We start from the raw sequence: 56299 nt of genomic DNA on the forward strand, positions 1-56299 counted from the left end.
TTGGCAAATCGGCCGCTCAGAGAGGAGGCCACCGTCCCCGAGAGATAGGTGAGAAACAGCATGCCGAGCCACTGGGTGGGCAAGGAGAAAGGGGGCTTGGCCAGCAGGAAGGTGAGATAACTGAACTGGTTCAGAAACACCATAAAGTTGAGCCCGCCGATAAGGTAAGCCCCTACCAGCAAGGGATTGGTCAGGTGTTGCTGCAAGGCGCGGGCAAATTGGCCGCGAACGGGGGCGCTCGCCACAAAGCGGGTCTGATGGGGCAGCAGCCAGAAGACCAGCGGCAGCAGTGACAGGCTGATCACTCCGATCCCCAGAAAGGTATGCTGCCAGTCGCCAAACCAGCCCGCCAACAGACCGCCGACCACCCGACCGGCAATGCCACCGAGGGAGTTGGCGGCAATATAAACCCCCACCGCCGAGAGCAGCCCCCGTTTACTGAACTCTTCCCCCATATAGGCAATCGCAGTGGCTGGTAACCCGGCCAGCAGCGCGCCCTGCAGGATACGCAGCAGCAGCAGGGTGCCAAACTGCTCAACCAGCGGGATTAACAGTGAGAGCAGGATCGCCAGGGTGAGGGTACCCAGCATGACCTGCCGACGGCCATGGCGATCCGCCAGTCTGGCGCAGATCAGCAGGGAGGCGGCGAGGCCTGCAGTGCATCCTGCCAGTGTCCAGCTGGCCGAGAGGGAGTTGACCGAGAAGACCTCGGCAATCAGGGGTAACAGGGGATGGGTCTGGTAGAGGTTCAGAAACACCAGAAAAGAGCCCAGGCTGAGGGCCAGGGTTGCACGTATCCACTCGCGACTTCCAACTTCAATCATTGCGTATTGTCCTGACTACTTTTGGTCAGGGTAGAGTCCATGCAGTTATAAATATAATATATTTAAGTTATCCATCTCATAAGATGAATTGATACATGGATCTGAAACAGCTCACCTATCTGCTGGCGGTCAGGGATGCCGGCTCATTTACCAAGGCAGCCAACAGTCTGCATGTGGCACAGCCGGCCATCAGCATGGCCATCGCCAAGCTGGAGCAGCAGCTCGAATTGCGGCTGTTTGATCGACAGGACCGGGCGGTACGGCTCACCCCGGAGGGAGAGGTGCTCTGTCGCCATGCCGAGCGCTTGTTGTTGCAGATGCATCAGGCCGAGGCCGAGATGGCCGAGCTCAAGGGGCTAGAGCGGGGGGAGGTGCGGATCGGGATCCCCTATATGATGGGCTCCTACTATTTTCCCCCTCGACTGATGGCCTTCAAGCATCGCTATCCCGGCCTCAAGATCCGGGTCGAAGAGGCCGGCACCCGTGAGCTGCTCAGCCGGATGGTGGATGGCTCCCTCGATCTGGCCATTCTCATCACCAGTGATCTTCCCCCCGCCATCGAGGGGGCACATCTGCTGAGCGAAGAGATGTTGATGGTGGTGGGGGACGATCACCCCTTGCGCGGCGAACCGGCCGTCACCCTCTCGCAGTTCTTTGCTCAGGAGCTGGCGCTGTTTCGCCGTGGTTTTTACCACCGGGAGCATATGGAGGCGCTAGCCCAGAGCCTGGGCGTTGAACCCGATATCGCCTTCGAGAGCAATCTTATCCCTCTGCTCAAGGCGGTGGTGCGGCAAGGTTTTGCGGTGACCACCTTCTTGCGGATGGTGCTGGAAGAGGAGCCGGATCTGAGTGGCGTGCCCTTCGACCCGCCCATCTACCTCGACCTCTGTGTGGCGTGGCGGCGTGGCGATCCGCTATCCATGGCCAACCGTGCCTTGCGCGATTTCCTACTCAAGGATCGCCCGGCCTGATGGCGGCGGGCCATTGCTGAAAGTTTGTTACTATTAACGGTGGGTTCGCTTGAGGGCTACACCATGAAATTGCAGCAATTGCGCTATATCGTCGAGGTGGCGAACCACAGGCTGAATCTGTCGGCCACCGCCGAGAGCCTCTTTACCTCCCAGCCCGGGATCAGCAAACAGGTGCGGATGCTGGAGGATGAGCTGGGGATCCAGATCTTCGAGCGCAGCGGCAAACACCTGACCCAGATCACCCCCATAGGTCGGGACGTGATCAAAGTGGCCGCGGAGGTGCTGGACAAGGTGGCCACCATCAAGGTGATGGCCAGGCAGCATGTGCATCCGGAGCAGGGAACCCTCACCATTGCCGCTACTCATCTGCAAGCCCGTTATATTTTGCCCGCCATCCTCAAGGGTTTTATGGCCCGCTTTCCCAAAGTTGCCGTAACTGTGATGCAGGGGAGTGCGGCGCAGTGCCGCGTAGCCGTGCATGATGGCGCCGCCGATCTGCTGCTGGCGGATGAACCGGAGGAGGGGAGCGATCTGCTCATGCTCCCCTCTTTTCAGTGGCAACGGGGCTTGGTGCTGCCCAAGGATCATCCGTTGGCCAAAGCAAACTCGCTGACCCCGGCCGAACTGGTGGAGTTTGCGCTGGTGACCGATGGAAGGGCGCTCTCTGCTGCACATGGCACTGATTGCGCTCATGCCGAGAGCCGGATCGCCTGCTGTGCGAGCGACAGCGATGTGCTCAAGACCTATGTCAGACAAGGGATGGGCATCGGGGTGATGGCAACCTTTGCCTGGGAGCCCCAGCGCGATGGCGAGCTGGTGCTCAAAACGGCGCCCTGGCTACCAGGCGGTGTGGCCGCTATCGGGTTGCGCAGAGGGGCATTTTTATGCGGCTATCTGTATGACCTGATTGAACGTCTCGCGCCGCAATTGACCCGCGAGCGGGTCGAACAATACTGTGCTGCCCGCACTGGCGAAGAGCTTGAAGCTCTGCTGGCCAATCTGACCGTACCACAGCGATAGCTAGGGTCGTCCCAAGAAAAACGCCTCCGTTCGGGAGGCGTTTGACTATCTGACATTCGTCAATTCAGGCTCACTTCTTCAGCATATGATCCAGCTTGTTGGCCTTGGTCGACAGATAGAACTCGTTGTGGGGATTGCGCCCTTCCTGCAACGGTACCCGTTCGGCCACCGGAATACCGAAGGATTCCATGGCTTTCATCTTGCGCGGGTTGTTGGTCATCAGTTTGAGAGACTTGACCTCAAGCTGCTTGAGCATATCGGCGCAGATGGTGTAGTCGCGCATATCGGCGGCGAAACCAAGGGCCACGTTGGCTTCCACGGTATCGGCCCCCTGATCCTGCAGGTGATAGGCGCGGATCTTGTTGAGCAAGCCGATGCCACGGCCCTCTTGACGCACATACAGCAACACGCCACGACCGGCTTTGGCGATATTCTCCATGGCCGCCTGCAACTGGAAACCGCAGTCACAACGCAGGCTGAACAGGGCGTCGCCGGTCAGGCACTCTGAGTGGATCCGGCCCAGCACGGGCTCTTCACCGGTAATGTCGCCCATCACCAGTGCGGCGTGATCTTTGCCTGTGCCGGTTTCCTGAAAACCTACCAGCGTGAAGGTGCCCCAGGGGGTTGGCAATTTGGATTTGGCCACGAGGGTAACGCTGCTCATAGGTTGCTCCTTACTACTAACGGCTCAAAAAAGGGGGGCCAGTTTAGCGCGCCTTGTCAGGAACGACCATAAGAACAAGTCCCTGCATTGCTTAATGAAATCTCCAAATGAGATACAAGCACAGCTGTCCGACGGGTTTTGGCCCTTTGTGCGGATTGATGACTGCCAGGCTCACCACATTCGGGTATAATCGGCGCCCATTAACCCACCCCTTCGGGATGGGAGCAACACAGTGCAGGAGAGAAGTTATGCCTCAGATGGCCCCCGTAATGACAATTGATGGCCCCAGTGGTGCAGGTAAAGGCACCTTGTGTCAGCTGCTTGCTGAGAAGCTGGGTTGGCACTTGCTGGACTCGGGCGCCATCTATCGGGTGTTGTCCCTGGCCGCCCTGCATCACGATGTAGAGCTGGATAGTGAAGCTTCACTGGTGCCACTGGCTGCCAATCTGGATGTGCAATTTCAGGTTGAGGGCGATCTGGTCAAGGTGATCCTGGAAGGGGAAGATGTCTCCCGCACCATCCGCACCGAAGAAGTGGGTAATGCTGCCAGTAAAATCGCCGCCTTCCCCCGGGTGCGCGAAGCATTGTTGCGCCGTCAGCGTGCTTTTCGTCAGGCCCCGGGTCTGATTGCCGATGGTCGTGATATGGGCACAGTTGTTTTCCCCGAGGCCGAGGTGAAGATTTTCCTCGACGCCAGTGCCGAAGAACGGGCCCAGCGTCGCTATAAGCAGTTGCAAGATAAGGGCTTTGATGTTAACTTTGAGCGTCTTTTAACCGAGATTCGGGAACGTGACGATCGCGACAGAAATCGCGCTACAGCACCCCTGAAACCGGCAGAAGATGCTCTGGTGGTAGACTCTACCGCCATGACCATAGATGAAGTGCTGGCAACAGTACTCGCCTATGCAGAGCAACAACTTGGTGATGCCAGCGCAAGCTGACATCCGGTCGTCTGCACCAAGGATGGCGCAGATTATTTAAAACAGCCCCGCTTGTGCCGGATTGCAAGTGGATGTTTCATTTGTGACATAAACAATGATCGAATCTTTTGCTCAACTCTTTGAAGAGTCCCTGAACGCCGTTGAAACCCGTCAAGGTTCCATCGTCAAGGGTACTGTCGTTGCTATCGAGAACGGTTTCGTACTGGTTGACGCCGGTCTGAAATCCGAGTCCGCTATCCCGGCTGAAGAATTCAAGAACGCCATGGGCGAGCTGGAAATCAACGTCGGCGACACCGTTGACGTGGCTCTGGACTCTATCGAAGATGGTTTCGGCGAAACCAAGCTGTCCCGCGAAAAAGCCAAGCGCCACGAAGCCTGGCTGCAGCTTGAGAAGGCTTACGAAGAGCAAGCTACCGTTATCGGTATCATCAACGGCAAGGTCAAGGGTGGTTTCACCGTTGAACTGAACGGCATCCGTGCCTTCCTGCCGGGTTCTCTGGTTGACGTGCGTCCGATCCGTGACACCGCTCACCTGGAAAACAAAGAACTCGAGTTCAAAGTCATCAAGCTGGACCAGAAGCGCAACAACGTTGTTGTTTCCCGTCGTGCCGTGATCGAGACCGAGAACACCTCCGAGCGCGAAAGCCTGCTGGCTAACCTGCAAGAAGGTCAAGAAGTTAAGGGTATCGTCAAGAACCTGACCGACTACGGTGCATTCGTAGATCTGGGCGGTGTTGACGGCCTGCTGCACATCACCGACATGGCGTGGAAGCGCGTTAAGCATCCTTCCGAAATCGTCAACGTTGGCGACGAGATCGCTGTCAAGGTTCTGAAGTTCGACCGCGAGCGTACCCGTGTATCCCTGGGTCTGAAGCAGCTGGGCGAAGATCCCTGGGTTGCTATCGCCAAGCGTTACCCGGAGACCACCCGTCTGTCTGGCCGCGTGACCAACCTGACCGACTACGGCTGCTTCGTTGAAATCGAAGAAGGCGTTGAAGGCCTGGTACACGTATCCGAGATGGATTGGACCAACAAGAACATCCACCCGTCCAAAGTTGTTAACGTTGGCGACGTGGTTGACGTGATGGTTCTGGACATCGACGAAGAGCGTCGTCGTATCTCCCTGGGTCTGAAGCAGTGCAAATCCAACCCGTGGCAGCTGTTTGCCGAAACTCACGCCAAAGGCGACCGTGTTTCCGGCAAGATCAAGTCCATCACTGACTTCGGTATCTTCATCGGTCTGGATGGCGGCATCGACGGCCTGGTTCACCTGTCGGACATCTCCTGGAACAACCAGGGCGAAGAAGCCGTGCGTGAATTCAAGAAAGGCGACGAGATCGAAGCCGTTGTTCTGCAAGTGGATCCGGAGCGTGAGCGCATCTCCCTGGGTGTCAAGCAGATCGAAGAAGACCCGTTCAACAAGTACCTGGCTGACAACAAGAAAGGTGCTATCGTGAAGGGTAAGGTTACCGAGGTTGATGCCAAAGGTGCCGTTATCGAACTGGCTGATGGCGTAGAAGGCTACCTGCGTGCCTCCGACGCTGCTCGTGACCGCGTAGAAGACGCCACTCTGGTGCTGTCTGTTGGTGACGAAGTTGAAGCTAAATTCATGGGCGTTGATCGTAAGAACCGCACCGTAAGCCTGTCTGTCCGTGCTAAGGACGAGGCTGATGAGCGTGTTGCCATCGATAACCTGAACCAGCAAGAAGAAGTTGTGTTCAGCAATGCTATGATGGAAGCGTTCAAAGCCGCCAAGGGTGAGTAATCCTTGATGCAAGAAAAGGGCGGCATTGCGCCGCCCTTTTTTATCCTGGCAAAATGAATATTGCATGTGATCGGGGAAGGAGATTTAACGTTATGACCAAATCAGATCTCATCGAACAACTGGCAGCCAGCCGCATGCATATGCCGGCCAAGGATGTCGAAGCCGCCATCAAGGAGATCCTTGAGCAGATGGCGTCGACCTTGCAAAACGGCGACCGGATTGAAATCCGCGGATTTGGCAGTTTTTCACTGCACTATCGTGCGCCCCGTGTGGGCCGCAACCCCAAGACTGGGGACAAGGTTGAACTGACCGGGAAATATGTCCCGCACTTCAAACCTGGCAAAGAGTTGCGCGAGCGCGTCAACATCATTGAATAATGCAGAAATGGGCATACCTCGGGTATGCCTTTTTTCTTTTTGGCACCGATTCCTGTGCCAATCGTCTTGTTTCTTAAACTCTTTTCCCATTCACTCTAGAGTCTGCCTGCGATTTTAAGGATAATCAGCCTCTCATTAGATACTGACAGGGAGCTCTTATGAAGCGTATTTTGGCCCTCATTCCGCTGGTGCTGGTGTTTGTTCTGACCCTGGCGCTGGGCTCACAAAATGGCCAGCTGGTTCAGTTCAATTACCTGATCGCTCAGGGTGAGTTTTCACTTGCCATGCTGTTGGGCTTCTTCTTTGCTGGCGGCTTTTTGCTGGGCTGGCTGGTATTCGGCCTGCTGTTCCTGCGCCTGAAAATGCAAAACCGCACCCTCAACCGCACCATGCGTCGTCAATCCCGCGAGTTGGAGCTGGCCCGGTCACCGGGTAAGGAATAATGTTCCTCAATGCTTGAACTGCTTTTCCTGCTGTTACCCATCGCCGCCGGTTATGGCTGGTACATGGGTCGCAGGAGTGTTCGCCAGGACACCCAAAAACAGAGTAACCAGTTTTCCCGCCAGTATGTGGCGGGCCTCAACTATTTGCTGTCCGATGAATCCGACAAGGCGGTGGATCTCTTTATCCAGCTGCTTGAGGTGGACAGTGAAACCATCGAAACACACCTCTCCCTCGGCAACCTGTTTCGTCAGCGTGGGGAGGTCGATCGTGCCATCAAGATCCACCAGAACCTGGTAACCCGCCAACTGACCCGGGAGCAGCGTCAGCTTGCCCTGCAGGAGCTTGCGCGCGACTTTTTGGCTGCTGGTCTGCTGGACCGAGCGGAAGCGCTCTGGAATGAGCTGTGTGATGACAGCGACTATGAAGAGACGGCGCTGGCACAGCTGTTGATCATCCATCAGCAGTTGCGGGACTGGGATAAGGCCATCGATGTGGCGGTTCGTCTGCAAAAATTCCAGGGCAAGAAGCTGGCCGACCCCATCTCCCATTTCTATTGCGAGCAAGCCGAGACCGCGCTGCGTGAGGGCAATAAAGGGGAGGGGCTGGCCAAGCTCAAACGGGCGCTCAGTATCAATCCGGCATGTGCCCGGGCCAGTTTGCGCCTCGCTGAGCTCGCCATGGCAGAGGGGGAGTATGAGCAGGCCAGCAAGGAGCTGCTGCGGGTGTTCGAGCAGGATATCGACTTTGCCTCCGAGGCAATGCCCAAATTGCTCGAGTGCTATCAGCAGTTGGGGCGCACGCCTGCGTTGATCCCGCTGCTTGAGAAGGCTGTGGAAGATCACGCCGGTGTCAGCGTGACCCTGGCCCTTGCCAAGCTGGTTGAAGAGCGTGATGGCCTGAGCCAGGCCCGTTCGCTGGTGTTGCGTCAGCTGCGTCGTCATCCGTCGATGAAAGGTTTTTACCAGCTGGTGGGTTTTCAGCTGGCCAGTGCGGAAGAGGGGCCTGCCAAGGAGAGCCTCGAACTGCTGCAACAGCTGGTCGGCGAGCAGATCAAAATCAAGTCAACCCACAAGTGTCGGCAGTGCGGCTTTGCCACTCACTCGCTGTTCTGGCAGTGCCCGTCTTGTCGCCAGTGGGGTTCCATCAAGCCGATCCGTGGTCTGGACGGTGAATAACAAGCAATAGGATGTGAGATGCAAGATCCCAAAGTACTGGTAGCGCTGGATTATCAGCACGAGGCAGATGCCTTAGCGTTCGTTGAACGTATCTCTCCGGCCCAGTGCCGTCTCAAGGTAGGCAAGGAGATGTTTACCCTGTTTGGCCCGCAATTTGTACGCCAGCTGGTGGCCAAGGGATTTGATGTCTTTCTGGATCTGAAGTTTCACGATATTCCCAATACCGTTGCCAAAGCCGTGGCAGCCAGTGCCGAGCTCGGTGTCTGGATGGTCAACGTGCATGCCAGTGGTGGTGAGCGGATGATGCGTGCCGCCAAAGAGGCGCTGCTGCCTTATGGCGACAAGGCGCCATTGTTGATCGGGGTGACCGTACTGACCAGCATGGAGCAGTCCGACATGATCCCTCTTGGTCTGGATGTGAGCCCTGCCGAGCAGGTGATCCGGCTGGCTACCTTGACCAAGACATCCGGCTTGGATGGGGTTGTCTGCTCTGCCAACGAGGCCCATGAGCTTAAAGCCTTGCTGGGCGAAGATTTCAAGCTGGTGACCCCGGGTATTCGCCCGACCGGTTCAGCGGCCGGGGATCAGCGCCGGGTGATGACACCGAAAGCGGCGGTCGAGGCGGGGTCCGATTATCTGGTTATCGGTCGCCCCATTACGCAGGCTGCCGATCCGGCCGCCATGCTGGCCAGCATCAATGCCGAGCTGGCTGGTGCGTAACAGGCTCACTCAGTGATACGCGGTGCAGGCCGAGCAACAGGCCTGCACCGGCCCCGATAAGATGAGAGCCGATGTGTACCCTGGCATTGATCAGGGTGGATATCGGGCTCTCTCCTGCGTTGTAGAAGTCCATCGCCAGCTTGAGTCCCATCCCTGCCAACAGTAGCCAGCCCGATGTGCGGCGTCCGTGGCGAATATCCTGCATTGCCCCCCAGACAAACAGGCCATGCAGCGAGCCGGATAGCCCCATGTACCATTGGGTCTGCGGGCACCACCACCAGATCCCCAAGCCCACTGCCAACCAGAGCAGCAACATCAGCAGCGGCAGGTGAGCCCCACCCAGATAGTCGCGAAACAGGCTATAGAGGATGGCGAGGCCGCCCAGATTGAGCAGCAGGTGCCACAGATTGGTATGAGCCAGATTGCCTGTTATGATCCGCCACCCTTCGCCCCCGGCGATCAAGGGCCGATCGAAGGAGAGCTGAAGATTGGGAACGGTAAAGAAGAGTAGCAAGCTGGTGAGAGAGAGCGTGATAACCCAGAGCAATCCAGATTTGTCTGACAACATGAAACAGTCCAACGACAAGAACAGTCGATACTGTACACGTTGCACCCGAGCCCTCAAAGCCTGCCTGTGCGATTATATTGTGCCGGTTGACAATCACACGCCCCTCTACATCTTGCAGCACCCCAACGAGGTGGCACATCCCAAGGGGACTGCCGCGCTGCTGGCGGCCTCTTTGCAACAGTGCGAGATCCATGTGGGGGAGGACTTTTCCCGCGATGAGTGGCTCAATGTGCTGCTGGCTGACCAATCCCGTCGTTATTATTTGCTCTGGCCGGATGAGGATGCCATTTCGCTGACCGATCTTCGCCAACAGTGGGAGAGTGAATCCTCTGGCTCCGCATCCGTCGCCTTTATCTTGCTTGACGGCACCTGGCGCAAAGCCTATCGCATGTTGCAGAGCAACCCGGCACTGGCCCGCTTGCCCCGCATCGGCATTGGTGCCATTGCCGGTCAATATGCCATTCGAAAGAAACCCTTTCCCGATGCCCTCTCTACCATAGAGGCGGGCTATCACCTCTTGTCCCGGTGGGAGGGGAGGCCGGAGCACTATGCGCCCTTGCTGACCCTGTTTAACCGGTTGAATACCCAGTGGCAGGACTTTGCCGAAGGCCGCCGCGCGTGACAATTCAAGGAGTTATCAAGATGAAAAAAGCAGTCGTGGTTTTCAGTGGCGGTCAGGACAGCACCACCTGTCTGGTACAGGCATTGGCCCGGTATGATGAAGTGCACGCCATCACCTTCGACTATGGCCAGCGCCATCGGGAAGAGATCGACACCGCGCGTCGTCTGGGCAGTGCTCTGGGGATCGCCGCCCACAAGGTGATGGATGTGACGCTGCTCAATGAGCTGGCGGTCTCTGCCCTGACCCGTGACGACATCCCGGTCAGCTGCGAGCTGCAGGATAATGGCCTACCCAACACCTTCGTGCCGGGTCGCAATATCCTGTTCCTGACCCTGGCTTCCATCTATGCCTATCAGGTGGGCGCCGAAGCGGTGATCACCGGTGTCTGCGAGACCGACTTCTCCGGCTATCCCGATTGCCGTGACGAGTTTGTCAAGGCCCTCAATCAGGCGGTGTCGCTGGGGCTGGATCGCGGCATCCGTTTTGAAACTCCCTTGATGTGGCTCGACAAGGCCGAAACCTGGGCACTGGCGGATCACTATGGTCACCTCGACACGGTGCGCCAGCAGACCCTGACCTGCTACAACGGCATTGCCGGTGACGGTTGCGGCACGTGTCCTGCGTGTGAACTGCGCAGTCGCGGTCTGAACAACTATCTGGCCGACAAGGCGGGTATCATGGCCAGACTGTTTGAGAAAACCGGGCTGGGCGAGAAAAGCGCAGAGTGAGCCTGCGTCTTGCCGTGGCTTGGGGTATAATCCGCGACTTTTGCAACAAGCCGTGATCGAGATGCACTACCCAATCAACGAGATTTTCCAGACCATCCAGGGGGAGGGCATCTTTACCGGCCTGCCCGCCATCTTTGTTCGCCTGCAGGGTTGCCCGGTGGGCTGCCCCTGGTGCGATACCCGTCATACCTGGGTTGTTGATCCGGCTCGTGAAGTGGGTAAGGCGGCGGTACTGGATGGTTCCAACGAATCCGATTGCTGGAGCCAACTCAGCACCGCGCAGATTATCAAGAGCTTTGGCGATCTGGGTTATCAGGCACGCCATGTGGTGATCACCGGTGGGGAACCCTGCCTCTACGATCTGCACGAACTCTCGTCAGCATTACTGGCGGCGGGTTATCAGGTGCAGATTGAAACCAGTGGCACCAGCGAGATCAAGACTCATGAGCAGACTTGGGTAACCGTCTCCCCCAAGATCGGTATGAAAGGGGGGCTGCCTGTGCTGGTCTCGGCGCTGGAGCGGGCCAACGAGATCAAGCATCCGGTGGCCACCGAGCACCATATTGAAGAGCTGGATGCGCTGCTCGCTACCGCTACCCTGCGCCCGGACGTGGTCATTGCCTTGCAGCCGATCAGCCAGAAACCACGGGCCACCCAATTGGCGATGGATACCTGTATCGCGCGTAACTGGCGACTCTCAATCCAGACTCATAAATATCTGGATATCGATTAATATGGATTGGCTATCCGACGAACAGGTACTGCTGACCCTGACCAACAAGATGCCTTACGGTAAATATCAGGGTCGACGTATCATCGATATTCCCGAGCCCTATCTGGTGTGGATGGCGCGCAGCGGTTTTCCGGCGGGTAAATTGGGCCAGACGCTAGCGTTGGCTTACGAAATCAAACTCAATGGACTCGAGTCCATGATTATTCCCATTATTAACAGGATGTCGGTATGAGAATATATACGAGGCAGGGCGACAAGGGCATGACCCGGCTGGCCGATGGTATCCCATTGCCCAAGGATCATTTGCGGGTCGAGACCTACGGTTATATCGATGAGCTCAACTCCCATATTGGTTTGTTGATTTGTGACGTCCCATCGCAAGAGGTCGGCTTATTGGCTGATTTACAGCTGTTGCAACAGGAGTTGTTTGATCTGGGGGGCGAGTTGGCATTCTCCAGCGACGCCCAGAATGAATCGATTTGGCAGGTTAATGCCGCTTGGACAACTCGCCTTGAACAGCAGATAGATCGTTATAGTGAGCCATTGCCACCGCTGCGCCAATTTATATTGCCCGGTGGTTCCCGTGCTGCGGCGCAAGCGCATGTGGTGCGCACTCTGGTGCGTCATTGCGAGCGCTTGCTGCTGACATTGAGCCGGGAAGAGCGGGTCAATCCCGAGGTGCTGCCCTATCTGAACCGGATGAGTGACTGGTTCTTTACCGTTGCCCGCTATCTCATCTGCGTGGCAGGGGAGCGTGAAGTGCTGTGGGTCAAGGCAGCAGATCGCCCGCAATCAGCTATCTGATATTTCACGTTTAAGCGGCAATAAAAAACCTCGCCTTGGCGAGGTTTTTTATTAGCAACGAGATTGAGATCAGATAGCAAAGTCTTCCAGTGATTTGCCTGCTGCCACTGCGCTGGCAATGACCGAAGGCATACGGCCCTGGCCGGTCCAGGTTTTCTCTACGCCATTATCCTGATAGCGATATTTGGCCGGACGTGGCGCCCGCTTGCCTTTTTCTGATTTGCCGGGGTTGGTAGCGACAGCGCTTACCAATTCTGCCGGGTCAATACCGGCGGCTTTCAGCATTTCGCTATATTCGTTAATTTTCCGCAGATGCTCTTCACGGGCCTGACGCTCGGCAGCTTCATCTTGCTGACGTTCAGCAACGATAGTAGAGAGTTTTTCCAGTGCCTCTTCCAGTTGTTCCAGAGAAAGCTCGCGGCAGGTCGCACGCAGACTGCGGATATTAAGCAGTACCTTTAAAAATTCATTCATAGGAGTTACCACGTCGAGTCAGAGAAAAATATTATGTTCCAGCTGATTCTTGCTTGGTGATTTAAATAAGTCAAGCCGGGTTAAATATTATATCCGTGGGGAACATCAATACAGATATTTAATATGGCCTGCAATAGGCTTGGTGATTGGATGCCAATGAAGCCGCAGTAGGTGAAAATAGCGTCAAAGTTGGCGTTGTTGCATCATTTGACTACCATTTTCCGACCTTGATTTGTTTATTATGATTATTTAATCAAAAAACTTGCTATAAGCTGCCATCTCGATAAAATGTGCGGCGAATACCTTTAAGTAGAGGCGCGCTGCCTATGAGTATTTGTGCGGAGGGTGATGCCTGTGATGCACAAGGAAAGGAGTCAGCGCCGAAGTGGCCAGGCCATCATACCGGGCTGCTGGTTCTGCATCTAATAGGTGCAGGACTGCCATAGTCATCCACTATGGAGCGCTACCTGAAGGGGCTGAGGAGTATAACCTCCCCATAGGTTTTGTTTCTTTAGATCCTCTCGGTAGATCTCCACCTGTAATCTTTAGGTGCAAAGAGATCATGGACATTAGTCATTTCGCCGACTCCGGTTGGTCCGTTCTTCCCCCCCTGTTGGCTGTCGCGCTGGCGATCATGACCCGCCGCGTGCTGCTGTCCCTTGGTGTGGGCATCGTCACCGGCAGTTTGCTGCTCAATCAGTTTTCACCCCTCGAATCCCTGCATTACATGTTGAATACCGTGCTCAAGATCTTCTGGGTCGATGGCGCGCTCAATCGTGACAATGTCAACATGATCCTGTTTATGCTGCTGCTGGGTGGCCTCATCAGCCTGATGAGCGTCTCCGGGGCGACCCGTGCCTTTGCCGAGTGGGCCGAGCGTCGTGCCAAGACCCGCAAGGGCGCCAAAGCCCTGACTGGCATGATGGTGTTTGCCTTCTTTATCGATGACTTCTTCCACAGCCTGTCGGTGGGGGCCATCTGCCGTCCGGTGACCGACCGCTTCCAGATCTCTCGTGCCAAACTGGCCTATCTGCTGGACTCCACCGCGGCGCCGGTCTGCGTGCTGATGCCCATCTCCTCCTGGGGGGCTTATATCATCGCCCTGGTTGGCGGCATCATGGCGGCACACGGTCTGACCGAACAGAGCCCCATCGCGGCGTTTGTCGAGATGATCCCGATGAACCTTTACGCCGTCTTCACCCTGATCATGGTGCTGGTGGTGATCGCCTGTCAGCTCGATATCGGCCCGATGCGTCAACACGAAGCGTGGGCGCTGGAAGGCAAGCTGTGGGATGAGTCCAAGGGCCGCCCCATCGGTCTGGATATGGAGAGCCCGGAAGAGAGCAACGGCGGCATGATCGACATGGTATTGCCGATCCTGACCCTGACTGCGGCCACCATCTATTTCATGATTGATTCCGGTGCTGCGGTGCTGAGCGAGAAAGGGCTGCCGTTCAGCGTGCTCGGCTCGTTCGAAAACACCAACGTCGGCTCTTCGCTGGTCTACGGTGCCCTGTGCAGTCTGGTGGTCTCCATCGGTCTGGCGATGCGTCTGAAGCTGGGTGCCAAGAACTGGATCAAGGCCGCGCCACAAGGCGTCATGGCCATGCTGCCGGCCATCAACATCCTGCTGTTCGCCTGGACCATAGGTGCCGTGGTGCGTGATGTGGAGACTGGCAAGTACCTGGCTTCGCTGGCTAACGGCAACCTGCCGATCGAAGTGCTGCCTGCCGTGGTCTTTATCCTCTCCTGTGCTATGGCGTTTGCCACCGGCACCAGCTGGGGAACCTTCGGCATCATGCTGCCACTGGCCGGCGACATGGCTGCCGCCAGCGACATCAGCCTGATGTTGCCGATGCTGGCCGCGGTACTGGCTGGCTCGGTGTTCGGGGATCATAGCTCGCCCATCTCCAGCACCAGCATCCTCTCTGCCACCGGTGCCGGTTGCCATCACATCGATCACGTGATGACCCAGCTGCCTTATGCACTGGCCATTGCCTTCGGTGCGGCCATCGGTTACCTGGCGATGGGCTTGATGCACTCCAGCCTGGCCGGTTTCAGTGTCAGTGCCCTCTGGTTTGTGCTCTTTACCAGCTATCACCTGAAAAAGGCCAAAGCGCGGCCAGCGCTGGCCACCGCGTAACATTTATAGAGCAAGGGGCCCGCGGGCCCCTTGGTTTTGTCAGGGGCTTTGGTTAGCATGCGCCCCATAAATTCAGTTTCGGAACAGTATCATGGCTTCACTGCACTACAAATTTGCCACCATGAATTCAGGCAAATCCACCCAGCTCATTCAGGCGCACTTCAACTATCTGGAGCGGGGCATGCATCCTCTGGCGATGACGCCAGCCATCGATGACCGTTTCGGGGTCGGGGTGATCAGTGCCCGGGTAGGTCTTGAACTGAAGGTGGACGTGTTCAGCGACAGCTGTGATCTGTTTGAAATGGTGAAAGAGCGTCATGCGAAGAAACATATCGATGTCTTTATCGTGGACGAGGCCCAGTTCCTGACCCGTGAGCAGGTCTACCAGCTGGCCCGCATCGTCGATGAGCAGGATATTCCGGTGATGGCCTATGGCCTCAAGACCGATTTTCGCGGCGAGCTGTTCCCGGGCTCATACCATCTGCTCTGTCTGGCCGACAAGTTTGAAGAGCTGAAGAGCATCTGCTGGTGCGGCAACAAGGCTCACATGAACTCCCGGGTCAACGAGGCGGGTCAGGTGATGCGTGATGGCGAGCAGGTGGAGATCGGTGGCAACGATCGCTATGTGTCACTGTGCCGCAAACACTATCTGGAAGGTCGGGCCTACAAGTAATTCGGCTGCGATATTTGAATCGTCGAGAAGGGCGTCCATCTGGCGCCCTTTTTATTTTCCCCAACTTGTATCGCTGTGGTTCAGTCTATCTCGATATCCACCGGCGCAATGATGGGGTCGGCCACCGGCAGGCGTTGAAATAGCTGGCGAAAATGGTGCTGTACCCGGCCGATATCCACCAGCGACATGCCGGAGGCAAAACCGAACCAGACATAGAGGCCGGTGAGATCGCGAAACATCGGCGGCAAATAGCGGGGGGCGGCAATCAGCCCCTCCAGATAGTGTTGATAGAGTACCGGAATATCATCAAGCGTCACCTTGCCGACAAACAGCATTGGCAGGATCTCGGGCACCCCTTCCAGCACGGCGCTGCGGATAAAGTTGACCGTCTCCACATAGCCACGCACGTAGGAGAGATCCTTGGTAAAACAGGCGCCGCCGCCCACCATGCCGCCACGAAAGACCCGCTGGGTGATCTTGTAGGCGTCGTGCTCGCTGGTGCCCTGCTGTACGAAGTGCTTAAACACCTCGATAAAATCGGCGCCGCGCTCGGCCATGTCGATGGCCATCACCCGATCGGAGATGCGCTTGGCCCGATCCGGAAAGGAGCTGAAGGTGAGGGTCTCTATCAGGACAGCCAGCCCCTCCTGACAGGCGGTGATCCGCGGTGAACCGGCGCTCAGCCAAGTGGCATAGGGCTGCTGGCGACCGTTGAGGGTGGTGCCGACATGGACCCACCCCTCGTGCACCTCCAGCACCTGCAAGTCCAGCTCGGAGAAACGGGCGTGGGAGTTGAGCTTGATGTAGTCGCCACCGGCAGCGGCATCGGAGACAATCCCATCGCTCAGCTTCACCTGCACAGTGCCGTCACTGAAGTAGCTCGACAGCTTGCCCTGCAGTTTGGCGACCGCGGCCTCTCCTTCGAACTCCTTGGGGTAGGGGCGCACCAGATGGCGGGCGCCGGGCAGGGAGAAGATATCGCACAGGCGGGCGCCCAGCTCCTTGAGAGTCTTGCGATCCCCGCGCAGGTGATCGCTGGCAGAGCCATAAAGCAGCTGGCTGTAACGCTGAAAATCGGGTTGGCCGCGCTGGCGCAGCATCTCGATCACCACCATGTACTGATCAACCGTCTCTTGCAGGATCCGGCCAAGATCGTCCTGTGGCCCCAACTTTCTGCGGATCCGGTCCCGCAGCTCCTTGAGCTCCAGATACTTGTTGCGCGGATCGAAGCCGAGGGGGAGGGCATCATAGAAGTGCCTGTCGATAGCGGGCAGCTCCCTGCCACCGCTTGCCAGAAAGCGATCCTGCAGATGGCGTGGCCATTTGATGGCATCCAGAATGCGGATGGGTTTTTGCAGGGTGAGCAGCTCATCCGAGAGTGATTTCAGATGAAGGCGATACTTTTCTTGGATAGTCATGGGGCCCCCTGTGGGGCAAGCGTCATCGTGGATTTGGCTGAGTATATGCATAGCGCTTGCCAAAAAGAAGCGAGCCACAGGGTTATCGGGTTGGCGTGCTTTTTGTTGATAGCAAATTGGTTTAGACTGCGCCCCTTGATCCCAATCTTGTCGTGGAAATGATGAATATCCCCAGCTCCGAAATGATAATGCGTTGGTTACAACAGGCTCGTATCGAGCACTATGTCTGCGACCAGTGTCACGGTATCCACATTGTCTCTTTGCAGTCGGTCGATGGTATTCAGGAGAGCCGGATCTTCGTGGAAGAGGAAGGCCTGCTGTTCTCCTCCGAGCTGGAAGTGCGCCCCTCCGCAATGCTGCCGCTGGTTGCCGAACTGGGCCGACTCAATATGCAGTACCCCTCCCTCAAGGTGTTCCTCGATATCATCGATGACAACCTGCCGCGGCTGGTGGTCGGCCACACCGTCTTTACCAAGGCCGGACTCAGCGTCGAGCAGTTCCTGCTGTTCGTGCAAAGCACCATCGCCGCAACCCACGAACTGGTTGCCGAATGCGAACGTTCCGGCTTCCTCAACCTGCCGGAAATCCAGGTCGCACCGGAATCTGTGCATTAAGTGTTCGAACGGTTCGCCAGGTGAAAAAAGCCATTGACGCGGGCGGGGCTTTCCCCTAAATTACGCCCCGTTCCAGCGCAACAGCGCAGTGAGCACCGTGTTGGCTGAACACGTTAAACCCACAGACAAAAATTTGGTGAGGTGTCCGAGTGGCTGAAGGAGCACGCCTGGAAAGTGTGTATACGGCAACGTATCGAGGGTTCGAATCCCTCCCTCACCGCCACATTGCAAAGCCCTGATGGAAACATCAGGGCTTTTGTTTTATGGCGCAATCCCGAGTGGTTGCCAGCATAGGAATGCAAATCCTCATTGTTGATAGCCCAGCATCTGGCTGAACCGCTTGGGCAATCGTAGTGAAAAGCCTCGGTGACTTTGACGCCACGGCCAACCCATTGGTCGATCCTTTTACAGTTTCCGCCCAATTCAGTACAAGGGCCTCTCGCAAGAGAGGCCCTTTTCATTGCTCGCTGATTTGCCCTGCTCGGTACTTAAAAGGCATTCCGTGGTGATACCGATTAATGCTCCACAGTCAGCGGATCCGGGGGCAGGTTCAGATGCTTGGTGATGGCCTGATAGAGCTGGGGGTAGTTATCGTCAAAATGATGTCCTCCCGGCAGGGTGATGCTGGTGACGTTGGGTTGGTTGAGACGGGGGCAGAGGCGGTCGCCGTTATCGTCATCGGTTCCTTGCAGGCAGAGCATCGGCAGGTCGCGGATGGTTTTCACCTGCGGTTCGGTCGGGTAGCTGCGCACCTTGTGGGTCAGCATATCGCTGACGTGGATCTCGAAGTCCGAGCTGGTGGAGGGGGAGAGCATCACGGCCCCGACCAGCCCCTGACGATAGTGCTCCGGCAACCGGTTGATGACGAAGGGGACAATCTCGGCACCAAACGAGAAGCCTACCAGCAGCCAGTGAGGGCGCTGCCAGCGAGTCTGGTAATCATCAAGGATCCGCTCCAGATCGGCGGTCACCTGCTCCGGGGTTTTCTTCTTCCAGTAGTAGGTGAGGGAGCTCCAGCCCACGACCGGCATGCCGTGCAGCTGAAACTGGGCGCTCAACCCCTTGTCGAGGGCTGCCCAGCCACCATCGCCGCTGAGAAAGATCACCATGGGGGCGTCGGATGGCTGCTTGACCGGCAGCTCAATCAGGCTCAGGTCATCCTTGACCGGGGCGGCGTGCGCCGCAAATGACGAGATGGGCAGTACGAGACTGAGTAACAGCAATATCAGGGCTCTCATTGGCCATCCTCCTATTTCTTGATCAGCCCTAGCGGGCCGCGGCTAATCAGGGTGATCAGGTGAGTCAGGGTTCTAGGCAGTACCAGCTTGCTGCTGCAGAGCAGGTAGCGGGGTTCCCAGCGGGGCGAAAATTTCTCCTTGTAGCGTCTGAGCCCCTGAAAGTTGTAAAAACGGCTGCCACGCACAAACAGGGTATTGCCAAGGCGGGCCCAGTAGCTGTTGAGCGGGTGATCGTTGAAGCCGGACATGGGGGCCATCCCCAGATTGAAGCTGGCGTACCCCTGCGCCTTACCCCACAGCAGCAGCTCGACAAAGAGAAAATCCATGATGGGAGCGGTGCCGGTATCCAGGCTGTAGCGCATCAGATCGATGGAGAGCATCTCCTTGTTATCGCTCACCCAGAGGTTGGCAAAGCCGACAATCTGCCCCTCGTGCCATACCAGCGCAGCCGGGCTCAAGGTCAGGTAGTCAGGCTCGAAGCGGCCGACCGAGAAGCCCTTCTCCTTGCCCATCTTGCTCTGCAGCCAGGTATCGGAGACGGTCTGCAATCTGGGCAGCAGGGGGGCCACGGCACCTGCCTCGACTACCTCGAAGGTCAGTCCTTCCCGTTTGCCCTTGGCGTGGCTCTGGCGCAGGTTGCGCAGGCGGCTGCCCGCCAGATCGAAGGTAGCCAGATCGACCATCGCCTCTTCACCAAGCTTGAAGGGGATCAGCCCCAGCTCCAGATAGAGCGGCAGATAGCGGGCCGAGACCTGATAAAAGACCGGATTGGCGTCGTGTTCATCGCATCGCTCGCGAAATTGCCAGAGCAGCTCTTCGATCTGCTCGGGGCGACCGACCGGATCCCCCATCACAATCCAGCTGTTGCCCTCGATGCCATACATCAGGAAGGCGTCACCGGCGGGGTGGAACAGCAGGGACTTGTCCTGCAACTGGGCCAGATAGCCGTGGATCCCCCCTTCGCGCACCACCAGCTCGTGAGCGCGCGCCAGCGTCTCCTTGTCCGGCTTTTCGCCGACCATGCGCAGCGGCGCAAGCAGCTGGGCAACCCCGGCAACGGCCAGCACGGCCACCACGCTCCCCATGGCGCGCAGGCCGCGGGCCGCCCCACCGTGGGGCGAGAAGTGGAACCAGAGGGCGTGGTCATACTCCACCTGACGATAGGAGAAGAGCAGCAGCCACAGCGCCCCCAGCAGCACGGCGCCGACCGAAATGAGCCAGCCTGGGGTGTACTGGGGATAGAGCAGCGACCCCTTGCGATAGAAGAGGGTGCGGCAGGGGGTCATGATGAGCAGGAAACTGCCAAGCAGCAGGGCTGACTCCCAGTCCCCCCCCTTGAGCAGGGAGAAGGCGATACCCAGAGCCAGCAGCAGCTGGGTGATGCGAAACGCGGCGTCGTGACGGCGATAGAGGCTGCGCGCCAGCAGGATCAGGAGGATACCGCTCACGCTGCCGAGCACGTGGGAGAGCTCCAGTAGGTGGAGCGGCAACACCTGCAGCCACACTTCGATGTGGCTGCGCATGGTCGGGATCATCCCCGAGCAGAGCAGCAGGCTGCCGGCGGCGAAGGTGCCCATGCTGATAAGGGCGGGAAGAAATTCGCGCACTGCGCTCATCAGCCCCTGTAGCCGCTGCCAGCGCGCTTTTTGTTGCAACATCTCCTGGCTGGTAAAGAGCAGCAGGGCACAGAGAAAGGGAAGCAGATAATAGATGCAGCGGTAGAGCAGCAGCGAGGCGAGCAGCTTGTCGGTTGGCAGGTAGTTAGCCAGCAGCAGGCTCATGCTCGCTTCGAACACGCCGATCCCGCCCGGCACGTGGGCCAGTACTCCGAGGAAGCTGGCCAGCACGAAGGCACTGAGCAGCACAGGGTAGGGGACGCTATATGCGGGCAGCAGCACAAACAGTACGGCGGCGGCGGCCATCCAGTCAGCCAGCGCGACCAGCAGCTGCGACAGACGAACCTTGAAACCGGGCAGGGTCAGGGTGTGTTCGCGCCAGGAGAGACGGTGTGTGGGCCAGCAGAGGTAGCAGGCCACCAACAGCAGAGCCATCATGCCCGCCAGCCTGAGCAGGGTATCTGCCCACTGCGGCCAGTCAGGCAGCAGCTGTGATACATCGCAGGTCAGTAGGGCGCCACCTTCCCACGCCAGCAGGCCGAGGAAAAAAGTGATGGAGCAGAACAGCACCACGCGGGCCACTTCTCCGGTGGCGAGCCCCAGTGCGGAGTAGAGGCGATAGCGTACCGAGGTACCGGTCAGCAGGGCAAATCCCAGGGTGTTGGAGAAGGTGTAGGCGATAAAGGAGGTGATGCTGACCTGTTGCCAGGGAAGGCGCTTGCCCAGCGCATGGAGCGCCAGCATGTCATAGCTACAGAGACAACCATAACTGAGCAGGGTCAGCAACAGGGCGCCCGCCAGTCGCGGCAGGGGTTGGGACCAGATAGCCACACGAATATCGTGCCAGTGCCATGCCTGAGTCAGGTGATACAGCACGGTCAGTGCGGTGCCGAGCAGCAACAAGCTGCACAAGGGGCCTAGCCATTTAAGCAGATGACGCCACATGCCATGTTCCTGTGGTCATTGACCGTTTCCCGCAAAGGGGGAGCCGGGTCGTGGATCCGGTTTGGACGAGGGAGGCGCTCGTCAGGAAAATTTCGGGAAGAGATGGAAGGGGAGGCGTCAGCCTCCCTCTGTGCTATCCAGTGACCGCTTGGATCACTTGGTTTTCGGTGCGACTTTGACGGCAGGGGTCTTGGCGTGGGTGGCTTTATGGTGTTTTTTCACCACCTTGGTCTGGGTCGCCTGCGGTGTGGCTGTCTTGGTCGGGGTGGCCGCCATGGTGAAACCGGAGGTGAGAGCGAAGACGGCAGCCAGGGTCAGGGGAATGATCTTTTTCATGTTCAATTTCCTTATTCGGGTTGATGTTATGGAGCGTTCTCCATGACAGTCATCCTATGACGGTTGCGGTGGCCCTTCAGTGAGCGGTTGGTGACGGTTTGTATCCAAATGTACAGGCAGGGTGAGGCAGAAGCGGGCGCCGTGGTCACTGGCCTGCAGCGCCACATCGCCCCCGTGATGACGGGCAATGCTGCGCACGATGGCCAGTCCCAAACCAGTGCCGCCGGTGCGACGATCCCGGCTTTGATCAAGGCGTACGAACGGCTCGAAGATCTGGGGCGCCAGCGCCGGATCGATCCCCGGTCCATCGTCGCTCACCTCCAGCAGATAGTTCTCCTGCAGCCGCGAGATGGAGAGGGTAACCTCGCTCTCGGCGTAGCGCAGAGCATTGCCGATGAGGTTCTCCACCGCGCGCGTCAGCAGACGCTGATCGCCGCACCAGGGCATGTAGCGTTGCGGCAGATCGAGGGTGAGCTTCTTTTCGGGGACCAGCGCTTGCCAGTCGCCAAGATGCGCTTGTGCCCAGTGACTGAGCTCCAGCTCGTCCTGCTGCAACGGCAGCTCCGGCCTGTCCAGCTTGGCGTAGGTGAGCATCTCTTCGATCAGAGCGTCCAGCGATCCCAGATCTCGCTCCAGCGCCTGCTGCTCCTGCTCGGCAGGGGCAGGATCGAGCATGGCAAGCCGATAGCGCAACCGGACCAGCGGGGTGCGCAACTCGTGGGCGATGGCATCGGTCAGTTGCTTGCGGCTGGCAATCATGGCCTGCAATTGGGTCGCCATTTGATCGAAGGTGCGTCCCACCCGGGCCAGGCTGCTGCCCGGTGGCAGATTGGTTCGGCAGGAGAGATCCCCATCGCCCACGCGACGTGCGGTTTGCTCCAACTGCTGCAAGCCGCGCCAGTGGGGACGCAACCACAGAAGGATGGGCAGGCCGAGGGATAGGCCGATCCCCAGCAGCAGCCCCACATCGACCCAGTGCAGCTCGTGCAGGTAGGAGAGGTAGGGAACCGGGCCGACAATCAGCACCCGATCGGTATCGGGGATGCGCTGCAGGAAGGTGTCATCCTCCTCAACGATGACAATGTTGCCGGCGGCCAGAAAGGCTTGATCCTCGCTGGCCAGGGGCTGGCGTGTCAGCTCACCGATCTTGAGGGGGAGGGTAAACTGACTGCTCTGCTCGGCCAGCCGATCGGGCCAGCGCTGTGGCGGGGTTCTTGCCAACTCGCCGGTCAACAGGCCAAGAGAGCCCTGCATCATGCGTTCGAGATAGCGATCACCCGCCCGTTCGGCGGTCACCTGATAGACCACACCAACCAGCAGGATGGCCAGGGTGAAGCAGCCGATCAGCAACAGATAGAACTGGATAAAGAGGCGGCGCATGGCGGTGCTCCCGAAAGAGGGTTATTCCCAGGCGTGGGGGACGAAGAGGTAGCCTTTCTGTCGCACCGTCTTGATCCGGGTCGGGTTGTCGGGGTTATCACCCAGTTTGCGGCGCAGGCGGGAGATGGCCACATCCATGCTGCGATCCTGACCGTCGTACTCCCGGCCGCGCAAGCTGCGAAAGAGGGCTTCCCGACTCAAGATTTGGCCCGCGTGGCAGGCGAGCTCCCACAGCAGATCAAAGTCGGCGGTCGAGAGGGCAATGCTCTCGCCATCGAGGCGCACATCTCGCCCCGGGCCATCCACCCGCAGCCGACCAAATTGCAGCTGCTGGGGAACGCTGCTGGTGGCTGCCGGTTGGGTTGATGCTTGCTGGTGCTGGCGAAACTGCACCCTCAGTCTGGCCAGTAGCACGGGGGGCGGGGTGGTTTTAAGGATGTAGTCGTTGGCGCCCAGCTCCAGACTCAGGATCTGGTTCATGTCGCTATCCAGCGAGGTGAGCATTACGATGGGGCCGTCGAAGCGCGGCCGCAGATCCCGACAGAGGGACATGCCATCTTGCCCCGGCAACATGATATCGAGCAGCACCAGATCGGGCTGTTCGGCCTCGATCCGGGCCAGCGCCATGTCCCCTCTGGGCTCGAGGATCACTTCCATATCGTGGCGGCCGAGCCAACTGCTGATGAGCTGGCCAATCTCGGGATCATCTTCGACAAAAAGAATGCGTTGCATAGAAAAGCTCCAACGGGAAGCAGGAGAGAAGAAGAGCGATCAGCATATCAATGGCGCTTGGGAAATACAGAAAAAGAACCGGGCAGGCTGGTGCGTGGGGGAGTGTGGCTGTGTGTATCGATGGGGAGGCGCGAATCGTGACAAATGGGCAGAGCCGCGTTTATCGATCTAGAGGATGATGGCCTTGTAGACAAGGCAAGGCGCTGTCGGGCGTAAAAACAAAAAAACCGGCCAAGGCCGGTTTTTTTGTGGTGTAGACCAGAAGGTCACTGCACCAAGTCGATGGACATCACCTTACGGCGATTATCGACAGAATAATGGGGTGGCTGATGGGGCTCGAACCCACGACAACCGGAATCACAATCCGGGACTCTACCAACTGAGCTACAGCCACCACTAAAATCTTCATCAACACTCGCCAATCCAGAAGAAAAGGAGAGCATCAATGGCGCGCCCTGCAGGATTCGAACCTGCGACCCACGGCTTAGAAGGCCGTTGCTCTATCCAACTGAGCTAAGGGCGCTTTGTATCAACACGTCTTAGGGACGAGTCGATGAACATGGTCGGTGATAAAGGATTCGAACCTTTGACCCTCTGGTCCCAAACCAGATGCGCTACCGGGCTGCGCTAATCACCGAAAATCCCTGACCAGCATATCGACAAGAGTCGTACTGGGTAACGGGCGGGCATCATAGCCAAGCGTAAGGGCCAGCGTCAACGACTTTTTCCCCCAGTAAATTCAAGTGCCTACTTATTGCCCGCTACAGGTCTGGCGTGCGTCTGCCGCTAACATCCCGGCTAAAAAAATGCGACAATGCGCGGCAGTTGAACACATGGTGAGTGGAGAACGATGTCTGCCAAAATCATAGATGGAAAACAGGTTGCGCAAACGATTCGCAGCCAGGTCGCGGCGCAAGTCCAACAGCGGTTGGCGGCAGGGAAACGGGCTCCAGGGCTGGCAGTCATTCTGGTGGGGGCGGATCCAGCCTCTCAGGTCTATGTCGGCAGCAAACGTCGGGCGTGCGAGGAGGTGGGTTTTCTCTCCCGCTCCTATGATCTGAGTGCCACTGCCAGTCAGGAAGAGCTGCTGGCGCTGATCGACCAGCTGAATTCGGATAGCCACGTAGATGGCATTCTGGTTCAGTTGCCGTTGCCGGATCACTTTGATACCACTCAGGTGCTGGAGCGGATCCAGCCTGACAAGGATGTAGATGGATTTCACCCGTATAACGTCGGCCGTCTGGCCCAACGTATTCCGGCGCTGCGCCCCTGCACTCCGAAAGGGATCATGACACTGATCGAGACCACCGGCGTGAAGACACATGGTCTGCATGCGGTCGTGGTGGGAGCGTCCAACATAGTGGGGCGTCCCATGACCCTCGAATTGTTGCTGGCTGGCTGCACAACCACGACCTGTCACCGCTTTACCCGGGATCTGGAAGAGCAGGTTCGCCGTGCCGATCTGCTGGTTGTTGCGGTCGGCAAGCCCAACTTCATTCCTGGCGAGTGGATCAAACCGGGGGCACTGGTAATCGATGTAGGCATCAATCGCCTGGCTGATGGCTCGCTGGTCGGGGATGTGGAGTTTGAGACGGCGCGCAGCCATGCCTCCTTCATTACCCCGGTACCCGGTGGCGTGGGCCCGATGACGGTCGCCAGCCTGATGGAAAATACCCTGATCGCCTGTAGTGAATATCACGACTGATCAGGCTGGCGATAACTCTGTGATCCCGTGAGGAGGCAGGACTCGCCAGAAATCTGACAATAAAAAACCGGTTGCTCAGAGAGGAACCGGTTTTTTATTTATCCAACGGGTGTTATTTACATATTTTGTGCTTCGTTTGGCACAATCACAGAGGCGTGATTTCCTTTCGGCCCCTGTTGCAGTTCAAAATTGACAGCCTGACCCGCTTTCAGGGTCTTGTAGCCCTCCATTTGAATCGTGGAGTAGTGAGCGAAGATATCCTCACCGCCCCCTTCCGGACAGATAAACCCAAATCCTTTTGCGTTGTTAAACCACTTAACTGTGCCGGTTGCCATACTTCTACATCCTTTTATTGATTACCCAGAAGTCGTTGAGTAACCTGCGCCAGCCCTTTATAACTAGGGACATGGGCCCATAGCAGACGGGCACAGATTAGCAAGTAACCAATCTAGTCTAACTTTTGAGCGAGTCAAGAAGTTGTTAACAGCTGATGTGATCTGGTTAACAAGTCTATTGACAACCTTGTGTTAGACGGTAGTAATCTAGAGGTACCAAAGCGCGATTATGAGCAAGCAGAAAGAACTCTTTGCTAATGAAGAGATTGCAGAAGCAGAGAAAACAAAGCTGCAGCCGCCACCCATGTATAAGGTTGTGTTGAACAACGATGACTACACGCCCATGGAGTTTGTGGTGGAGGTGCTGCAAAAGTTCTTTGGTATGGATTTGGACAAGGCGACTCAGGTCATGCTGAGTGTGCATTATAGTGGTAAGGGTGTCTGCGGCATGTTTACCGCAGAGATCGCCGAAACCAAGGTTGTCCAGGTCAACACCTATGCACGTAACAACGAACATCCACTGCTCTGTACTATGGAAAAGGCTTGAATCTGATGACTTGATGGCGAGTGTGACACCACATTGTAGCTGTACTAGGGGAGGTGCCTATGTTGAATAAAGATCTAGAAAAGACGCTGAACGAGGCTTTCAAACTGGCCCGTGACGAGCGCCACGAATTCATGACCGTCGAGCACCTGTTGTTAGCCCTTCTGGATAACAGTTCAGCCCATGAGGCGCTGAGCTCCTGTGGTGCCGATGTCGAGCAGATGCGCAAGGAGATCCGCGCATTCATCACCCAAACTACTCCGCTCATACCGCGCGACGATGAAGATCGTGAAACCCAGCCGACACTGGGCTTCCAGCGCGTGTTGCAGCGTGCCGTCTTCCATGTGCAATCCTCCGGCAATACCGAAGTCAGCGGCGCCAACGTGCTGGTCGCTATCTTCAGTGAGCAGGAGTCACAAGCTGCCTATTTCCTGAAAAAAGCCGAGATCAGCCGTCTCGACGTCGTCAATTTCCTCTCCCACGGTGTGCGCAAGGACAGCAAGCCGGATCTCGGCAGCAATAACAATCCCGAGTCTGATGATGATGTCTCGGCCGCCCAGATCGAGAGCTTTGCCACCAACCTGAACCAGCTGGTGCTGGAAGGGCGCATCGATCCGCTGATTGGCCGTGATCAGGAGCTCAATCGTACCATTCAGGTGCTCTGCCGTCGTCGCAAGAACAACCCGCTGCTGGTGGGTGAAGCGGGTGTGGGCAAAACTGCTATTGCCGAAGGCTTGGCTTATCGCATCGTCAAGGGGGATGTCCCCGAGGTGATTGCGGGCAGTACCATCTATTCGCTGGATATGGGTTCTCTGCTGGCGGGCACCAAATACCGTGGTGATTTCGAGAAGCGCCTCAAGGTACTGCTCAAGCAGATTGAGCGTCAGGAAGGGGCCATCCTCTTTATCGACGAGATCCATACCATCATTGGTGCCGGTGCTGCTTCCGGTGGTCAGCTGGATGCCGCCAACCTGATCAAGCCGCTGCTCTCCAATGGTTTGCTCCGCTGTGTGGGATCCACCACTTATCAGGAGTACGCCCAGATCTTCGAGAAAGACCGTGCGCTGGCCCGTCGCTTCCAGAAGATCGATATTGTCGAGCCGACTATTGATGACACGACCCGTATCCTGATGGGGCTCAAGAGCCGCTATGAAGCTCACCACGGCGTGCGCTATACCGCCAAGGCGATCCGTGCAGCTGCCGAGCTCTCTGCCAAGTATATCAATGATCGTCACTTGCCCGACAAGGCGATCGACGTGATCGACGAGGCGGGTGCCGGTCAACGGTTGCTGCCGGCGAGCAAGCGCAAGAAAGTGATCAATGTGCAGGAAATTGAGTCCATTGTGGCCAAGATCGCCCGCATTCCGGAAAAATCAGTCTCCTCTTCAGATAAAGAAGTGTTGAAGAACCTGGAGCGCAATCTGAAGATGGTGGTCTTTGGTCAGGATAAAGCCATTGAGGTGCTGACGGATGCAATTCGCCTCTCTCGTTCAGGTTTGGGTAACGAGCGTCGCCCGGTAGGTTGCTTCCTCTTTGCTGGCCCGACCGGGGTGGGCAAGACCGAGGTTACCCAGCAGTTGGGCAAGGCGCTGGGGGTGGAGATGCTGCGCTTTGATATGTCCGAGTACATGGAGCGCCACACCGTCTCACGTCTGATTGGTGCGCCTCCCGGCTATGTTGGTTTTGAGCAGGGTGGTCTGCTGACTGATGCGGTGATCAAGCATCCTCATTCCGTTGTGTTGCTTGACGAAATTGAGAAAGCTCACCCGGACGTATTCAATCTGCTGTTGCAGGTGATGGACAACGGCACCCTGACCGACAACAACGGGCGCAAGGCGGATTTCCGTAACGTGATTTTGGTCATGACTACCAACGCCGGTGTGCAGGAGACCCAGCGTAAATCGATTGGCTTCCAGCAACAGGATTTGAGCCACGATGCCATGGCGGTGATCAACAAGACCTTCAGTCCGGAGTTTCGTAACCGGCTTGATCACACCATCTGGTTCAACCATCTCGATATGACGGTGATTCATCAGGTGGTCGACAAGTTTATTGTCGAATTGCAGGTTCAACTGGATGCGAAGGGAGTTTCTCTCGAGGTGTCCGAGCGTGCCCGCCACTGGTTGGCAGAGAAGGGATATGACAGAGCCATGGGCGCCAGACCGATGGGGCGGGTGATCCAGGAGCACCTCAAGAAACCCCTGGCCAACGAGATCCTGTTCGGTTCACTGGTTGACGGGGGAATTGTGAAGGTTGAGTTGGTAAATGACAGCCTCAGCTTTGATTTTCAGGTCAATGTTGAAGCTGTTTCCCACTAAGCGTCAGTGATCAGAAAACGACAAAAAACCCCAACCGAAAGGTTGGGGTTTTTTGCTGAATTCCTGGCTTAGCGAGAGCGGAAAACAATACGTCCCTTGGAGAGATCGTAGGGAGTCAGTGCTACCGTTACTTTGTCTCCAGTCAGGATACGAATGTAGTTTTTGCGCATCTTGCCTGAAATATGAGCGATAACCACGTGACCATTCTCCAGTTCCACACGGAACATGGTATTGGGCAGGGTTTCGAGAATAGTGCCCTGCATCTCAATACTGTCTTCTTTAGCCATTGAATCCTCTTGATAAGCCACAACAAAAAACCGCTGGATCATGCCGGATTTAAGGCTATGTGTAAAGTTTACTCGGGCTTGGTGTCGATATTTTTCCATTCCCCCTGAATTAACAGCTCATGAGGGAGGTAATTGCGTTTGTAATTCATCTTGCGACACGCCTCTACCAGATAGCCAAGATAGAGCCAGCTTCGCCCGGTTCGCCTGGCCAGATCGAGCTGGCAAAGGATGGCAAAGGTGCCCAGGGAGCGATCGGCATAATCCGGATCGAAGAAGGTGTACATAGCGCTCAAGGAGTGGGGTAGCAGGTCTGTGGTGGCCACGCCGATAAGACGGCCCTCCTTGCGCATTTCCAGATAGAGTGGCGGCATCCAGTCACAATGGAGAAACCCGCGATACTGGCTGCGGTTGGGGGGATACATGCTGCCATCGTGATGTCGCTCGCGGATATAGCGTTCGTAGAGCAGGTAATACTCGGGTTTGTCATCATAGCTCAGGACGATCTCGATATCCCTGTTGAGCTGGCGGATCCGCTTCTGGCCACGGCTGGGACGAAAGTGTTCACTGTGAATACGAAGGGATTGGCAGGCATGGCACGCCGGGCAGTGGGGACGATAGATGTCGTTGCCACTGCGGCGAAAACCGGCAGTCAACAATCGCTCGTAACCGTTGGCGTTGAGCAGATTGTGATCCATCAGTACCAGCAACTGCTCCTGTTCATGGTCCAGATAACTGCAGGGATGCTTGGGAGTCAGCCCTACTTTTAGGATCACTTCTTCAGTCATAGACTGATCTCCCCCTCTTGCCAGCAGGAAGCCAACAGTGGTTGATGGCCAAGGCGCGCCAGCTCGGCCAGAAAACGGGCCCTTGGCCACTCCTCGATACCCAGGGTCGCCAGAAACGGGTTCTGCATCTGGCAATCGATGAGAGCGCCGCGATGGCGGGCGAAGTGGCGACAGAGTGCCACCATGGCAAGTTTGGCGCCGTTATCAATCCGGCTGAACATGGATTCACCGCAAAACAGTCGGCCGATAGAGAGGCCATACAGTCCCGCTTGCAGCTCTCCCTCCTGCCAGATCTCGATAGAGTGGGCATGACCCAGCCGATGCAACTGCTGGTAGGCCTCGATCATGGGCTGGCTGATCCAGGTGCCATCGGCAGTGCGACGAGGGGCGGCGCAGGCGGTAATGACTTCATTAAAGGCGCGATTGACAGAAATATCGAATGGGGTACGGCGGATAATCTTCTGCAGTGTCCGCCCCACATGGAGTTGGTCGGGACGGATCACCCCGCGGGGATCCGGTGACCACCACAGGGTCGGCTGGTGGGGTTCATTCCACGGGAAGATCCCCTTGTGGTAAGCTGCCAGCAATCTGGCAGGGGAGAGATCCCCGCCGATCGCCAGCAAGCCGTTGGGCTCTTCCAGCGCATGGCTGGGGTCGGGAAACCAGCAAAGCTCATCATCCAGTTGGGTAAGATAGCGAGACATAAGGCAACGAGGTTCATAGATGAAGGCCATTATCCTGATAGTATCCAGCTTGCTCTGCTTTGTCACGGCGCCCGCCGGGGCGGAGGTCTACCAGCGCAATACCGCGCGGCCGGTCAATCAGGTGGTGTTTGGTCAGGTCGAAACGGTGCGCAATATTACCCAGCGCCAGATCCTGGAGTCCGAGCACTCTGGCTGGAAGACGCTGGGTGGTGCCGTGTTGGGCGGCCTGCTGGGCAACCAGTTTGGCGGCGGTCATGGCCGTGAAATCGCCACCGCCGTCGGGGCGCTCGCGGGGGCTGCGGCTGCGCAGCAATACCAGTCCGGGGGAACCGTGGTGGAAAACAAGCTGGTGGAGCTGCTGATCCGCAACGAACAAAATGCCCTTATCAACGTGATCCAGGATTATGATCCCGCCATGGTCTTTGCCAATGGAGACAAGGTGCGCATTCTCTACTTCGATGATGGGGTGCGGGTCGACAAGACTTACTGACTTTCGATAGTCTCGGTGATGGGGAGACAGTGGCAGGAAAGGAACCCGCAGACTCTCCTGTTGGAAAGTCTGTCGGGCGGTAATACACGGGACTGATGCCCTGAGGATTCAGATAGCTGTCTCTTGAGAGATTATCTTGTCGCGACCGGTGTTCTTTGCCTGATAGAGCAGCCGATCCGCTACGCTCAGCGCCTCGTCCATGGATATCCGCCCGACGCTGATCACGCCGTAACTGGCGCGAACAAAGAGCGGGGTTTCCGGTGACAAAGGTTGCTGGCGCAGCTGCTGACGCAGCCCTTCAAGACGCTTGATCAACACGGGGACGGTACAGTGAGGCACCATCATGGCAAACTCCTCTCCGCCAAAGCGGGCGATCATGGCATCGGGGAAGAACTGGGTCAGTAGCCGGGTCAGATGGCAGAGCAGTTGATCGCCGATGGCATGGCCCCAGTGATCGTTGACCTGCTTGAAGTGATCCACATCGAGCACACAGAGTGCCAGAGGCGTCTGCTGGCGCTGATGCTCTTCAAACCATTTTTGCCCTTCGTTGAACCAGTAGCGCCGGTTGTAGAGACCGGTCAGGTAGTCACGATTGGCTGACTCCTGAATGCTGTTGAACTGCTCGAGCGCTTCCAGATTGTGGCTGACCCGACACTGCAGCTCTTCCGGCTCGAACGGCTGGTTGAGAAAGTCGTTGGCGCCTTGCTTGAGGTAGCGAGCAGAGAGACCGCGCTTGTCCGAGACCGAGATCCCGATAATCGCGAGCTGCTGCTTGCTGTATCGCTCTCTCAGCATCCGCACCAGACTGATGCCATCGATATCCGGCATATAGTAGTCGACCAGTGCCAGCCGGATGTCCGGGTGTTGCTCCAGCATCGCCATCGCTTCACGGGCATGGCTGGCCTCATGCACCTGCAACAACTGCTTGCGCAACTGGGCCATGGTGCGGTGACGGGAGGTGCGTGAGTCGTCGACTACCAGCACTTCGATGGACTGGTTGAGATAGAGGCGGTGCACCAGACTGACGGCATATTGCAGCGAGTGGCGCGAATCCTTCATCACATAGTCCAGCACGCCGGTTTCCAGCCAGGCGGCACGTTTATCCTCGCTGATGTCGGCAGTGAGGATCACCACCGGCAAACCCTGAGCCAGCAGCTCGTTGACCGCTTCGCCACGGGGCGCATCCGGCAAGGTCAGATCTACCAGCGCGACCACATACTCCTCGCCCCGACAGTGACGGGCGCCTTCTAGGGTATCGAAGGCGTCAATCTCGAGGCCTGTCTGCTGGGCAATGGCCTGAGTCAGCATACGGCGGATGGTCAGGCTATCTTCGACAATCAATATCTTCTGTTTCATTAGACTCCTTCAAATAAAAAAGGCATACCAATGGGTATGCCTTATATCACAACTGCGCTTATTTATTGCGCATCGAGGTAGCGTTCTGCATCGAGGGCTGCCATGCAGCCGGTACCGGCAGAGGTGATGGCCTGACGGTAGTTGTGGTCGGCCACATCGCCGGCAGCGAAAACACCTTCAATGCTGGTCTGGGTGGCAAAACCGTCGAGGCCGCCACGTACTTTCAGATAGCCGTTTTGCATCTCCAGCTGGCCATCAAAGATCTGGGTGTTGGGCTGGTGACCGATGGCGATGAAGACGCCCATCAGTGGCAGGTCGGTGGTGGTGTCGTTCTGGGTGTTGCGCAGGCGCACACCGGTAACCCCCATCTGATCGCCCAGTACTTCGTCCAGGGTCTGGTGAGTGTGCAGCACGATGTTGCCGCTCTCGACCTTGTCGTGCAGACGCTTGATCAGGATCTTCTCGGCGCGGAATTCGTCGCGACGGTGAATAAGGTGTACCTTCTTGGCGATGTTGGCCAGATAGAGCGCCTCTTCCACGGCGGTGTTGCCGCCGCCAACCACAGCCACTTCCTGATTGCGATAGAAGAAGCCGTCACAAGTGGCGCAGGCGGAGACGCCGCGGCCCTTGAAGGCTTCTTCGGAAGGGAGGCCCAGATACTTGGCGGAGGCACCGGTGGCGATGATCAGCGCATCGCAGGTGTATTCGCCATTGTCACCCTTGAGGCGGAACGGGCGCTGGGTCAATTCGACACTGTTGATGTGATCGAACAGAATGCGGGTATCGAACTTCTCAGCATGGTTTTTCATGCGCTCCATCAGCGCCGGGCCGGTCAGCCCTTCCGGGTCGCCGGGCCAGTTCTCTACCTCTGTGGTGGTGGTCAGCTGGCCACCTTGCTGCATGCCGGTGATGAGCAGGGGATTGAGGTTGGCACGGGCGGCGTAGACGGCGGCAGTGTAACCGGCCGGGCCTGACCCCAGGATCAGCAATTTGCTGTGAGTGACTTGGCTCATGATGTGATTTCCGAGACGTGATGAGTTTGCGCGATTGTAGGTAATTCGTGATCCGGGGTCAAAGGCCAGTGAGTCGATTGTTTCAATCGGCTTCCTGCATCACTGCGCAGTCCGGTCGGGCATGAAAAAGAGATAAAAAAACCGCCCATCGCGGGCGGATTTTCACTTATCGTTGACTGGCTCAGGCCAGCGCAGATCAGTTCAGCAGGGTCAAGGGATCCGTGTAGGCAAGGCCATGAGCCACGGCGACTTCTTTGCAGGTGAGCTTGCCCTCCATCACGTTGAGGCCATGACGCAGGTGCACGTCTGACGACAGGGCGTCGCGGTAACCTTGTTGAGCCAGCTTGATGATAAAGGGGAGGGTAGCGTTGTTGAGTGCCACGGTCGAGGTACGGGCTACCGCACCCGGCATGTTGGCGACACAGTAGTGCACCACCTCATCGACAATATAGGTCGGATCCTGGTGGGTGGTGGCGTGGGAGGTTTCCACACAGCCGCCCTGATCGATGGCGACATCGACGATAGCAGAACCCGGCTTCATGCGCGCAATGTGGTCACGGCGGACAAGTTTTGGCGCAGTGGCACCCGGCACCAGCACGCCGCCGATGACCAGATCGGCCGCCAGCAGATGGCGCTCCAGCGTCTCGCTGTTGGAGTAAACCACCTTGGCCGCTCCCTGGAACTCGTTATCGAGACGGCGCAGGGTATCGACGTTGTTGTCGAGGATGGTCACATCCGCGCGCAGGCCAATGGCCATGCGGGCTGCATTGGAGCCGACCACGCCGCCGCCGATGATCACCACCTTGGCCGGTTCGACACCGGGTACGCCGCCGAGCAGCACACCGCTCCCACCGCGCGATTTTTCCAGCGCCTGGGCACCCGCCTGAATAGACATGCGACCTGCGACTTCCGACATGGGGGCCAGCAGGGGCAGGCCGCCACGGCCATCGGTGACGGTTTCATAGGCGATACAGATGGCGCCGCTTTTCAGCAGGGCTTCGGTCTGGGGCAAGTCTGGCGCCAGATGCAGATAGGTGAACAGGGTTTGACCCGGACGCAGCATGGCACATTCGACAGGCTGAGGTTCCTTGACCTTGACGATCATCTCGGCTTTGGCGAAAACCTCTGCTGCAGAGGCCAAAATTTCGGCTCCAACAGCGATATAATCTGCATCGCTGAAGCCAATGCCGTTTCCGGCACCGCTTTGGACGAAAACAGTATGGTTTCGTGCTGTCAGTTCACGTACACTGGCCGGAACCATGCCTACGCGGTATTCATGGTTTTTTATCTCTTTAGGTACACCGATAATCATGCTATCCCTCGTCTATAGATTGGTGTTTCATGTTGCCAAAATGTTAACCAACATTTGCGCCTAGTATATTCAGGTATTGACAGGATTTGTGACCATAATTATAAAATGACTGGTGATTCTTACCAAAAAATAGCCAAAGGATGGAATAAAATGATGGAAGCTAAGAGTCGGCTAAAGGATTTGGACAGGATTGACCGCAACATTCTTAATGAACTGCAAAAGGATGGCAGGATTTCGAATGTTGAGTTGTCCAAGCGAGTTGGCCTGAGTCCTACACCGTGTCTGGAACGGGTTCGTCGCCTCGAGCGACAAGGTTATATCGAAGGATATGCCGCTATTCTGAACCCTCATTATCTGGACGCATCTCTGCTGGTGTTTGTAGAGATAACCCTCAATCGCGGGGCGCCTGATGTGTTTGAACAGTTCAATAAGGCTGTTCAGGTGCTCGAAGAGATCCAGGAGTGTCATCTGGTTTCCGGTGACTTCGACTATCTGCTCAAGACCCGAGTCAGCGACATGTCGGCTTACCGCCGTCTGTTGGGGGAAACCCTGCTGCGTCTGCCCGGTGTCAATGACACCCGCACCTACGTGGTGATGGAAGAGGTCAAGCAGAGCAGTCGTCTGGTGATCAGCACCCGATAAAGCAGGTTATGCCGTGGTATCTTTTCCATATGAGACACCATGACAGTCAGAAACGAGCGGCCGGTCCGCTCGTTTCTTCTTGTAAAGATAATTGCAAATATGGCCCCGTCCCATCAGGCTCTGGCTGACAATCGACGGGCTTTTCGGGGATACTAGGCCCCCTTATTTCCTGCATTACATGTTTTCAGAAAGGAGCCGGAGTTTGGCCGATAAAAAGCTGTTTACTCCTTTATCAGGTACACAACGGATCTTCGAAGCCGTCTTGATCGCCATCACCCTGATGGCTGCTTATCTTCTGCTTGCCCTGTTGTCCTATCATCCCGCTGATCCCGGTTGGTCCCAGACCTCCTGGCAAGGGGAGGTGAAGAACCTCGCCGGTAGTGCCGGTGCCTGGCTCGCCGATATCACCATGTTTACCTTTGGTGCCTTCTCCTATCTGGTGCCGCCGCTGGTGGTGCTGCTGGGCTGGAGTCTGTTCTGGCGCCCGAGCCGTCTGCTTGATGTGGATTACCTCACCCTTGGGGTGCGGATCATCGGCTTTATCCTGACTGTGCTCGGCATGTCGGCCATTGCCAGCATGAACTTCAACGATATGCAAAACTTCTCCGCCGGTGGTCTGGTGGGGGATGTGATCGCTTCTGCCGTGGTGCCGCTGTTTGGCGGCGTCGGGGCCAACCTGATGCTGCTCTGCTTCGTGGCAACCGGCATCACCCTGTTTACCGGCTGGTCCTGGCTCACCATCGTCGAGCAGATCGGCGCGGCCTGTACCGGTTCGGTCAGCGCTGTTTACCACTTCCCGACCACCCTCGGCCGCTGGCTGACCGGTGGCTGGCGTCAACCCCGCAACGAGGGGCCGGATCCCTTGCTGGAAGGCGGGGTAGGGGCCATCGCGTTTGATGATGAGGAAGATGAGCCACACACCAGCTGGACGCGCAAGCCCAAGGCCAAAAATCAGAAGGCTGCCACCGAAGAGTGGCTGCCGGAACTCGACGACGATACCTTCGAGTTCGATCCCCAGTTTGATGATGAAGATGATGAGCCGGCTCCGGCTGCCAAGCCTAAACGTGCGGTGGCGGCTGCCAATGGTCGCCGCCAGCCGGTACTGGCTGTGGCCGATGACGATGATGAGGACGATCTGGATCTGCCGTGGGCCGAAGGGGACGACGAGGTTGCCGCGCCGGTAGCCGTTGCACCGACCAAGCCCAAGCGTCGTCCGCAGTCAACAATGCCGCCGTTGCCTAGCATCGAGCTGCTCGACCGTCCACCCGCCAAGACCCAGATGATGAGCAAGGATGAGCTGGATCGCATGGGCCGTCTGGTGGAGGCCAAGCTTGCCGACTACAACGTGCAGGCCAAGGTGGTCGGTGTCTATCCGGGCCCGGTCATTACTCGTTTCGAGCTGGATCTGGCGCCGGGCATGAAGGCGAGCAAGATCACCAACCTCTCGCGCGATCTGGCCCGCTCCTTGTCTGCCAGCAGCGTGCGGGTGGTTGAGGTGATCCCGGGCAAGACCTTCGTCGGTATCGAGCTGCCCAACCGGGTGCGCCAGACCGTTTACCTGCGCGAAACCCTTGACTGCGATGCCTTCCGCGATAGCCGCAACCCGCTCACCATGGGGCTGGGTCAGGACATCGCCGGCGAGCCGGTGGTGGTGAACCTGGCCAAGATGCCGCACCTGCTGGTGGCCGGTACTACGGGGTCCGGTAAGTCGGTAGGGGTCAACACCATGATCATCTCGATGCTCTACAAGTCGACGCCGGACGATCTGCGCTTCATCATGATCGACCCCAAGATGCTGGAACTCTCGGTTTACGAAGGGATCCCCCATCTGCTGACCGAGGTGGTGACCGACATGAAGGACGCCGCCAACGCCCTGCGCTGGTGTGTGGGCGAGATGGAACGCCGTTACAAGCTGATGTCGGCAGTCGGGGTGCGCAACCTCAAGGGCTACAACGACAAGGTCTTGGCCGCCATCGAGGAGGGGGAACCCCTGCTGGATCCGTTGTGGCGCCCGGGTGACTCCATGGATCAGATGCCACCTGAGCTGGAGAAACTGCCCCACATCGTGGTGGTGGTGGATGAATTTGCCGACATGATGATGATCGTCGGCAAGAAGGTGGAAGAGCTGATCGCCCGTATCGCCCAGAAGGCGCGGGCCGCCGGTATTCACCTCATTCTGGCGACCCAGCGTCCGTCGGTGGATGTCATTACCGGTCTTATCAAGGCCAACATTCCGACCCGGATCTCGTTCCAGGTATCGAGCAAGATCGACTCGCGCACCATCATCGATCAGGGTGGTGCCGAATCTCTGCTCGGTATGGGCGACATGCTCTACATGCCGGCCGGTACCTCCAACCCGACCCGGGTACACGGTGCGTTCGTCGATGACCACGAGGTACACAAGGTTGTGGCGGACTGGAAACTGCGTGGCGAGCCGAACTACATCGAGGAGATCCTCTCCGGCGAATCTGGCGGTGACGGCGGCAGCGGCGAATATGGCGGTAGTGACGATGAAGAGCTCGATCCCCTGTTCGACGAAGCGGTCGCCTTCGTGGTGGAGTCCCGTCGTGGTTCTACCTCCAGTGTGCAGCGCAAGTTCAAGATTGGTTACAACCGGGCGGCTCGTCTTATCGAGCAAATGGAGAATCAGGGCATCGTCAGCGCCCCGGGTGGCAATGGTCAACGCGACGTGCTGGCACCGCCGCCAGTGCGGGACTAAGACTCACCGTTTCATACTATCCCTGGCCATGCCCTTCGCGGGCATGGCCTTTTATCGAGAGCGTCTTTATGAAGAGCGTGATGAAAAAACAACTGTTGATGGGTACCGTGCTGCTGATAGCCAGCAGCCAGGTGTGGGCCGATGCGGCCAGCGATCTCAAGCAGAAGCTGGCTAGTGTCAGCCTCTTCTCTGCCAAGTTTTCCCAGACTGTCTACGACAGCAAGGGCAAGGAGTTGCAGCGCGCCAGCGGCGATCTGCTGGTGCAACGCCCCAACCATTTCAACTGGCATACCACCTCGCCTGACGAGAACCTGATCGTGGCTGATGGCAAGGATGTCTGGGTATATGACCCCTTCGTCGAGCAGGTGACAGCCCTTAAATTGAAGGATGCGGTGCTCAATACCCCCTTCGTGCTGATCACTGGCAATGACGAAAAACTGTGGAAGCGCTACGACGTGACCCAGCAGGGGGATGTCTACACCGTCACCAGCAGGGATCCGAGCGAGCTTATAGCCTCCTTCCGCGTCACCTTCGATCGCGACAACAATATCAGTCGTTTTGATGTAAAAGAGGCGCAGGGGCAGTGGACCGAATTTACCCTCAATAACTTCAACCGCAAGCCGGTGCTCAAGGGTAACGAATTTGTCTTCAAGATCCCGAAGGGGGTCGAGCTGGACGACCAGCGCTAATGAGCAAGCGGTCGTTGGATTGCTCGCCACTGCGCCAGTCAAAGGCGAGTGGCGTGACGCTGGGTGGTCAATACAGATGAGCAACTTGACGCTGGATTTCTCATCGGACTTTCGTCCGCTGGCGGCCCGGATGCGGCCGCAAAACCTCGACCAGTATATCGGTCAGCAACATATCCTGGGGGCTGACAAGCCCCTGCGCAAAGCGATCCTGGCGGGTCACTGCCACTCGATGATCCTGTGGGGGCCGCCCGGTACCGGCAAGACCACGCTGGCGGAGTTGATGGCTCACTACTGTCAGGCGGAAGTGGAGCGACTCTCTGCGGTCACCTCCGGCATCAAGGAGATCCGCGCCGCCATCGACAAGGCGAAGGAGAATAGCTGGCGCGGGGTTCGCACCATTCTGTTTGTGGATGAGGTGCACCGCTTCAACAAGAGCCAGCAGGATGTGTTCCTGCCTCACATCGAAGATGGCACCATCACTTTTATCGGTGCCACCACTGAAAACCCCTCGTTCGAACTCAACAACGCACTGCTCTCACGAGCCCGGGTCTATCTGCTCAAGCGACTGGAGGAGAGCGATATTCTCGCCATGCTCGATCAGGCGATGACCGATCCCCGTGGTCTTAATGATCCGGCACTCACCTTCGCCCCCGGTGCCAAAGAGGCGCTGGCCAAGGCGGTGGATGGGGACGGGCGCAAATCCCTCAACTATCTGGAGCTGTTGGCCGACATGGCCGAAACCGACAGCACAGGGGCGAGGGTGATCGACAGCGCGCTGCTTGCCGCCGTAGCGGGGGAACATGTGGCCCGCTTCGACAAGGGGGGGGATCACTTCTACGACCTCATCTCGGCGGTGCATAAATCTATCCGCGGCTCGGCACCGGATGCGGCACTCTACTGGTATGCCCGCATGGTGAGTGCCGGCTGCGATCCGCTCTACATTGCACGCCGATTGCTGGCGATTGCCTCGGAAGATGTGGGCAATGCCGATCCCCGTGCCATGCAGGTGGCGCTATCTGCCTGGGATTGTTTCCACCGCATCGGGCCGGCGGAAGGGGAGCGGGCCATCGCCCAGGCGATCGTCTACCTTGCCTGTGCTCCCAAGAGCAATGCGGTCTACACCGCCTGGAAGGCAGCGCTCCATGATGCCAAAAACCTCCCTGACTTCGAGGTGCCGGTGCACCTGCGCAATGCGCCGACCAAGCTGATGAGCGATCTGGGCTATGGCGCCGAGTATCGCTATGCCCATGACGAGCCGGGCGCCTATGCTGCGGGCGAGCAGTATTTCCCGCCCGAGCTTGCCGGCAAGCAGTACTACCAGCCCACCGATCGCGGCCTTGAAAAGCAGATTGGCCAGAAGCTCGATTACCTCCGTGAACTGGACAGGCAAAGTCCGCAGCAACGGGGCAAATAGCCCCTTTGTTACCCCGCGTGGCTGAAAATTGGTCAGGCGTTTGAATATGCAGGACGGTTTGCGTGCCAAAGTCGGTAAAAACGACACAAATAGTCCCTGTTCGGGCGGGGGGGCGGTCTGCTACACTGCCCGTCTGACCCCGCTTGTCTTGGCCTTGCGCCATCTTCTTGATCTCGAAGGCCTGTGATAGTTAAGGCCCGATTCTGAAGACGATTGGGGTGCGCCAACCGATGTTAACTTCCGGATCTGTTTTTTAGCCCGTCATGATGACTCAGGCCCAGATCCCTTATTAAAAAAGTAGGTAACCCATGCTGGATCCCAAATATCTGCGCAGCGACATCGATGAAGCTGCCGCTCGTCTGGCGACACGTGGCTACGTTCTGGACGTAGCGGCTGTCAATGCTCTGGAAGAGAAGCGCAAGGATCTGCAGTCCCGTACCCAGGAGCTGCAGGCCGAGCGCAATGCCCGCTCCAAGTCCATCGGTGAGGCTGCCCGTCGCGGTGAAGATGTTGGCCCGCTCAAGGCCGAGGTGACCAAGATCAATGACGAGCTGGAAACCAGCAAAGTCGAGCTGGATGCGCTGCTGGCCGAGCTGAAAACCATTGCCGACGCCATCCCCAACCTGCCGAGCGAGACCACCCCTGTGGGTCGTGACGAGAACGACAACGTGGAAGTGCGCCGTTGGGGTACCCCGCGTCACTTCGACTTCCCGGTACGGGATCATATCGATCTGGGCGAAGCGGCCAAGGGCGTTGATTTCAAGAACGGCGTCAAGCTCTCCGGTTCCCGTTTCGTGGTGATGAAGGGCCAGATTGCCCGTCTGCACCGCGCCCTGGCCCAGTTCATGCTGGATCTGCACACCCTGCAGCACGGTTACACCGAGTGCTACGTGCCTTATCTGGTCAACCCGGACAGCCTGTACGGTACCGGCCAGCTGCCGAAGTTCTCCCAGGATCTGTTCAATACCGGTATTGACGGGGAAGGGGAAGAAGAGGGCAAGGTGCGCAAGTTCTCCCTGATCCCGACCTCCGAAGTGCCGCTCACCAACATGGCGCGCGACGAGATCTTCGACGAGCAGGAGCTGCCGATCAAGATGACCGCTCACAGCCCCTGCTTCCGCTCCGAAGCGGGCTCCTACGGTCGTGATACCCGTGGTCTCATCCGTATGCACCAGTTCGACAAGGTCGAGATGGTACAGCTGGTTCATCCGGAGAAATCCTGGGAAGCGCTGGAAGAGATGGTGGGTCACGCCGAGAAGGTGCTGCAACTGCTGGAGCTGCCGTATCGCGTGATGGCGCTTTCTACCGGTGACATGGGCTTCTGCGCGGCCAAGACCTACGATCTGGAAGTGTGGCTGCCGGCCCAGAACACCTACCGCGAGATCTCCTCTGTCTCCAACTGCACCGACTTCCAGGCGCGCCGCATGCAGGCTCGCGTGCGTGTCGATGGCAAGCCGCAGCTCATTCACACCTTGAATGGCTCAGGTCTGGCTGTGGGTCGTACCTTGGTCGCTGTGCTTGAGAACTACCAGCAGGCAGATGGTCGTATCGCCATTCCGGCCGCGCTGCAATCCTACATGGGTGGCCTGACCCACATCGGGTAAGCTCACGCAGCTGACCACAACGCCATGGCATTGCCATGGCGTTGTGCATTCTGGCGCCGAACAATCGTTTTAGTGCTGAAAAAAATGCAGCTTTTCGGCGCCGCTTTGAACAGTTAACACATTTTTATCAAGCAATGCGCAATCGTTTTTGTTAGACTGCGCCGCAATTTCGCAGGACATCTTTTTCTATGGTCTGGATTGATTACGCCATCATCGGCATCGTCGGTTTCTCTGCTCTCATCAGTCTGGTGCGCGGCTTCGTCAAGGAGGCCATGTCTCTCGTCACCTGGTTCGTCGCCTTCTTTATTGCCAGCCATTTCTATCCTGATCTCGCCGTCTATTTCACCTCCTTCTCCGATGCGCTGGTTCGCAACGGTCTGGCCATCGCAGCCCTGTTTGTGGCGACCCTGATCCTCGGCAGCGTGGTCAACTATGTGGTGGGTCTGTTGGTGGACAAGACGGGTCTCTCCGGTACCGATCGGGTGCTGGGGGTCTGCTTCGGTGCAATTCGCGGGGTGCTGATCGTCAGTGCCCTGCTTTTTTTCATGGATACCTTCACCAGCCTCTCCCAGAGCGACTGGTGGGTGGCGTCCAAGCTGGTGCCGGAGTTCAAGCCGGTGATCCAGTGGTTTTTCGGGTTCATGCTGAACTCATCCAGTTTTCTTAAACAGGTATAGTGACTTCGAGGTAGCAAAGACATGTGTGGTATTGTCGGTATAGTTGGCACCACCCCCGTCAATCAGGCCCTCTACGACGCCTTGACGGTGTTGCAGCACAGGGGACAGGATGCCGCCGGGATCGTGACCATTGATAGTGGAAACTTCCGGCAACGCAAGGCCAATGGCCTGGTGAAGGACGTGTTTGAAGTGCGCCACATGCAGCGTTTGCAAGGGAACATCGGCATAGGTCATGTCAGATATCCCACAGCAGGTAGCTCAAGTGCCGCTGAAGCCCAACCTTTTTATGTGAACTCGCCCTACGGCATGGTGCTGGCCCATAACGGCAACCTCACCAACGCCAAGGAGCTCAAGGAGCAGCAGTTCAAGGTCGCCCGCCGCCACATCAACACCACCTCCGACTCGGAAGTGTTGCTGAACGTGCTGGCCCACGAGCTGGATCGCTGTGACAAGATGGCCCTGCGCCCCGAAGATATCTTCGCCGCGGTGCGCAGAACCCATCAGCAGATCCGCGGCGCTTATGCGGTGGTCTCGCTGGTGATTGGCCATGGTCTCATCGGTTTTCGTGATCCCAACGGCATTCGCCCGCTGATCCTCGGTCGTCGTCAGGATGAGCAGGGCCAGGTGGAGTACATGCTCGCCTCAGAGAGCGTGGCGCTCGACGCCATCGGTTTCGAGACGGTGCGGGATATTGCGCCGGGTGAAGCCATCTACATCACCGAGCAGGGCCAGCTCTTCTCCGAGCAGTGTGCGGAGAACCCGCAGATGAGCTCCTGCATCTTCGAATACGTCTACTTCGCTCGTCCCGATTCGTGCATCGACAAGGTCTCGGTCTACGCTGCCCGCCTCAACATGGGTCGCAAGCTGGGTCAGAAGATAGCCCGCGAGTGGGAAGATCTCGATGTCGATGTGGTTATCCCCATCCCCGAGACCTCCTGTGACGTGGCGCTGGAGATCGCCCACACCCTCGACCTGCCATACCGTCAGGGCTTCGTGAAGAACCGCTACATCGGCCGTACCTTCATCATGCCGGGCCAGACCCAGCGCAAGAAGTCGGTGCGTCGCAAGCTCAACGCCATCAGTTCCGAATTCAAGGGCAAGAAGGTGTTGCTGGTGGACGATTCCATCGTGCGTGGTACCACATCCGAACAGATCATCCAGATGGCCCGTGAAGCGGGGGCAGCCAAGGTCTACTTCGCCTCGGCGGCGCCGGAAATTCGCTTCCCCAACGTCTACGGCATCGATATGCCCACCGCCAACGAGCTGATCGCCCATGGCCGCGAAGTGGAAGAGGTGTGCAAGCTGATTGGCGCTGACGGCCTGATTTTCCAGGATCTGGAAGATCTGGAGGCCGCCGTGCGGGAGATCAACCCGGATCTGCGTCACTTCGAGACCTCAGTCTTCAATGGTCACTACGTCACCTCCGACGTGGACCAGTCCTATCTGGATCACCTCAACGCCCTGCGCAACGATGACACCAAAGCGGTGCGTGAGTGGCAGGAAGGCACCAGCAATCTGGAAATTTTTAACGAAGGCAGTTAAACGTTTGCGGTTTTGCCGGATGGGATAGCGAGATGGGGGCCAGTGGCCCCCATTGTCGTTTCTACCTCGCACCGCCAGAAGGGGTAGGGTGTATCTGTTTGAAAAACATCCGTTTATCTTGCCGGATATGGGCATGGCCAGCGGGATCCGCTAGCATAGGCGGCAACATATATGATCGATACGCTTTTAAGAGACGAGAGTTCAGATGGATGATCTGCTAGCCCCAGTGCGCCAGTTTTTGCAGTGCGAGACCCCGGATGAGTGGGTAGAGATGGCGCGGGATCCGGCCCGTTTACCGACCCTGCTCATCGATCACGCCAACTGCGAGACCAAGGCCGCACTCACTGCCCACAGTCTGGTGCGCCGCTACTGCCTGCCCAAGGGCAAGCGCCATCTGCTGCCCAAGCTGGAGTTCTATCGCGAGCTGGATGCCATTCCGGAGAAGGCCGAAATCCTGGGCAAACGCAGCATGGGGGAGTCTGATCGCACCGTCTTTGCCGAGCTGGAACGCAATCCGCTGCTGTTTCCCATGGTACGACTCATTCAGGAGGAGCTGCACCACTTCGAGCAGGTGCTGGAGATCATGCAGGCCCGCGGCATCGAATACGGGCCGGTGACGGCCTCCCGCTATGCCCGCCAATTGATGCAGCATGTGCGCACCCATGAGCCGGCCACCATAGTCGACAAGATGATCATCGGCGCCTATATCGAGGCCCGCTCCTGCGAGCGGTTTGCCAAGCTGGCGCCCCATCTGGACGAAGAGCTGAGCCGCTTCTATGTCTCTTTGCTGCGCTCCGAAGCGCGTCACTATCAGGATTACCTGAGCCTGGCCGAACAGTACGCAGGGGAGGATATCAGCGAGCGGGTGGCCTTCTTTGGCAAGCTGGAAGCCGAGCTAATCTGCTCGCCGGATCCGCAGTTCCGGTTTCATAGCGGCCTGCCTGTCACATCTGACAGTTGTTGACGCACAGGGGGCAAACTACTATTGCCATGTTCCTACTACGAGCGACAAGTAGTTACTTTTGAGCGCAATTCCCGGCCCTGAGCCGGGATCTTTTTTTCTGTCGTACGTCCTTCCTGCTTTTGGCGCTCTATGCTGAATCCCTGGCTATTTTTGCGTCTTCCCCTTGCGATGAAATCCTGTTCGATCAGCCGGTTATTGTGGTGATAAAGTGCTCATTCAAGTGGCTCACCCTTGTAGAAACGGGCGAAACCGTGTACTTTTTTGCCTTCGCAAGATTTGAATAACCAATCAATAGGAGCGTGTATGCGCATTGTTCTGTTGGGGGCTCCGGGCGCCGGCAAAGGTACCCAGGCTCAGTTCATCATGGAAAAACACGGTATTCCCCAGATCTCCACCGGCGACATGCTGCGTGCGGCGATCAAGGCGGGCACCGAGCTCGGTCTGAAAGCCAAAGCTGTGATGGACGCAGGTCAGCTGGTCTCTGACGACATCATCATCGGTCTGGTCAAGGAGCGCATCGCTCAGCCGGACTGCGCCAAAGGCTTCCTGTTGGACGGTTTCCCGCGCACCATTCCCCAGGCGCAAGCCATGAAGGACGCCGGTGTCGTGGTTGATTTCGTGCTGGAGTTCGATGTGCCGGACGAAGAGATCGTCAAGCGCATGAGCGGCCGTCGCGTTCACTCCGGCTCCGGCCGTACCTACCACGTGGTGTTCAACCCGCCGAAAGTGGAAGGCAAGGATGACGTGACCGGTGAAGATCTGGTGATCCGCGCCGACGACGAAGAGACCACAGTACGCAAGCGTCTGGATGTATATCATCAGCAGACCGCGCCACTGATCGGTTTCTACGGCAAAGAGGCGGAAGCGGGCCACACCCGTTATGTCAAGATCGACGGCACCCAGCCGGTTGATCTGGTCAGCAAGCAGCTTGCCACCATTCTGGGCTGATCTTTGCTGCCGGCACAGTTTCCCGTGCCATCAGATAAATAAAGAGAAGGGCCCTGTCGGGCCCTTTTTGCATAATGACAGATAGACAGGAAGCCAACGTGACCACGAAAACCGGAATATTGCTGGTCAATCTGGGTACCCCAGCCGCACCGACCACCGCTGCCGTCAAAGCGTTCCTCAGCCAGTTCCTGCACGATCCCCGTGTGGTGGACCTGCCCCGTTACCTCTGGTGTCCGCTGCTCCACTTCATCATCTTGCCGACGCGCTCGCCCAAAGTGGCCAAGCTCTATCAGCAGGTGTGGACCGAGCAGGGCTCGCCGCTGATGGTGATAAGCAAGCAGCAGCGCGCCGCACTGGAGCAGGAGCTCAAGCGGGAGGGGGTTGAGGTGCCGGTGGAGCTGGCGATGACCTATGGTTCCCCGTCAGTGAATGATGGCTGGCAGGCGCTCAAAGCCAAAGGGGTCAACCGGGTGATCCTGTTGCCGCTCTATCCGCAATATTCGGTCAGTACCACCGCCTCGGTCTTTGATGCCTGGGGCAAGGCAATGAAGAAAGAGCGCAATCTGCCGGTGGTACGGCTCATTCGTGATTATCACGCCCACCCCGAATACATTCAGGCGCTGGCCATGAGTGTGCGCCGTCACTGGGAGCAGCACGGTCAGGGTGATCACCTGCTGATGTCGTTCCACGGTATTCCCGAGCGCTACGAGAACGAAGGGGACCCCTATGGTCACCAGTGTCGCCATACCGCCAGCTTGCTGGCCGAGGCGCTCGGGCTGGAGGCCGGGCAGTGGACGGCCAGCTTCCAGTCCCGCTTTGGCAAGGAGGAGTGGCTCAAGCCCTACACAGACGTGACCATCGCCGGTATGCCTGCAGCGGGCATCAAGCGGCTCGATGTAATTTGTCCTGCCTTTGCTGCCGACTGCCTCGAAACCCTTGAGGAAATTCAGGTACAGAATCGGGAGATCTTCATGGAGGCCGGTGGCGAGCGGTTTGAATATATTCCGGCCCTCAACAGCGATCAGGCCCACATCAGGATGATGGTCTCGCTCATCTGCCGCGAATTGGCATGAGTGACCGACAGTCAGTCAAACAAGGAGTCGAGTCATGGTACATATCACGCTGATCTACGCAGGCCTGCTTGGGCTGCTGTTTCTAGGGCTCTCCTTCTGGGTGGTCAAACGCCGCGCCCAGTTCGGGGTGATGATAGGACAGGGGGAGGCCCCCGAGCTGCTGGCGGCGATCCGGGCCCACGGTAATTTTGCCGAGTATGTGCCGCTGACCCTGCTGCTGATGGCGCTGTGCGAGCTCTCCGGTGCCGGTGCGCTCTGGCTGCATGCCGGTGGCGCCATGCTGTTGGTTGGCCGCCTCCTGCATGCCATCGGCATCCAGATCCCCAAAGCCCCCAATGTGCCCCGTTTTCTGGGCACCTTGCTGTTCTGGCTCGCCCTCGCCCTCTTCTCGCTGCTGGCTCTGTTGCAGGGCATGGCGGCCACCTGAAAACCGACGCTTTTGCATGCTATGGAACCACCCCGGGCAGGGTGGTTTTTTTATGGTGAAAAGGCAAACGTTTTTCCTTGCGGGCCTTGTCTATACTGACTCCATTATTTAAACAGGGCGACTTTTCGGGGCGGCGGATTGTGTTAAAATCCCGCCCCTCTTTCCCCCAGAGCACAGAACATTGCCATGAAATTTCCCGGTCAGCGCAAGTCCAAACACTACTTCCCTGTCGACAGACGCGATCCCCTGGTGCCGCAAAATCCCCTGTTAACCGAGCTGGGCAAAGCCTACGTTGTCGGGATAGATCAGACCCTGGTTGATATTGAAGCCCATGTGGATGAAGACTTTCTGACCCGTTATGGTCTGAGCAAGGGGCACTCCGTCGTCATCAATGACGACGTGGCCGAGCGGATTTATGACGAGCTCAAGGCCAACAACATGGTGGTGAGCGAGTTTGCCGGTGGCACCATTGGCAACACGGTACACAACTACTCGGTACTGGCCGACTCCCACTCCATCCTGCTGGGTGTGATGAGTCAGGACATTCGCATCGGTTGCTATGCCTACCGTTATCTGTGCAACACCTCTTCCCGCGTCAATCTGGACTATCTGCAGCCGGTGGATGGCCCCATCGGCCGTTGCTTCACTTTCATTACCGAGTGCGGCGAGCGCAGCTTCGGTATCAACGCTGGCAAGATGAACCAGCTGGATGTGCAGCACATTCCGGAGGATGTGATCAAAGGGGCGTCTGCACTGGTGATCACCGCCTATCTGGTACGCGGTGACGATGGTGATCCGATGAAAGAGGCGGCCATGACCGCGGTGCGTTATGCCCGTGAGGCCGGTATTCCCGTGGTGCTGACCCTGGGCACCCGTTTCGTCATCGACGAAAATCCCCAGTGGTGGCGCGACTTCATTGCCGAGAACGTGACCGTGCTGGCGATGAACGAAGACGAAGGGGAAGCCCTGACCGGCATCGCTGATCCGCTCGGTGCTGCCGACAAGGCGCTCGACTGGGCCGATATGGTGCTCTGTACTGCTGGCCCCATCGGCCTCTACATGGCGAGTTATACCGACGAGGACTACAAGCGCGAGACCACTCATACCCTGTTGCCGGGCGTTATCCCCGAGTTCAACATGTATGAGTTCAGCCGCCCGATGGCCCGCGCCAAGTGCCGTAAACCGGCCCGCATCTACTCCCACATCTCCCCGTATATGGGGGGCCCGGAGAAGATCAAGAACACCAACGGGGCAGGGGATGGCGCGCTTTCCGCCGTGCTGCACGACATGGTGGCCAACTCCTATCACCGGATGAATGTGCCCAACTCCGCCAAGCACATCTCCGAGTTCCTGACCTACTCCTCACTGGCCCAGGTGTGCAAATACGCCAACCGCGTCAGCTACGAGGTGTTGGCCCAGAGCAGCCCCCGTCTCTCCCGCGGTTTGCCTGAGAAAGAGGACAGCCTGGAAGAGGTTTACTGGGAGCGTTGATCTCCTGAATCTGCAAGACGCCTCCATCGGGAGGCGTTTTTGCAGGCAAATGGGGGTTATCCCGGCTTTTTTCCCAGAATAACCCCAATATGCTTGAGTCCATGTCACTTTTGCGACACCATTTGGCCATCGTATTGTCGCACGACAATGCCGCAGCACCCGAAAGAAAGAGAGAATCCCATGAGCATGCTTAACGACAACCTTGACGCCAATTTCCAACTGTTTATCGAACAAGTCCGCGAGTCGGGTCAGGTGTGGGGTCTGCGCTATGGGGAAGACTGGGTCGTCTGCCGCTCCGCCGAATTTGAAGATGCCGACGTGATGCCGCTCTGGTCTGCCGAAGAGGACGCCCGTCTGCACTGCGTCGACGAGTGGGCCGATTACGAGCCGGAAGTGATCGATCTGGAAGAGTTTCTCGATATCTGGATCAACGATCTGGACGAAGACGATGTACTGGTCGGCCCGAACTGGAACGCCGATCTTGAAGGTCAGGAGCTCGAACCTATCGAGCTGGCCAAGGCACTAGTTGAGCTGGACGCCTGAAAGCGCCTCCATTGATGGCCTGAATGCACAGGCCATCGGGACAAAGACCGGCCCCCGTGAGGGTTCCGGTCTTTTTTATGGTCGAATGGCCCGATTGATGAGTTAAAAGCCGATTTGCCTTTGCACCTGTCAGGGGGATAGTCCATCATCAACCTTTTGCCAAGGGAGGAGCGCCATGTTTGTATTCGACGTAACGGGAGCTGCGGGTGAGAAGGCCAGCATTCGGGTGCAGGCGCTGGATTGGGCGCAAGCCGGACCTGTGACCTTCCAGTGCGATGACGATCAGCTGGCGGTCGTGCTCCTGAGCGGTTGTCGTTGCGATGCGGTGGGCTTTTTCAACCTGTTGGCGGGGTGCAAACCGCTCTATATCGAGCAGTGGCTCAGCTATCTGCAAGAGAGCGGTCGCATTGGCAAGTGGAGTCACCAGACCGAGAGTCCCGCCGATGGGGACTATCTGGCCAGAGCCGGTCTGGAGCACGATGAGCTCAATTCCCTGCTTGGCCTGGTCTATCAGGTGGCGGGGTTCAATCGCCTGCAAATCAACCGTTACCTCAAGAACCGCCACAACCCCACCACACTGGCGACCCGTTACGATCAGAAAGAGCTGGAGCGCTATCGCCAGCTCAATGACATCATTCTGACCCTTTTGAAGCTGAAGCATCCTCAGTAAAGAGTCCCAGCTGGCTGATATCCGGTCGCAGCGGTTGCGGCCGGGCGATCAGATAGCCCTGCAAACCATCCACGTACATCCCCTGCAGCAGCTGTTTCTGGCCAAGCTGTTCCACCCCCTCTGCAATCACCTGACATCCCATCCGATGTGATACATCGACGATCATCCGCACGAACTGCTGGTTGGTCTGATCCTGCTCCAGCCCGGTGATCAGGGCAGGGTCCAGCTTGATGTAGTCGGGCTTGAGCTCGCGAAACAGGGTAAAGGAGCCGATCCCCTTGCCGAAATTGGCGATGGCCGAGCGGCTGCCGTTACGGCGCAGCAGTTCAAACACCCGCTTGGCGCCGGTCAAGTTGCGTTCCAGATGCTCTTCATCCAGTTCGAACACCAGATTGGCGCTGGTATTGGGATCTTTGAGCAGCTGACGGTCAAGCCAGATCAGGAAGGCGCTGTTTTGCAGCAGGTTGGGGGAGAGGTTGATCCCCCAGCGACTCTGGTTGGCACCAAAGGCCCGGTACTGGCGCATGATGTGGGTAATGACCAGCTGCTCCAGCCGCATCACCATATCCAGCCGCTGGGCCATGGCAAACAGGGTGTCGGTGGGCAGGGCGGTGCCGTCATTGCCGCTGAAGCGGGTGTAGATCTCGTTGTAAGCCAGCATGCTGCGGTGCAGGGGCTGGATCGGCTGGTAGGTAAAGCTGAGGCGCTCCTGCGCCAGCACTTCGGTCAACACGTCGCGCCAGTGGTGTTGGCCCTGCAGATCGGAGGCGCTGTCATCCTGCTGGATGGCCCAGCCGTTGATGGTTTCGGTCTGGGCGCGAGCCAGCGCCAGATCCGCTCTGGCCAGTACGGCTTCGATTTTCTGGCCGCTGCTGAGCTTGGTCAGCCCCGAGTAACCGGTGCTCTCCAGCTCGTGCTGATCCTGATAGTGATCGAAGGCCACCTTCAAATCCTGCCCCAGCAGATGGGGGGGAATATTGGCCACCGGTTGTACCAGCACGGCGAAATCGGCCCCCGAAATGCGATAGACCTGATTGCCCGGGAAGCGGCTTACCACCCGCTTGATAAGGGCCGCCATGTCCTTGATGTAGGCATCACCAGACTGGAAGCCGCGCTGGGCGTTGATCTTGCCAAGCTCGGTGGCACGGATCAGCACCAGGGTCGCGGTCTGGGTGTCCTGATCCCGCTGCAGCAACTCGGTCATGTCGCGGCGAAACGCGTGGCGGTTGAGTAGCTGGGTCAGCTCGTCGGTGGTGGCCAGGTTGCTGAGCTCGGTCAGCTGGCGATGGGCGCTCTGCTCGGCGCTTTCGAACTGCTCCAGCAGCTGTTGCAGCACCTCCCGGGAGGCGGGCTCATCGAGTTGTGAGGGATCCCGCCCTCTGATCGCCTTGACCCAGGTGAGCTCCTGATGCTGGATCATGCCATCCATGGTGCGGATGGCCAGCATCAACAGCAGGATCATGCCAAGCAGTGTGGTGGCCAGAATAATCACCAAAGTGAGCGGTGTGCTCTGAAGGGCCAACCAAACTGCTTGCAGGAGCAGCAGGGGTATGGTCACTATGGTGGCGATCAGAAAGAGGGTACGTCCGAGCTTGTGAACCATCTTGTCATCCTTGAAGTGGCTGCTTTGTGGGGGAATTTTAACCAAGCTGGCGGAGCAAAGCATGCTATTCCTCGCAACTCGGTGAAAAGGGTCAATTGAGATCGGTTAAATGTGAGTGAAACCACTTTCACAGGTGCCGAAACAGGCGAAGATGAGTTGAAAATAGATCAAACAAGGCAGAGGTAAATCATGTTGTTAGAGCCCGAAAATAGTGCCAAAGCACGACAATTATTGAACCAGAGTATGGCACTGGTGCTGGCGGGTGGACGTGGTAGTCGCCTGAAGCAGTTGACTGACAACCGCGCCAAGCCTGCCGTCCATTTCGGTGGCAAATTCCGGATCATTGATTTTGTGCTCTCCAACTGTATCAACTCGGGGATCCGCCGCGTTGGTGTAGTCACCCAATACAAGTCTCACAGCCTGCTGCGTCACCTGCAATCGGGCTGGTCCTTCCTGCGTTACCAGATGAACGAATTCATCGACTTGCTCCCTGCCCAGCAACGGGTGGACGAGGTGCACTGGTATCGCGGCACCGCCGATGCCATCTATCAGAACGTCGATATCATCCGTGACTACGGCCCCAAATACCTGGTGGTGCTGGCGGGGGATCACATCTACAAGATGGATTACGCCGCCATGCTGCTCGACCATGTGCGCCTCGGTGCCAAGGTGACGGTCGCTTGTATCGAGGTGCCGCGGGCCGAGGCATCCGCCTTCGGGATCATGGATATCGACGAGCAGCGCAAGATCCGCGCCTTCGTCGAAAAACCGGCCAATCCGCCCGCCATGCCGGGTTGTGAAGATCGCTCGCTGGCCTCCATGGGGATCTATATCTTCGAGGCGGAGTACCTCTACCAACTGCTGGAGGAGGATATTCACAATCAGGACTCCAAACACGACTTCGGGATGGATGTGATCCCCCGCATCGTGGAGGAGGGGATGGCATTTGCTCACCCCTTCAACATGTCCTGTGTCGGGGCGCGCGAGGGGCAAAAGCCCTATTGGCGTGACGTGGGCACGCTGGACTCCTTCTGGGAAGCGAACATGGATCTCGCCTCCGTGCTGCCCGAGCTCGACATCTACGATCAGAACTGGCCCATCTGGACCAGCCAGACCCTGACGCCACCGGCCAAGTTTGTGCAGGATCGCAATGGTCAGCATGGCATGACCATCAACTCCATGTTCTCGGGCGGTACCATCGTCAGCGGGTCGTTCGTGCTCAACTCGGTGCTCTTTACCAATGTGCGGGTGCACTCCTTCTGCACCCTGGATCAGGCCATCATCTTCCCCGGGGTCGAGATTGGCGCCGGTTGCCGTCTGCGCCGGGTGGTGGTGGACAAGGGATGTGTGCTGCCCGATGGGCTGGTGGTGGGCGAGAATGCCGATGAGGATAGCCGCCGCTTCTACCGCTCCGAGCAGGGGATTGTGCTGGTGACCAAGGAGATGCTGGACAAGCTGGTTTGAGGAAAGTCCTTGAAACTGTGTCAGACGCTGTAATGCAAAGGGAGCCAAGTTGGCTCCCTTTTTCATGCTGGTGAATGGCGAGGATTATTCGCTAACCACCGCTTTGGCGGCCATCACCATGGCGGTGCCGTGCTTGCCACCGGCGGCGGTCACTTGCGGTACGCCATCTTCATCGGTGTCGCTGCCGGCACCTTCGATGATGTTCTCGCCGGAGTCACCGATCCACTCGGCCATCTGCATGCCACCGTTGACGGTGCCGCGGAACCAGCTGACGTACTGACCGGTCAGCTTGGCCAGCTCCAACTCGGGCGCCTTCTCGGCCCCTTCGTTGCGCAGGTTCAGCATGGCTGAGCGCAGGGCGCCGGAGATGGCAGCCTGGGTCCAGGGGGTGTATTCACCCTGTTTACCCACCAGCCAGGTGCCCGCCTTGGCATTGATGTAGGCCTTGTCGGCAGCGATGAACAGCTCGCGGGCGGCAGTGCGGTACTTGGCATCGGAGGTAGCGAGGAAGGCGGCAGTCAGACCACGGATGGCGGCGAACTGCGCATCGATGGAGTGGCCGGCATCGAGCTTGCCACCCAGGGTGATGCCGTCATGCACCAGACCATTTTTGCCCTTGAGGTTGGCAAGGATGAAATCGGCCTGCTTGCGGATCAAGTCGAGCGCCTCTTGACCCTGCTTGGTCTTGAGGTTCAGCTCGCCATTGTCACCGGCGGCGTAACCGACCGGCAGCGCGTCCTGAGCGCGCTGGAAGATCTGCAGGGCGACCAGTGCGTAAGCAGCGTCAAAGGTGGTGACGTGCTTGCCCTGTTTGCCTGCCTGCCAGCTATCGACCAGAGTGCCGGCCTTGGTATCAAAGTGCAGGGCTGCCAGGTTCTTGAAGGTGAGGTTGGAGAGATTGATCGCCAGCGAGAAGGCATCGCTGCCCGCGACCGCTTTGCCCAGGTCATTGGTCTTGTTGGCAGCCGGTGCGGCGGCAAACGGCGCGCCGTCAAACACGGCGTGGAAGGCCGGGTTCTGGTTGGTGTTGGCGCTGCGCTGATCGCTGAAGGCATAGAACTCGGAGAGCGGCCACAGCATCATCCAGGCATCGCGCAACTGGGCGGAGCCATCCATCACCTCCAGCTTGCCGATGGCACCGGCATCGTTGCTGCTGGTTTCGGTCACTTTCACCTGATGGGGGAAGTAAATCACGCCCTTGGCCGGATCGTACTGCGGGGTAATCTTGGCACCCAGTTGCTTGCCATCGAAGCCAAGCTGGTTCTGCATGATGGCCAGCTTGTCGATGGATTGCTCGGTCAGCATCATGCCGTTGAAGCCATCGGCGGCAGAGACGCCCAGCTTGTGCTTGCCATCCTGATCCATGGTGGCGGAGGCGGCTTCTACCTCTTCATCGGTTTCGGCTACGTGCATGCCGCCGAGGAAGTCCTGAGACCACATCACCTCTTTGAGCAGGATGCCGCCCACCGCTGCGGGCACCAGCAGGTTGTCGCTGCCGCTCCAGCGCAGGGTGCTGTAGTCGCGGAAGTAGGCGGGCACCTGGGTCTTGACGGTTTTCTCGGTCCCTTTGGCGGTCTTGATGGTGATCTGGTCGCCATTGACCGGGGTGGCGTTGACGGCCTGGGCAAACTCCGGATTGGCGGAGGCGTAGGGCAGGGAGAGGGGATACATGCCCTGCGGCACTTCATCCGCCGGGAAGCCAACGGCATCGGCCATGGCCAACACCCGTTGCCCCAGAGATGCCATGGTGCCGCCACGGGCCAGGTTTTGCGGCCCGTTCACCAGATGCGGGCCCATGCCGGATTGGTAGTTGAGGGCGTACATCGCCTCTTCGGAGTATTCGTAGGATTCGATGCCGGCAGCGAAGTCGAACGGAGTTGGTTCATCGGCACGGTTGGCATCCAGCACATCCAGATCCAGCCCCAGCGCTTCGGCCAGCGGCTCACCGGAGAGCTCGAATTCGGTATAGGCCAGCATGTTGGCGGCGGTATTGAATGTCTTGTCTTCGACTTTGACGGCAGCGTGTGCGGCGCCGCTGATCAGTGCGCAGGCAATCGCCTGAACCAGTACGGTTTTTCTCATGTCCCTTCTCACCATTGGTTTTATTATTGACGCTTCTCATAACGAATCTAAATGAGAATGGTCTGCATTATGCTGTGTTGCAGGGGACTTGAGAAGTAAAAAACCGCCCCATTCGGCTGCACGTTAAACCGGATGTGTGCTGTCGAAGAGGACGGTTATCTGTTTATTGCGATGAAAGTGCCGGTGCGACGGCGATCAGAGCAGCTTGAACGGGATGACCAGACGGCCCGGCTCTACCTTGAGGGCTTCTACCTTCTCCTTGATCCTGGCTTCGTTCTTGCGGCTGCTGTCGAGGCGGTAGACCGGGGTCTGCGACAAGAACAGGGAGAGCGACTGATTGAAGGTGGGTAGCAGCGGGGTGAGGGCAGCCCCGATATCGGCCGGCTCGGTCTTGACCGAGACCAGTTCAAGGTCGCGCAGATAGATGGCGCCCTGATCGGCCACATAGTCCGGACGGGCACTCAGGGCAAAGCGGATCTTCATCTGCTGGCTGCCAAGGGGGCTGCTCACCTGCAGGTCGCCAGCAGCGTCCAGCTCGATGCGATCTGCTTGTTTGCGGCCTATACGGCTCTGCATCTCGTCCAGACGGATCTTGCTCGACATGATGCCGGGGATCCCCAGCTGTTTTTCAAAAGAGACCTGATCTTTGAGGTACTGGTTGATTTCGGCCTCGCTGACGTTGTACTGGGTCAGGGAGCAGGCCCCCAGCAGAAGGGCGAGGGGGAGTAACAACAACTGTTTCAACATGATGGATTCCGCTTGGGCAACTATGATGGCGCTATCTTACGCGATAACGGGCGTGGAATGAGAGCCTCATACCGTGGGAAATCACGGAGTTGCTGCATTCCCGATTGTTTTTTGGCAACCGCCGGGTTCATCATCGACGGGTGAACGGAATAGGGCCGATCAGTTGGCTGCGGGTGTGGGTCTACGCACAGAGAACGAGGAGAGCGTAATGGTTCGGATGGGCAAG

General features: G+C 57.8%; 55 protein-coding genes, 4 tRNA genes and 1 riboswitch (1 of these 60 only partly in view). Of the genes, 36 read left to right on the forward strand and 23 right to left on the reverse strand.

From position 1 onward, the window contains the following. Positions 1–824, reverse strand: the 5' portion of a protein-coding gene (locus tag G5533_RS12015) for an MFS transporter (RefSeq protein WP_441254845.1). It extends 400 nt beyond the left edge of the window; the window shows 824 of its 1224 coding nt (coding positions 1–824); the start codon lies at positions 822–824; its stop codon lies beyond the left edge, outside the window. A gap of 95 nt (positions 825–919) precedes the next feature. On the opposite strand from G5533_RS12015, the gene G5533_RS12020 reads away from it, so the two are divergent. After that, positions 920–1795, forward strand: coding sequence for a LysR family transcriptional regulator (locus G5533_RS12020; protein WP_042053074.1), 876 nt, complete (start codon positions 920–922; stop codon positions 1793–1795). 63 nt (positions 1796–1858) lie between these two features. Then, entirely contained in the window at positions 1859–2815 is a 957-nt protein-coding gene (locus tag G5533_RS12025) for a LysR substrate-binding domain-containing protein (RefSeq protein WP_346215327.1), read from the forward strand. A gap of 70 nt (positions 2816–2885) precedes the next feature. Here G5533_RS12025 and ribA read toward each other — a convergent pair whose 3' ends face one another. Next, the gene (gene ribA, locus G5533_RS12030; protein ID WP_005337152.1) at positions 2886–3479 is read right to left on the reverse strand and encodes a GTP cyclohydrolase II; all 594 of its coding nucleotides are present in this window, start codon (positions 3477–3479) and stop codon (positions 2886–2888) included. Between the two features lie 248 nt (positions 3480–3727). On the opposite strand from ribA, the gene cmk reads away from it, so the two are divergent. The 6 genes from cmk to pyrF all read left to right on the forward strand — a co-directional run bounded on the left by cmk (position 3728) and on the right by pyrF (position 8901). Continuing rightward, positions 3728–4420, forward strand: a complete 693-nt coding sequence (cmk, locus tag G5533_RS12035; protein ID WP_019444698.1) for a (d)CMP kinase — start codon at positions 3728–3730, stop codon at positions 4418–4420. Between the two features lie 94 nt (positions 4421–4514). Beyond that, positions 4515–6185: a 30S ribosomal protein S1 gene (gene rpsA / locus G5533_RS12040; RefSeq protein WP_005337148.1), complete on the forward strand. Its 1671-nt coding sequence runs from the start codon at positions 4515–4517 to the stop codon at positions 6183–6185. A gap of 92 nt (positions 6186–6277) precedes the next feature. Continuing rightward, complete coding sequence (gene ihfB / locus G5533_RS12045; RefSeq protein ID WP_005299934.1) at positions 6278–6562, forward strand: integration host factor subunit beta; 285 nt, start codon at positions 6278–6280, stop codon at positions 6560–6562. 158 nt (positions 6563–6720) lie between these two features. Continuing rightward, positions 6721–7005, forward strand: a complete 285-nt coding sequence (locus tag G5533_RS12050; protein WP_005337143.1) for a LapA family protein — start codon at positions 6721–6723, stop codon at positions 7003–7005. A 9-nt stretch (positions 7006–7014) separates the two neighbouring features. Next, positions 7015–8181 carry a lipopolysaccharide assembly protein LapB gene (lapB, locus tag G5533_RS12055; RefSeq protein ID WP_047438342.1) on the forward strand — a complete coding sequence of 389 codons (1167 nt, stop codon included), beginning with the start codon at positions 7015–7017 and terminating at the stop codon, positions 8179–8181. Positions 8182–8199: 18 nt separating this feature from the next. After that, positions 8200–8901, forward strand: coding sequence for an orotidine-5'-phosphate decarboxylase (gene pyrF / locus G5533_RS12060; RefSeq protein ID WP_042083286.1), 702 nt, complete (start codon positions 8200–8202; stop codon positions 8899–8901). Here pyrF and rrtA read toward each other — a convergent pair. Next, a complete protein-coding gene (rrtA, locus tag G5533_RS12065; protein ID WP_270657478.1) occupies positions 8876–9469 on the reverse strand; it encodes a rhombosortase in 594 nt (197 codons plus the stop codon). The two genes, pyrF and rrtA, sit on opposite strands and share 26 nt — an antisense overlap. On the opposite strand from rrtA, the gene G5533_RS12070 reads away from it, so the two are divergent. The 5 genes from G5533_RS12070 to G5533_RS12090 all read left to right on the forward strand — a co-directional run bounded on the left by G5533_RS12070 (position 9468) and on the right by G5533_RS12090 (position 12356). Next, the gene (locus tag G5533_RS12070) at positions 9468–10091 is read left to right on the forward strand and encodes a tRNA-uridine aminocarboxypropyltransferase (protein WP_421206541.1); all 624 of its coding nucleotides are present in this window, start codon (positions 9468–9470) and stop codon (positions 10089–10091) included. The two genes, rrtA and G5533_RS12070, sit on opposite strands and share 2 nt — an antisense overlap. A gap of 20 nt (positions 10092–10111) precedes the next feature. Further along, positions 10112–10819 carry a 7-cyano-7-deazaguanine synthase QueC gene (gene queC / locus G5533_RS12075; protein ID WP_005359893.1) on the forward strand — a complete coding sequence of 236 codons (708 nt, stop codon included), beginning with the start codon at positions 10112–10114 and terminating at the stop codon, positions 10817–10819. A gap of 61 nt (positions 10820–10880) precedes the next feature. Then, a complete protein-coding gene (queE, locus tag G5533_RS12080; protein ID WP_421206539.1) occupies positions 10881–11552 on the forward strand; it encodes a 7-carboxy-7-deazaguanine synthase QueE in 672 nt (223 codons plus the stop codon). 1 nt (position 11553) lies between these two features. Then, a complete protein-coding gene (locus G5533_RS12085; RefSeq protein ID WP_005337126.1) occupies positions 11554–11784 on the forward strand; it encodes a DUF3820 family protein in 231 nt (76 codons plus the stop codon). Then, on the forward strand, positions 11781–12356 hold the full coding sequence (locus G5533_RS12090; RefSeq protein ID WP_106844486.1) for a cob(I)yrinic acid a,c-diamide adenosyltransferase: 576 nt from the start codon (positions 11781–11783) through the stop codon (positions 12354–12356). Before G5533_RS12085 ends, G5533_RS12090 begins: the two co-directional genes overlap by 4 nt. A 69-nt stretch (positions 12357–12425) precedes the next feature. Here G5533_RS12090 and G5533_RS12095 read toward each other — a convergent pair whose 3' ends face one another. Then, positions 12426–12830, reverse strand: coding sequence for an H-NS family histone-like protein (locus G5533_RS12095; protein ID WP_279490670.1), 405 nt, complete (start codon positions 12828–12830; stop codon positions 12426–12428). 302 nt (positions 12831–13132) lie between these two features. Then, a riboswitch (Lysine riboswitch) is annotated at positions 13133–13304 on the forward strand. An 88-nt stretch (positions 13305–13392) separates the two neighbouring features. Between G5533_RS12095 and G5533_RS12100 the strand changes: the two genes are divergently transcribed. Both G5533_RS12100 and G5533_RS12105 read left to right on the forward strand, forming a co-directional pair. After that, a complete protein-coding gene (locus tag G5533_RS12100) occupies positions 13393–14973 on the forward strand; it encodes a Na+/H+ antiporter NhaC family protein (RefSeq protein WP_421206536.1) in 1581 nt (526 codons plus the stop codon). A gap of 91 nt (positions 14974–15064) precedes the next feature. After that, positions 15065–15646, forward strand: coding sequence for a thymidine kinase (locus tag G5533_RS12105; protein ID WP_005337121.1), 582 nt, complete (start codon positions 15065–15067; stop codon positions 15644–15646). A gap of 80 nt (positions 15647–15726) precedes the next feature. On the opposite strand, the gene G5533_RS12110 is transcribed toward G5533_RS12105, so the two are convergent. Beyond that, positions 15727–17064 carry a flavohemoglobin expression-modulating QEGLA motif protein gene (locus G5533_RS12110; protein ID WP_216953395.1) on the reverse strand — a complete coding sequence of 446 codons (1338 nt, stop codon included), beginning with the start codon at positions 17062–17064 and terminating at the stop codon, positions 15727–15729. A 158-nt stretch (positions 17065–17222) separates the two neighbouring features. Between G5533_RS12110 and G5533_RS12115 the strand changes: the two genes are divergently transcribed. Next, positions 17223–17678, forward strand: a complete 456-nt coding sequence (locus G5533_RS12115) for a YbjN domain-containing protein (protein ID WP_005337119.1) — start codon at positions 17223–17225, stop codon at positions 17676–17678. A 135-nt stretch (positions 17679–17813) separates the two neighbouring features. Further along, positions 17814–17901, forward strand: a tRNA-Ser gene (locus G5533_RS12120). Positions 17902–18193: 292 nt separating this feature from the next. Here the strand turns inward: G5533_RS12120 and G5533_RS12125 are convergent. The 8 genes from G5533_RS12125 to G5533_RS12160 all read right to left on the reverse strand — a co-directional run bounded on the left by G5533_RS12125 (position 18194) and on the right by G5533_RS12160 (position 24562). Next, the gene (locus G5533_RS12125) at positions 18194–18916 is read right to left on the reverse strand and encodes an AcvB/VirJ family lysyl-phosphatidylglycerol hydrolase (protein WP_441254846.1); all 723 of its coding nucleotides are present in this window, start codon (positions 18914–18916) and stop codon (positions 18194–18196) included. A gap of 11 nt (positions 18917–18927) precedes the next feature. After that, the gene (gene mprF, locus G5533_RS12130) at positions 18928–21477 is read right to left on the reverse strand and encodes a bifunctional lysylphosphatidylglycerol flippase/synthetase MprF (protein WP_441254847.1); all 2550 of its coding nucleotides are present in this window, start codon (positions 21475–21477) and stop codon (positions 18928–18930) included. A 153-nt stretch (positions 21478–21630) separates the two neighbouring features. After that, on the reverse strand, positions 21631–21813 hold the full coding sequence (locus G5533_RS12135; RefSeq protein ID WP_005337116.1) for a hypothetical protein: 183 nt from the start codon (positions 21811–21813) through the stop codon (positions 21631–21633). 54 nt (positions 21814–21867) lie between these two features. Further along, complete coding sequence (gene rstB / locus G5533_RS12140; RefSeq protein WP_441254848.1) at positions 21868–23193, reverse strand: two-component system sensor histidine kinase RstB; 1326 nt, start codon at positions 23191–23193, stop codon at positions 21868–21870. 21 nt (positions 23194–23214) lie between these two features. Continuing rightward, the gene (rstA, locus tag G5533_RS12145; RefSeq protein ID WP_441254849.1) at positions 23215–23925 is read right to left on the reverse strand and encodes a two-component system response regulator RstA; all 711 of its coding nucleotides are present in this window, start codon (positions 23923–23925) and stop codon (positions 23215–23217) included. Positions 23926–24243: 318 nt separating this feature from the next. Next, positions 24244–24319: transfer RNA gene (locus G5533_RS12150), tRNA-His, on the reverse strand. A 52-nt stretch (positions 24320–24371) separates the two neighbouring features. Next, positions 24372–24448: transfer RNA gene (locus G5533_RS12155), tRNA-Arg, on the reverse strand. Positions 24449–24485: 37 nt separating this feature from the next. Further along, positions 24486–24562 (reverse strand) — tRNA-Pro (locus tag G5533_RS12160). A gap of 213 nt (positions 24563–24775) precedes the next feature. Between G5533_RS12160 and folD the strand changes: the two genes are divergently transcribed. Next, positions 24776–25630 (forward strand): bifunctional methylenetetrahydrofolate dehydrogenase/methenyltetrahydrofolate cyclohydrolase FolD, encoded by an 855-nt coding sequence (folD, locus tag G5533_RS12165; protein WP_108613922.1) that lies wholly within the window; start codon positions 24776–24778, stop codon positions 25628–25630. 116 nt (positions 25631–25746) lie between these two features. On the opposite strand, the gene cspD is transcribed toward folD, so the two are convergent. Further along, on the reverse strand, positions 25747–25965 hold the full coding sequence (gene cspD, locus G5533_RS12170) for a cold shock-like protein CspD (protein ID WP_005300025.1): 219 nt from the start codon (positions 25963–25965) through the stop codon (positions 25747–25749). Positions 25966–26194: 229 nt separating this feature from the next. Here cspD and clpS point away from each other — a divergent pair, with 229 nt between their 5' ends. Further along, complete coding sequence (clpS, locus tag G5533_RS12175; RefSeq protein WP_005337111.1) at positions 26195–26512, forward strand: ATP-dependent Clp protease adapter ClpS; 318 nt, start codon at positions 26195–26197, stop codon at positions 26510–26512. A gap of 59 nt (positions 26513–26571) precedes the next feature. Then, positions 26572–28827 carry an ATP-dependent Clp protease ATP-binding subunit ClpA gene (clpA, locus tag G5533_RS12180; protein WP_005337110.1) on the forward strand — a complete coding sequence of 752 codons (2256 nt, stop codon included), beginning with the start codon at positions 26572–26574 and terminating at the stop codon, positions 28825–28827. 68 nt (positions 28828–28895) lie between these two features. Here clpA and infA read toward each other — a convergent pair whose 3' ends face one another. From infA to aat, 3 genes are all read right to left on the reverse strand, one after another. Continuing rightward, a complete protein-coding gene (infA, locus tag G5533_RS12185) occupies positions 28896–29114 on the reverse strand; it encodes a translation initiation factor IF-1 (RefSeq protein WP_005300033.1) in 219 nt (72 codons plus the stop codon). A gap of 68 nt (positions 29115–29182) precedes the next feature. Beyond that, positions 29183–29899: an arginyltransferase gene (locus G5533_RS12190; RefSeq protein ID WP_005351203.1), complete on the reverse strand. Its 717-nt coding sequence runs from the start codon at positions 29897–29899 to the stop codon at positions 29183–29185. Then, on the reverse strand, positions 29896–30603 hold the full coding sequence (gene aat, locus G5533_RS12195; RefSeq protein WP_019445527.1) for a leucyl/phenylalanyl-tRNA--protein transferase: 708 nt from the start codon (positions 30601–30603) through the stop codon (positions 29896–29898). Before aat ends, G5533_RS12190 begins: the two co-directional genes overlap by 4 nt. A 19-nt stretch (positions 30604–30622) precedes the next feature. Between aat and G5533_RS12200 the strand changes: the two genes are divergently transcribed. Further along, positions 30623–31093: a glycine zipper 2TM domain-containing protein gene (locus G5533_RS12200; protein WP_005337104.1), complete on the forward strand. Its 471-nt coding sequence runs from the start codon at positions 30623–30625 to the stop codon at positions 31091–31093. A gap of 108 nt (positions 31094–31201) precedes the next feature. Here G5533_RS12200 and G5533_RS12205 read toward each other — a convergent pair whose 3' ends face one another. The 3 genes from G5533_RS12205 to ald all read right to left on the reverse strand — a co-directional run bounded on the left by G5533_RS12205 (position 31202) and on the right by ald (position 34774). Beyond that, on the reverse strand, positions 31202–32449 hold the full coding sequence (locus G5533_RS12205) for a diguanylate cyclase (RefSeq protein WP_441254850.1): 1248 nt from the start codon (positions 32447–32449) through the stop codon (positions 31202–31204). A 62-nt stretch (positions 32450–32511) separates the two neighbouring features. Continuing rightward, a complete protein-coding gene (gene trxB, locus G5533_RS12210) occupies positions 32512–33462 on the reverse strand; it encodes a thioredoxin-disulfide reductase (RefSeq protein WP_421207058.1) in 951 nt (316 codons plus the stop codon). 196 nt (positions 33463–33658) lie between these two features. Further along, positions 33659–34774, reverse strand: a complete 1116-nt coding sequence (gene ald, locus G5533_RS12215) for an alanine dehydrogenase (protein WP_421207056.1) — start codon at positions 34772–34774, stop codon at positions 33659–33661. A gap of 150 nt (positions 34775–34924) precedes the next feature. Between ald and lrp the strand changes: the two genes are divergently transcribed. From lrp to G5533_RS12285, 14 genes are all read left to right on the forward strand, one after another. Then, a complete protein-coding gene (lrp, locus tag G5533_RS12220) occupies positions 34925–35416 on the forward strand; it encodes a leucine-responsive transcriptional regulator Lrp (protein WP_005300047.1) in 492 nt (163 codons plus the stop codon). Between the two features lie 202 nt (positions 35417–35618). Continuing rightward, positions 35619–38135: a DNA translocase FtsK 4TM domain-containing protein gene (locus G5533_RS12225; protein ID WP_441254851.1), complete on the forward strand. Its 2517-nt coding sequence runs from the start codon at positions 35619–35621 to the stop codon at positions 38133–38135. Positions 38136–38215: 80 nt separating this feature from the next. Continuing rightward, positions 38216–38824 (forward strand): outer membrane lipoprotein chaperone LolA, encoded by a 609-nt coding sequence (gene lolA / locus G5533_RS12230; RefSeq protein WP_441254852.1) that lies wholly within the window; start codon positions 38216–38218, stop codon positions 38822–38824. Between the two features lie 76 nt (positions 38825–38900). Continuing rightward, positions 38901–40238, forward strand: a complete 1338-nt coding sequence (locus G5533_RS12235; RefSeq protein ID WP_441254853.1) for a replication-associated recombination protein A — start codon at positions 38901–38903, stop codon at positions 40236–40238. A gap of 308 nt (positions 40239–40546) precedes the next feature. After that, positions 40547–41842: a serine--tRNA ligase gene (gene serS, locus G5533_RS12240; protein WP_216953400.1), complete on the forward strand. Its 1296-nt coding sequence runs from the start codon at positions 40547–40549 to the stop codon at positions 41840–41842. 188 nt (positions 41843–42030) lie between these two features. After that, complete coding sequence (locus G5533_RS12245; protein ID WP_005337086.1) at positions 42031–42519, forward strand: CvpA family protein; 489 nt, start codon at positions 42031–42033, stop codon at positions 42517–42519. Positions 42520–42540: 21 nt separating this feature from the next. Then, positions 42541–44061, forward strand: coding sequence for an amidophosphoribosyltransferase (gene purF, locus G5533_RS12250; protein ID WP_005351229.1), 1521 nt, complete (start codon positions 42541–42543; stop codon positions 44059–44061). A 205-nt stretch (positions 44062–44266) separates the two neighbouring features. Continuing rightward, a complete protein-coding gene (miaE, locus tag G5533_RS12255) occupies positions 44267–45025 on the forward strand; it encodes a tRNA isopentenyl-2-thiomethyl-A-37 hydroxylase MiaE (protein WP_005346385.1) in 759 nt (252 codons plus the stop codon). A 303-nt stretch (positions 45026–45328) separates the two neighbouring features. Then, positions 45329–45973 carry an adenylate kinase gene (gene adk, locus G5533_RS12260; protein WP_005337083.1) on the forward strand — a complete coding sequence of 215 codons (645 nt, stop codon included), beginning with the start codon at positions 45329–45331 and terminating at the stop codon, positions 45971–45973. Between the two features lie 98 nt (positions 45974–46071). After that, on the forward strand, positions 46072–47046 hold the full coding sequence (gene hemH, locus G5533_RS12265; protein ID WP_005359991.1) for a ferrochelatase: 975 nt from the start codon (positions 46072–46074) through the stop codon (positions 47044–47046). A 34-nt stretch (positions 47047–47080) separates the two neighbouring features. Next, the gene (locus G5533_RS12270) at positions 47081–47473 is read left to right on the forward strand and encodes an MAPEG family protein (RefSeq protein WP_441254854.1); all 393 of its coding nucleotides are present in this window, start codon (positions 47081–47083) and stop codon (positions 47471–47473) included. Positions 47474–47659: 186 nt separating this feature from the next. Next, on the forward strand, positions 47660–48964 hold the full coding sequence (locus tag G5533_RS12275) for an inosine/guanosine kinase (protein WP_005337079.1): 1305 nt from the start codon (positions 47660–47662) through the stop codon (positions 48962–48964). Positions 48965–49144: 180 nt separating this feature from the next. Next, the gene (locus tag G5533_RS12280; RefSeq protein WP_005337077.1) at positions 49145–49507 is read left to right on the forward strand and encodes a DUF2750 domain-containing protein; all 363 of its coding nucleotides are present in this window, start codon (positions 49145–49147) and stop codon (positions 49505–49507) included. A 175-nt stretch (positions 49508–49682) separates the two neighbouring features. Then, positions 49683–50177, forward strand: coding sequence for a hypothetical protein (locus tag G5533_RS12285; protein ID WP_265783649.1), 495 nt, complete (start codon positions 49683–49685; stop codon positions 50175–50177). Here the strand turns inward: G5533_RS12285 and G5533_RS12290 are convergent. After that, entirely contained in the window at positions 50140–51780 is a 1641-nt protein-coding gene (locus tag G5533_RS12290) for an EAL domain-containing protein (protein ID WP_376902831.1), read from the reverse strand. The genes G5533_RS12285 and G5533_RS12290 overlap by 38 nt on opposite strands. Before the next feature lie 189 nt (positions 51781–51969). On the opposite strand from G5533_RS12290, the gene glgC reads away from it, so the two are divergent. Then, entirely contained in the window at positions 51970–53244 is a 1275-nt protein-coding gene (gene glgC / locus G5533_RS12295) for a glucose-1-phosphate adenylyltransferase (protein ID WP_005337070.1), read from the forward strand. An 84-nt stretch (positions 53245–53328) separates the two neighbouring features. Here glgC and G5533_RS12300 read toward each other — a convergent pair whose 3' ends face one another. Then, positions 53329–55326 (reverse strand): hypothetical protein, encoded by a 1998-nt coding sequence (locus G5533_RS12300; protein WP_441254855.1) that lies wholly within the window; start codon positions 55324–55326, stop codon positions 53329–53331. A gap of 195 nt (positions 55327–55521) precedes the next feature. Continuing rightward, on the reverse strand, positions 55522–56073 hold the full coding sequence (locus G5533_RS12305; protein WP_005337065.1) for a lipoprotein: 552 nt from the start codon (positions 56071–56073) through the stop codon (positions 55522–55524). Between the last annotated feature and the right edge of the window lie 226 nt (positions 56074–56299).

This window comes from Aeromonas sp. A600620 (genome assembly GCF_029479985.1).
In the GTDB taxonomy this organism is placed as follows: Bacteria; Pseudomonadota; Gammaproteobacteria; order Enterobacterales; family Aeromonadaceae; genus Aeromonas; species Aeromonas veronii_A.

Coding starts and splice junctions, on each gene's coding strand:
- G5533_RS12090 (WP_106844486.1), top strand. CDS start 11,781: ATGAGAATATATACGAGGCAGGGCGACAAGGGCATGACCCGGCTGGCC.
- ald (WP_421207056.1), bottom strand. CDS start 34,774: ATGATTATCGGTGTACCTAAAGAGATAAAAAACCATGAATACCGCGTA.
- G5533_RS12100 (WP_421206536.1), top strand. CDS start 13,393: ATGGACATTAGTCATTTCGCCGACTCCGGTTGGTCCGTTCTTCCCCCC.
- rpsA (WP_005337148.1), top strand. CDS start 4,515: ATGATCGAATCTTTTGCTCAACTCTTTGAAGAGTCCCTGAACGCCGTT.
- rstB (WP_441254848.1), bottom strand. CDS start 23,193: ATGCGCCGCCTCTTTATCCAGTTCTATCTGTTGCTGATCGGCTGCTTC.
- lapB (WP_047438342.1), top strand. CDS start 7,015: ATGCTTGAACTGCTTTTCCTGCTGTTACCCATCGCCGCCGGTTATGGC.
- trxB (WP_421207058.1), bottom strand. CDS start 33,462: ATGAGCCAAGTCACTCACAGCAAATTGCTGATCCTGGGGTCAGGCCCG.
- infA (WP_005300033.1), bottom strand. CDS start 29,114: ATGGCTAAAGAAGACAGTATTGAGATGCAGGGCACTATTCTCGAAACC.
- pyrF (WP_042083286.1), top strand. CDS start 8,200: ATGCAAGATCCCAAAGTACTGGTAGCGCTGGATTATCAGCACGAGGCA.
- glgC (WP_005337070.1), top strand. CDS start 51,970: ATGTTGTTAGAGCCCGAAAATAGTGCCAAAGCACGACAATTATTGAAC.
- purF (WP_005351229.1), top strand. CDS start 42,541: ATGTGTGGTATTGTCGGTATAGTTGGCACCACCCCCGTCAATCAGGCC.
- G5533_RS12245 (WP_005337086.1), top strand. CDS start 42,031: ATGGTCTGGATTGATTACGCCATCATCGGCATCGTCGGTTTCTCTGCT.
- G5533_RS12095 (WP_279490670.1), bottom strand. CDS start 12,830: ATGAATGAATTTTTAAAGGTACTGCTTAATATCCGCAGTCTGCGTGCG.
- G5533_RS12290 (WP_376902831.1), bottom strand. CDS start 51,780: ATGGTTCACAAGCTCGGACGTACCCTCTTTCTGATCGCCACCATAGTG.
- rrtA (WP_270657478.1), bottom strand. CDS start 9,469: ATGTTGTCAGACAAATCTGGATTGCTCTGGGTTATCACGCTCTCTCTC.
- G5533_RS12085 (WP_005337126.1), top strand. CDS start 11,554: ATGGATTGGCTATCCGACGAACAGGTACTGCTGACCCTGACCAACAAG.
- ihfB (WP_005299934.1), top strand. CDS start 6,278: ATGACCAAATCAGATCTCATCGAACAACTGGCAGCCAGCCGCATGCAT.
- G5533_RS12020 (WP_042053074.1), top strand. CDS start 920: ATGGATCTGAAACAGCTCACCTATCTGCTGGCGGTCAGGGATGCCGGC.
- G5533_RS12125 (WP_441254846.1), bottom strand. CDS start 18,916: ATGAGAGCCCTGATATTGCTGTTACTCAGTCTCGTACTGCCCATCTCG.
- clpA (WP_005337110.1), top strand. CDS start 26,572: ATGTTGAATAAAGATCTAGAAAAGACGCTGAACGAGGCTTTCAAACTG.
- G5533_RS12105 (WP_005337121.1), top strand. CDS start 15,065: ATGGCTTCACTGCACTACAAATTTGCCACCATGAATTCAGGCAAATCC.
- queC (WP_005359893.1), top strand. CDS start 10,112: ATGAAAAAAGCAGTCGTGGTTTTCAGTGGCGGTCAGGACAGCACCACC.
- G5533_RS12025 (WP_346215327.1), top strand. CDS start 1,859: ATGAAATTGCAGCAATTGCGCTATATCGTCGAGGTGGCGAACCACAGG.
- lolA (WP_441254852.1), top strand. CDS start 38,216: ATGAAAAAACAACTGTTGATGGGTACCGTGCTGCTGATAGCCAGCAGC.
- G5533_RS12190 (WP_005351203.1), bottom strand. CDS start 29,899: ATGACTGAAGAAGTGATCCTAAAAGTAGGGCTGACTCCCAAGCATCCC.
- G5533_RS12270 (WP_441254854.1), top strand. CDS start 47,081: ATGGTACATATCACGCTGATCTACGCAGGCCTGCTTGGGCTGCTGTTT.
- mprF (WP_441254847.1), bottom strand. CDS start 21,477: ATGTGGCGTCATCTGCTTAAATGGCTAGGCCCCTTGTGCAGCTTGTTG.
- folD (WP_108613922.1), top strand. CDS start 24,776: ATGTCTGCCAAAATCATAGATGGAAAACAGGTTGCGCAAACGATTCGC.
- miaE (WP_005346385.1), top strand. CDS start 44,267: ATGGATGATCTGCTAGCCCCAGTGCGCCAGTTTTTGCAGTGCGAGACC.
- cspD (WP_005300025.1), bottom strand. CDS start 25,965: ATGGCAACCGGCACAGTTAAGTGGTTTAACAACGCAAAAGGATTTGGG.
- serS (WP_216953400.1), top strand. CDS start 40,547: ATGCTGGATCCCAAATATCTGCGCAGCGACATCGATGAAGCTGCCGCT.
- G5533_RS12135 (WP_005337116.1), bottom strand. CDS start 21,813: ATGAAAAAGATCATTCCCCTGACCCTGGCTGCCGTCTTCGCTCTCACC.
- clpS (WP_005337111.1), top strand. CDS start 26,195: ATGAGCAAGCAGAAAGAACTCTTTGCTAATGAAGAGATTGCAGAAGCA.
- G5533_RS12050 (WP_005337143.1), top strand. CDS start 6,721: ATGAAGCGTATTTTGGCCCTCATTCCGCTGGTGCTGGTGTTTGTTCTG.
- cmk (WP_019444698.1), top strand. CDS start 3,728: ATGCCTCAGATGGCCCCCGTAATGACAATTGATGGCCCCAGTGGTGCA.
- aat (WP_019445527.1), bottom strand. CDS start 30,603: ATGTCTCGCTATCTTACCCAACTGGATGATGAGCTTTGCTGGTTTCCC.
- G5533_RS12235 (WP_441254853.1), top strand. CDS start 38,901: ATGAGCAACTTGACGCTGGATTTCTCATCGGACTTTCGTCCGCTGGCG.
- ribA (WP_005337152.1), bottom strand. CDS start 3,479: ATGAGCAGCGTTACCCTCGTGGCCAAATCCAAATTGCCAACCCCCTGG.
- queE (WP_421206539.1), top strand. CDS start 10,881: ATGCACTACCCAATCAACGAGATTTTCCAGACCATCCAGGGGGAGGGC.
- G5533_RS12275 (WP_005337079.1), top strand. CDS start 47,660: ATGAAATTTCCCGGTCAGCGCAAGTCCAAACACTACTTCCCTGTCGAC.
- lrp (WP_005300047.1), top strand. CDS start 34,925: ATGATGGAAGCTAAGAGTCGGCTAAAGGATTTGGACAGGATTGACCGC.
- G5533_RS12300 (WP_441254855.1), bottom strand. CDS start 55,326: ATGAGAAAAACCGTACTGGTTCAGGCGATTGCCTGCGCACTGATCAGC.
- rstA (WP_441254849.1), bottom strand. CDS start 23,925: ATGCAACGCATTCTTTTTGTCGAAGATGATCCCGAGATTGGCCAGCTC.
- G5533_RS12110 (WP_216953395.1), bottom strand. CDS start 17,064: ATGACTATCCAAGAAAAGTATCGCCTTCATCTGAAATCACTCTCGGAT.
- G5533_RS12285 (WP_265783649.1), top strand. CDS start 49,683: ATGTTTGTATTCGACGTAACGGGAGCTGCGGGTGAGAAGGCCAGCATT.
- G5533_RS12200 (WP_005337104.1), top strand. CDS start 30,623: ATGAAGGCCATTATCCTGATAGTATCCAGCTTGCTCTGCTTTGTCACG.
- adk (WP_005337083.1), top strand. CDS start 45,329: ATGCGCATTGTTCTGTTGGGGGCTCCGGGCGCCGGCAAAGGTACCCAG.
- G5533_RS12280 (WP_005337077.1), top strand. CDS start 49,145: ATGAGCATGCTTAACGACAACCTTGACGCCAATTTCCAACTGTTTATC.
- G5533_RS12305 (WP_005337065.1), bottom strand. CDS start 56,073: ATGTTGAAACAGTTGTTGTTACTCCCCCTCGCCCTTCTGCTGGGGGCC.
- G5533_RS12115 (WP_005337119.1), top strand. CDS start 17,223: ATGATGAATATCCCCAGCTCCGAAATGATAATGCGTTGGTTACAACAG.
- G5533_RS12205 (WP_441254850.1), bottom strand. CDS start 32,449: ATGAAACAGAAGATATTGATTGTCGAAGATAGCCTGACCATCCGCCGT.
- G5533_RS12070 (WP_421206541.1), top strand. CDS start 9,468: ATGAAACAGTCCAACGACAAGAACAGTCGATACTGTACACGTTGCACC.